The organism is Microcystis aeruginosa NIES-4325 (assembly GCF_008974145.1).
GTDB lineage: Bacteria > Cyanobacteriota > Cyanobacteriia > Cyanobacteriales > Microcystaceae > Microcystis > Microcystis aeruginosa_G.
The window spans coordinates 1-57,671 of the sequence record NZ_BJKP01000014.1; the positions used below are offsets into that span (position 1 = coordinate 1).

General features: G+C 43.6%; 51 protein-coding genes, 2 tRNA genes and 5 pseudogenes (1 of these 58 running past the window's edge). 30 read left to right on the forward strand and 28 right to left on the reverse strand.

Annotation, left to right across the window (positions count from 1 at the left end; genetic code table 11):
- From MiAbW_RS09670 to ppk1, 4 genes are all read left to right on the forward strand, one after another.
- The coding region (locus MiAbW_RS09670) for a transposase (RefSeq protein WP_172967361.1) at positions 1-186 on the forward strand (186 nt) is incomplete at its 5' end.
- A gap of 292 nt (positions 187-478) precedes the next feature.
- Positions 479-1,489, forward strand: coding sequence for an Npun_R2821/Npun_R2822 family protein (locus tag MiAbW_RS09675; protein ID WP_151695953.1), 1,011 nt, complete (start codon positions 479-481; stop codon positions 1,487-1,489).
- A 454-nt stretch (positions 1,490-1,943) separates the two neighbouring features.
- Complete coding sequence (locus tag MiAbW_RS20440) at positions 1,944-2,078, forward strand: hypothetical protein (protein ID WP_274596523.1); 135 nt, start codon at positions 1,944-1,946, stop codon at positions 2,076-2,078.
- Between the two features lie 301 nt (positions 2,079-2,379).
- Positions 2,380-4,548: a polyphosphate kinase 1 gene (gene ppk1 / locus MiAbW_RS09685; RefSeq protein ID WP_151695954.1), complete on the forward strand. Its 2,169-nt coding sequence runs from the start codon at positions 2,380-2,382 to the stop codon at positions 4,546-4,548.
- Between the two features lie 165 nt (positions 4,549-4,713).
- On the opposite strand, the gene MiAbW_RS09690 is transcribed toward ppk1, so the two are convergent.
- Complete coding sequence (locus tag MiAbW_RS09690) at positions 4,714-6,438, reverse strand: diflavin flavoprotein (RefSeq protein WP_151695955.1); 1,725 nt, start codon at positions 6,436-6,438, stop codon at positions 4,714-4,716.
- 444 nt (positions 6,439-6,882) lie between these two features.
- Between MiAbW_RS09690 and MiAbW_RS20015 the strand changes: the two are divergent.
- Positions 6,883-7,170: pseudogene (locus MiAbW_RS20015) on the forward strand (hypothetical protein); the annotation flags it as partial.
- 74 nt (positions 7,171-7,244) lie between these two features.
- Here MiAbW_RS20015 and MiAbW_RS09700 read toward each other — a convergent pair.
- The 4 genes from MiAbW_RS09700 to psbU form a co-directional block, all read right to left on the reverse strand.
- On the reverse strand, positions 7,245-8,318 hold the full coding sequence (locus tag MiAbW_RS09700) for a glycosyltransferase (protein ID WP_151695956.1): 1,074 nt from the start codon (positions 8,316-8,318) through the stop codon (positions 7,245-7,247).
- Positions 8,315-9,469, reverse strand: a complete 1,155-nt coding sequence (locus tag MiAbW_RS09705; RefSeq protein WP_151695957.1) for a HEAT repeat domain-containing protein — start codon at positions 9,467-9,469, stop codon at positions 8,315-8,317. The genes MiAbW_RS09700 and MiAbW_RS09705 overlap by 4 nt, the downstream gene beginning before the upstream one ends.
- Before the next feature lie 218 nt (positions 9,470-9,687).
- Positions 9,688-11,355, reverse strand: a complete 1,668-nt coding sequence (nadB, locus tag MiAbW_RS09710; RefSeq protein WP_151695958.1) for an L-aspartate oxidase — start codon at positions 11,353-11,355, stop codon at positions 9,688-9,690.
- 188 nt (positions 11,356-11,543) lie between these two features.
- Entirely contained in the window at positions 11,544-11,951 is a 408-nt protein-coding gene (gene psbU, locus MiAbW_RS09715) for a photosystem II complex extrinsic protein PsbU (protein WP_151695959.1), read from the reverse strand.
- An 896-nt stretch (positions 11,952-12,847) separates the two neighbouring features.
- Here psbU and MiAbW_RS09725 point away from each other — a divergent pair.
- Positions 12,848-13,483 carry a peroxiredoxin gene (locus MiAbW_RS09725; RefSeq protein WP_004160243.1) on the forward strand — a complete coding sequence of 212 codons (636 nt, stop codon included), beginning with the start codon at positions 12,848-12,850 and terminating at the stop codon, positions 13,481-13,483.
- A gap of 154 nt (positions 13,484-13,637) precedes the next feature.
- Here MiAbW_RS09725 and MiAbW_RS20680 read toward each other — a convergent pair.
- Positions 13,638-13,742, reverse strand: a pseudogene (locus MiAbW_RS20680) (IS200/IS605 family transposase); the annotation flags it as partial.
- A 389-nt stretch (positions 13,743-14,131) separates the two neighbouring features.
- Between MiAbW_RS20680 and MiAbW_RS09735 the strand changes: the two are divergent.
- The 5 genes from MiAbW_RS09735 (at position 14,132) to MiAbW_RS09755 (ending at position 17,114) form a co-directional block, all read left to right on the forward strand.
- Positions 14,132-14,425 (forward strand): ferredoxin, encoded by a 294-nt coding sequence (locus MiAbW_RS09735; protein ID WP_151695960.1) that lies wholly within the window; start codon positions 14,132-14,134, stop codon positions 14,423-14,425.
- 138 nt (positions 14,426-14,563) lie between these two features.
- A tRNA-Tyr gene (locus MiAbW_RS09740) sits at positions 14,564-14,648 on the forward strand.
- Between the two features lie 8 nt (positions 14,649-14,656).
- A tRNA-Thr gene (locus MiAbW_RS09745) sits at positions 14,657-14,728 on the forward strand.
- Between the two features lie 413 nt (positions 14,729-15,141).
- On the forward strand, positions 15,142-15,840 hold the full coding sequence (ubiE, locus tag MiAbW_RS09750; protein ID WP_151695961.1) for a bifunctional demethylmenaquinone methyltransferase/2-methoxy-6-polyprenyl-1,4-benzoquinol methylase UbiE: 699 nt from the start codon (positions 15,142-15,144) through the stop codon (positions 15,838-15,840).
- A 35-nt stretch (positions 15,841-15,875) separates the two neighbouring features.
- Positions 15,876-17,114 (forward strand): DUF445 domain-containing protein, encoded by a 1,239-nt coding sequence (locus MiAbW_RS09755; protein WP_151695962.1) that lies wholly within the window; start codon positions 15,876-15,878, stop codon positions 17,112-17,114.
- 158 nt (positions 17,115-17,272) lie between these two features.
- Here MiAbW_RS09755 and MiAbW_RS09760 read toward each other — a convergent pair whose 3' ends face one another.
- From MiAbW_RS09760 to MiAbW_RS09790, 7 genes are all read right to left on the reverse strand, one after another.
- The gene (locus MiAbW_RS09760) at positions 17,273-17,977 is read right to left on the reverse strand and encodes an LmeA family phospholipid-binding protein (protein ID WP_151695963.1); all 705 of its coding nucleotides are present in this window, start codon (positions 17,975-17,977) and stop codon (positions 17,273-17,275) included.
- 67 nt (positions 17,978-18,044) lie between these two features.
- Positions 18,045-18,674 (reverse strand): precorrin-8X methylmutase, encoded by a 630-nt coding sequence (locus MiAbW_RS09765; protein WP_151696020.1) that lies wholly within the window; start codon positions 18,672-18,674, stop codon positions 18,045-18,047.
- An 87-nt stretch (positions 18,675-18,761) separates the two neighbouring features.
- A complete protein-coding gene (locus MiAbW_RS09770) occupies positions 18,762-19,568 on the reverse strand; it encodes a TPM domain-containing protein (protein WP_151696021.1) in 807 nt (268 codons plus the stop codon).
- 306 nt (positions 19,569-19,874) lie between these two features.
- Positions 19,875-20,240, reverse strand: coding sequence for a DUF948 domain-containing protein (locus MiAbW_RS09775; protein WP_151695964.1), 366 nt, complete (start codon positions 20,238-20,240; stop codon positions 19,875-19,877).
- Positions 20,241-20,600 (reverse strand): YtxH domain-containing protein, encoded by a 360-nt coding sequence (locus MiAbW_RS09780; protein ID WP_151695965.1) that lies wholly within the window; start codon positions 20,598-20,600, stop codon positions 20,241-20,243.
- Positions 20,601-21,043: 443 nt separating this feature from the next.
- The gene (glsA, locus tag MiAbW_RS09785) at positions 21,044-22,060 is read right to left on the reverse strand and encodes a glutaminase A (protein ID WP_151695966.1); all 1,017 of its coding nucleotides are present in this window, start codon (positions 22,058-22,060) and stop codon (positions 21,044-21,046) included.
- An 82-nt stretch (positions 22,061-22,142) separates the two neighbouring features.
- A complete protein-coding gene (locus tag MiAbW_RS09790) occupies positions 22,143-22,991 on the reverse strand; it encodes a carbonic anhydrase (protein ID WP_151695967.1) in 849 nt (282 codons plus the stop codon).
- Positions 22,992-23,159: 168 nt separating this feature from the next.
- On the opposite strand from MiAbW_RS09790, the gene psbN reads away from it, so the two are divergent.
- On the forward strand, positions 23,160-23,291 hold the full coding sequence (gene psbN, locus MiAbW_RS09795; RefSeq protein WP_002761150.1) for a photosystem II reaction center protein PsbN: 132 nt from the start codon (positions 23,160-23,162) through the stop codon (positions 23,289-23,291).
- On the opposite strand, the gene MiAbW_RS09800 is transcribed toward psbN, so the two are convergent.
- Positions 23,288-26,296 carry an alpha-mannosidase gene (locus MiAbW_RS09800; protein WP_151695968.1) on the reverse strand — a complete coding sequence of 1,003 codons (3,009 nt, stop codon included), beginning with the start codon at positions 26,294-26,296 and terminating at the stop codon, positions 23,288-23,290. The genes psbN and MiAbW_RS09800 overlap by 4 nt on opposite strands.
- Positions 26,297-26,700: 404 nt before the next feature.
- Here MiAbW_RS09800 and MiAbW_RS09805 point away from each other — a divergent pair, with 404 nt between their 5' ends.
- The 5 genes from MiAbW_RS09805 to MiAbW_RS09825 all read left to right on the forward strand — a co-directional run bounded on the left by MiAbW_RS09805 (position 26,701) and on the right by MiAbW_RS09825 (position 28,694).
- Entirely contained in the window at positions 26,701-26,880 is a 180-nt protein-coding gene (locus MiAbW_RS09805; RefSeq protein ID WP_151696022.1) for a precorrin-6A/cobalt-precorrin-6A reductase, read from the forward strand.
- A gap of 223 nt (positions 26,881-27,103) precedes the next feature.
- Entirely contained in the window at positions 27,104-27,385 is a 282-nt protein-coding gene (locus tag MiAbW_RS09810; RefSeq protein WP_151695969.1) for a DUF2470 domain-containing protein, read from the forward strand.
- A 54-nt stretch (positions 27,386-27,439) separates the two neighbouring features.
- A complete protein-coding gene (locus MiAbW_RS09815) occupies positions 27,440-27,652 on the forward strand; it encodes a hypothetical protein (RefSeq protein ID WP_151695970.1) in 213 nt (70 codons plus the stop codon).
- The gene (locus MiAbW_RS09820; protein WP_151695971.1) at positions 27,649-28,002 is read left to right on the forward strand and encodes an NINE protein; all 354 of its coding nucleotides are present in this window, start codon (positions 27,649-27,651) and stop codon (positions 28,000-28,002) included. The genes MiAbW_RS09815 and MiAbW_RS09820 overlap by 4 nt, the downstream gene beginning before the upstream one ends.
- A gap of 5 nt (positions 28,003-28,007) precedes the next feature.
- Positions 28,008-28,694: a helix-hairpin-helix domain-containing protein gene (locus MiAbW_RS09825; RefSeq protein WP_151695972.1), complete on the forward strand. Its 687-nt coding sequence runs from the start codon at positions 28,008-28,010 to the stop codon at positions 28,692-28,694.
- 15 nt (positions 28,695-28,709) lie between these two features.
- Here MiAbW_RS09825 and MiAbW_RS09830 read toward each other — a convergent pair whose 3' ends face one another.
- Positions 28,710-29,486, reverse strand: coding sequence for an SDR family NAD(P)-dependent oxidoreductase (locus tag MiAbW_RS09830; RefSeq protein ID WP_151695973.1), 777 nt, complete (start codon positions 29,484-29,486; stop codon positions 28,710-28,712).
- A gap of 148 nt (positions 29,487-29,634) precedes the next feature.
- Between MiAbW_RS09830 and isiD the strand changes: the two genes are divergently transcribed.
- The 3 genes and pseudogenes from isiD to MiAbW_RS09845 form a co-directional block, all read left to right on the forward strand.
- Positions 29,635-29,847, forward strand: a complete 213-nt coding sequence (isiD, locus tag MiAbW_RS09835; RefSeq protein ID WP_002732311.1) for a protein IsiD — start codon at positions 29,635-29,637, stop codon at positions 29,845-29,847.
- Between the two features lie 164 nt (positions 29,848-30,011).
- The gene (locus MiAbW_RS09840) at positions 30,012-31,010 is read left to right on the forward strand and encodes an adenosine kinase (RefSeq protein ID WP_151695974.1); all 999 of its coding nucleotides are present in this window, start codon (positions 30,012-30,014) and stop codon (positions 31,008-31,010) included.
- Between the two features lie 360 nt (positions 31,011-31,370).
- A pseudogene (locus tag MiAbW_RS09845) lies at positions 31,371-31,781 on the forward strand (transposase family protein); the annotation flags it as partial.
- A gap of 210 nt (positions 31,782-31,991) precedes the next feature.
- Here MiAbW_RS09845 and MiAbW_RS09850 read toward each other — a convergent pair.
- Entirely contained in the window at positions 31,992-33,539 is a 1,548-nt protein-coding gene (locus tag MiAbW_RS09850) for a mercuric reductase (RefSeq protein WP_151695975.1), read from the reverse strand.
- Between the two features lie 296 nt (positions 33,540-33,835).
- The gene (locus tag MiAbW_RS09855; protein WP_151695976.1) at positions 33,836-34,591 is read right to left on the reverse strand and encodes a TVP38/TMEM64 family protein; all 756 of its coding nucleotides are present in this window, start codon (positions 34,589-34,591) and stop codon (positions 33,836-33,838) included.
- A gap of 264 nt (positions 34,592-34,855) precedes the next feature.
- On the opposite strand from MiAbW_RS09855, the gene MiAbW_RS09860 reads away from it, so the two are divergent.
- The 4 genes and pseudogenes from MiAbW_RS09860 (at position 34,856) to MiAbW_RS09875 (ending at position 38,991) form a co-directional block, all read left to right on the forward strand.
- Entirely contained in the window at positions 34,856-36,241 is a 1,386-nt protein-coding gene (locus MiAbW_RS09860) for a cytochrome P450 (RefSeq protein WP_151695977.1), read from the forward strand.
- Positions 36,242-36,326: 85 nt separating this feature from the next.
- Complete coding sequence (msrP, locus tag MiAbW_RS09865) at positions 36,327-37,310, forward strand: protein-methionine-sulfoxide reductase catalytic subunit MsrP (protein WP_151695978.1); 984 nt, start codon at positions 36,327-36,329, stop codon at positions 37,308-37,310.
- 43 nt (positions 37,311-37,353) lie between these two features.
- Positions 37,354-37,590, forward strand: a pseudogene (locus tag MiAbW_RS09870) (DUF29 family protein); the annotation flags it as partial.
- 447 nt (positions 37,591-38,037) lie between these two features.
- On the forward strand, positions 38,038-38,991 hold the full coding sequence (locus MiAbW_RS09875) for an ABC transporter ATP-binding protein (protein WP_151695979.1): 954 nt from the start codon (positions 38,038-38,040) through the stop codon (positions 38,989-38,991).
- Between the two features lie 133 nt (positions 38,992-39,124).
- Here MiAbW_RS09875 and MiAbW_RS09880 read toward each other — a convergent pair whose 3' ends face one another.
- Positions 39,125-39,871, reverse strand: a complete 747-nt coding sequence (locus tag MiAbW_RS09880; protein WP_151695980.1) for a tetratricopeptide repeat protein — start codon at positions 39,869-39,871, stop codon at positions 39,125-39,127.
- Positions 39,872-39,915: 44 nt separating this feature from the next.
- Between MiAbW_RS09880 and nblB the strand changes: the two genes are divergently transcribed.
- Positions 39,916-40,581 (forward strand): phycobilisome degradation protein NblB, encoded by a 666-nt coding sequence (gene nblB, locus MiAbW_RS09885; RefSeq protein WP_151695981.1) that lies wholly within the window; start codon positions 39,916-39,918, stop codon positions 40,579-40,581.
- A gap of 73 nt (positions 40,582-40,654) precedes the next feature.
- A complete protein-coding gene (locus MiAbW_RS09890; protein WP_151695982.1) occupies positions 40,655-41,746 on the forward strand; it encodes a tetratricopeptide repeat protein in 1,092 nt (363 codons plus the stop codon).
- Positions 41,747-41,759: 13 nt separating this feature from the next.
- On the opposite strand, the pseudogene MiAbW_RS09895 reads toward MiAbW_RS09890, so the two are convergent.
- From MiAbW_RS09895 to MiAbW_RS09905, 3 genes and pseudogenes are all read right to left on the reverse strand, one after another.
- Positions 41,760-42,125: pseudogene (locus tag MiAbW_RS09895) on the reverse strand (DUF29 domain-containing protein); the annotation flags it as partial.
- A 221-nt stretch (positions 42,126-42,346) separates the two neighbouring features.
- A complete protein-coding gene (locus tag MiAbW_RS20020; RefSeq protein WP_238707234.1) occupies positions 42,347-43,060 on the reverse strand; it encodes a PEP-CTERM sorting domain-containing protein in 714 nt (237 codons plus the stop codon).
- 441 nt (positions 43,061-43,501) lie between these two features.
- Positions 43,502-44,488 (reverse strand): RNA polymerase sigma factor, RpoD/SigA family, encoded by a 987-nt coding sequence (locus MiAbW_RS09905; protein ID WP_151695983.1) that lies wholly within the window; start codon positions 44,486-44,488, stop codon positions 43,502-43,504.
- 686 nt (positions 44,489-45,174) lie between these two features.
- Between MiAbW_RS09905 and MiAbW_RS09910 the strand changes: the two genes are divergently transcribed.
- Positions 45,175-46,599, forward strand: coding sequence for a Ni/Fe hydrogenase subunit alpha (locus MiAbW_RS09910; RefSeq protein WP_151695984.1), 1,425 nt, complete (start codon positions 45,175-45,177; stop codon positions 46,597-46,599).
- A gap of 85 nt (positions 46,600-46,684) precedes the next feature.
- Here MiAbW_RS09910 and MiAbW_RS09915 read toward each other — a convergent pair whose 3' ends face one another.
- Together MiAbW_RS09915 and MiAbW_RS09920 are read right to left on the reverse strand one after the other, a co-directional pair.
- Positions 46,685-47,257 (reverse strand): Uma2 family endonuclease, encoded by a 573-nt coding sequence (locus tag MiAbW_RS09915; RefSeq protein ID WP_151695985.1) that lies wholly within the window; start codon positions 47,255-47,257, stop codon positions 46,685-46,687.
- Positions 47,258-47,339: 82 nt separating this feature from the next.
- A complete protein-coding gene (locus MiAbW_RS09920) occupies positions 47,340-48,611 on the reverse strand; it encodes a dihydroorotase (RefSeq protein WP_151695986.1) in 1,272 nt (423 codons plus the stop codon).
- A 182-nt stretch (positions 48,612-48,793) separates the two neighbouring features.
- Here MiAbW_RS09920 and MiAbW_RS09925 point away from each other — a divergent pair, with 182 nt between their 5' ends.
- From MiAbW_RS09925 to MiAbW_RS09935, 3 genes are all read left to right on the forward strand, one after another.
- Positions 48,794-50,062 carry a DNA methyltransferase gene (locus MiAbW_RS09925; RefSeq protein WP_151695987.1) on the forward strand — a complete coding sequence of 423 codons (1,269 nt, stop codon included), beginning with the start codon at positions 48,794-48,796 and terminating at the stop codon, positions 50,060-50,062.
- Positions 50,063-50,242: 180 nt separating this feature from the next.
- Positions 50,243-50,974, forward strand: coding sequence for a Uma2 family endonuclease (locus MiAbW_RS09930; protein WP_151695988.1), 732 nt, complete (start codon positions 50,243-50,245; stop codon positions 50,972-50,974).
- Between the two features lie 24 nt (positions 50,975-50,998).
- The gene (locus MiAbW_RS09935) at positions 50,999-51,727 is read left to right on the forward strand and encodes a carbonic anhydrase (protein ID WP_151695989.1); all 729 of its coding nucleotides are present in this window, start codon (positions 50,999-51,001) and stop codon (positions 51,725-51,727) included.
- Between the two features lie 49 nt (positions 51,728-51,776).
- Here the strand turns inward: MiAbW_RS09935 and MiAbW_RS09940 are convergent, their stop codons facing one another.
- The 5 genes from MiAbW_RS09940 to rimP all read right to left on the reverse strand — a co-directional run.
- Entirely contained in the window at positions 51,777-52,346 is a 570-nt protein-coding gene (locus MiAbW_RS09940; protein ID WP_151695990.1) for a low-complexity tail membrane protein, read from the reverse strand.
- 230 nt (positions 52,347-52,576) lie between these two features.
- Positions 52,577-55,591 carry a translation initiation factor IF-2 gene (gene infB, locus MiAbW_RS09945; RefSeq protein WP_151695991.1) on the reverse strand — a complete coding sequence of 1,005 codons (3,015 nt, stop codon included), beginning with the start codon at positions 55,589-55,591 and terminating at the stop codon, positions 52,577-52,579.
- Positions 55,592-55,702: 111 nt separating this feature from the next.
- On the reverse strand, positions 55,703-55,984 hold the full coding sequence (locus tag MiAbW_RS09950) for a YlxR family protein (protein WP_151695992.1): 282 nt from the start codon (positions 55,982-55,984) through the stop codon (positions 55,703-55,705).
- Positions 55,981-57,177, reverse strand: coding sequence for a transcription termination factor NusA (gene nusA / locus MiAbW_RS09955; RefSeq protein WP_151695993.1), 1,197 nt, complete (start codon positions 57,175-57,177; stop codon positions 55,981-55,983). The genes MiAbW_RS09950 and nusA overlap by 4 nt, the downstream gene beginning before the upstream one ends.
- A 158-nt stretch (positions 57,178-57,335) precedes the next feature.
- Positions 57,336-57,671 carry the 3' portion of a ribosome maturation factor RimP gene (gene rimP, locus MiAbW_RS09960; RefSeq protein ID WP_151695994.1) on the reverse strand. 135 nt of this gene lie beyond the right edge of the window, so only the last 336 of its 471 coding nucleotides appear in the window; its start codon lies off the right edge, out of view — the gene reads right to left on this strand; its stop codon occupies positions 57,336-57,338.

Consider the following 57,671-nt stretch of genomic DNA (forward strand, 5'->3'; position numbering starts at 1 on the left):
TTACCTCCTTATTCTCCCGAATTCTCTCCTATTGAAAACTTTTGGTCAAAAGTGAAAGCGATGTTAAGAAAACTGAAGGCGAGAACTTACAAAGACTTAATAGAAGGGATTGAATTGGCTATGTTACCAGTTACTCAAAAAGATATTCGGAATTGGTTTACTCACTGTTGCTACTGTACCTCATAAGTCAGAGAATTGCTATAAACCCTACCGGGATAGGGTGGCCATTATTAATGATGCTGACTTTCAACCGAATACTTGGTAAAGAGATATATAGCGTTTCCTGTTCGCAAGAGGTACATTATCAATCCTGAAAAGCTTAATTATCAAAGGTTTAAGTGTGCCACACAGACGTGAGAACCGCTATATTTAAGTCTTAGGGTGGCCATAATCTCAAATTACCCAAATTTATCGACCAAGATAAGCTAAACTAACGGCAAGGATAATATGTTTTGATTTTTTTTCTTCCTGAGCTGCAATGAACTACGGTATTTACACCCTCGGTAATGATGTCGTGTTTGACCAACTGGTGGCCTTGCTGAATAGCATCGCCGTCAATGCGGGTGCGGGTATGCCCGTCTGCGTCATCGCCTACGACGACCGGTTGGAAAAAACCGCCGCCGAAATCGCCACCCGTCCCAATGTCACCCTCTGGAATGACAAAGATCTGTTTAAGCCGTGGGAGGACTTTTCGTTACAAGTCTGGCAAGCTCACCCCACAGCACTGCAACATTGGCAGAAAACCGAAGGGCTACAAGGAGTACGACGGTTGGGTATGAACCGTCGTTACTGTGCCTTTGACCCCAACGCCCCCTTTGAAAAATTCATCTACATTGACGCAGATGCGCTGATTTTGGATGATGTCACCCCTGTGTTTGAACAGTTAGACAGTTGTGATGTGGTGACTTACGACTTTCAGTACAAAGACCCCACCCACATTTACAATGTCAATTCACCGAAACTGCTGGAAGTGTTTCCCCAAGAACGGATTGAGGCGAATATCTTTTGTGCTGGGTTCTACGCCTCCAAGCGCGGCTTTATGCTGTCGGAACAAAGGGATTGGCTAGTGGCAAGGCTACAGGAGGGCGAGGCAGAGGTATTGTATCCCTCGGCCCCCAATCAGTCGGTGCTGAACTATATGGTGATGAGATCGCAGCTATCCGTCTGTAACTTAGCGAAAGAATGGCCTGCCAGTCGTCGCACTGGCAATGCCGTCACCTCCGCCCATTTCCAACAACGGGATGGGCTATTATACGACCACGACAAACGGTTGACATACCTTCACTACATTGGTTTATCTTCCTCTCTGTTCACTCGACTTTGTAGCGGTGAAAATCTCGATTTTCCCTATCGAGATATTTTCTTACACTATCGTTATCTCTACGAACCTAGTCAACGTCCTATATTTACCGATAGTCCCAAACCCTATCAACCACCTACCCCAACCTTTTGGCAAAAAGTAACCAGAAAACTCGGATTAGGAAAATAAAAATTAGGAGTGAATAATCAGGTTTCAGGCTAAAAATATTGACCAATTGACTTAAACCTAGGAATATCACTTCATATTTCTAGGCAGCAGGAATTTTTCAAAGACTTACAGGAAATCACGAAACTTTCTGGGTTAGATATTGTCATGGCTACTTAATGATCGTTGGGATTTGACAGTTGAATTAGAGAAACGAAAACAAATACTATGCAGGGATCATGAGGGAGTGTTTTTAATTGTTGAAGGCTATAGTGATAGACTTATTTATGAGCGATTTAAATGAGCAAGAGGTTAGGCTGACAATTGCCTCTAAGATCGATAATGCTTTGATAGCATTATCGATCTTAGAGAAAGAAAATTTTCGCCGAGTTGTTGCTTAGATGCAGATTTTTCGAGAAGAGAACAGCCAAATCCCGACAGTAATCATCTCTTTTTGACCGATGAACATGATGGGGAAATGAGCTTAATTAAATCTGTTGCTTTCGATCAATTATTAAAAGAACGAGGAAGGGAAGAAAAAATTGAAGCTTTCCCCAAAGATATTAGAGAAACTTTGCTAAAATTAGAGCAGCAAAAAAGAACCTGTCAATAAATGTTGACCCATGGCAATCTAATAATCATCCTGATAAAATATTCTAACCAATCTAATCTCACTGAAAGATTAATTTAACCTTGATCTGTCGCCTTGGGGGGATTGATTCGATTTCTTAACCTTTTAATAAATTGATTTTTTCCCCGGTCAGGCTAAAATCAGTAAGATTAGCATCGAAGATAATCGGGGTAACTTGGCTTAATCTGAGGCAATATAGGAGAAAAAACCTCATAAATACTCAAATTTAGGCTGAAGTGGCTTCTTTCTAACTGTTTAATCTACTATTTGCCTACTAAACTCTATGACTAAAGCTCCTACCGTAACTTCTGCAATCGATCTTAAAGATTCGCAATATTACTTTAACCGAGAATTAAGCTGGTTAGAATTTAATCATCGCGTGCTTTATGAGGCACTTGATCCTCGGACTCCCCTACTGGAAAGATTAAAATTTACCGCTATTTTTTCTGCCAATCTCGACGAATTTTTTATGGTACGGGTGGCAGTTCTTAAACAACAGGTAGAAGCAAATGTAGCCGTTTTAAGTGCCGATGGTAGGACTGCCTCGGAACAGCTAACCGAGATCAGTAAACGTCTCCGTCCCCTTGTGCAACAGCAGGATCAGCTTTTTGAACACACCCTGAAAAATCTCTTAGTAGAACAGGGAATTCATCTGATTAACTATGTGGATTTACATCAAGAACAGCGCAATTATCTACATAATTACTTTGAACAAAATATTTTCCCCGTTTTAACTCCCCTGGCGGTGGATCCTAGTCATCCTTTTCCCTATATTTCTAATCTTAGTCTCAATTTAGCCGTAGTCGTTCGCGATCCCGACACCGATAAAGAACTATTTGCCAGGGTGAAAGTACCACAGGTTTTCCCCCGTTTTCTGGCATTACCCAAGGAATTACGCCACCAAGATGGAAAAGCTTCGATTTGGACGGGAGTACCCCTTGAACAGGTGGTAATGCACAATTTAGAGGCACTTTTCCCTGGCATGATCATTCAGGAATGTTATCCTTTTCGGGTGACGCGCAACGCAGATATCTCCGTCGAAGAAGATGAGGCCGATGATTTATTATTAGCGATCGAGGAAGAAGTCCGCAAGCGCCGCATCGGTAAATCGGCAGTACGTCTGGAAATTCACAGTTCTACCCCTAGCAATATTAAAAACCGGATCATGCGCGATCTCGGACTTGAGGAGATCGATGTTTACGATGTGGATGGACTGCTGGGACACAAAGATTTATTTTATTTTCTGTCTTTACCCTGTCCCGAACTGAAAGATCCGCCTTGGAATCCCCTCACCCCAGCGGTTTTACAGGGATTGCGAGAAATAGTTGACGGTAACGAAGACGGGATTCTAGAACAGGATGGCGAAGATATTTTTACTTTAATTCGCAATAACGATATTCTCGTTCATCACCCCTACCATTCCTTTAGTGCCTCAGTACAACAGTTTATCGCCCAGGCTGCCCATGATGCCCATGTTTTAGCGATTAAAATGACTTTGTATCGTACTTCCGGAGATTCCCCGATTGTCAATTCCCTGATTGCAGCTGCGGAAAATGGTAAACAGGTAGCGGCGTTAGTGGAACTAAAAGCCCGCTTTGATGAGGAAAATAACATTACTTGGGCGAAAAAGCTCGAACAAGCCGGAGTTCACGTTGTTTATGGCTTAGTTGGTCTAAAAACCCACACGAAAGTGGTTCTCGTGGTCAGAAAGGAAGGGGATAAAATCCGTCGTTATTTCCATATTGGCACGGGTAATTATAACCCAAAAACAGCTAAATTATACACTGATTTGGGGTTACTTAGCTGTCGCGAGGATTTGGGGGCAGATATCACCGATTTATTTAACTTTCTGACCGGATACTCCCGTCAGCAATCCTATCGCAAACTTTTAATTGCTCCCGTGAGTTTGCGAAAACGGATGTTAGCAATGATCGATCGCGAGGCCAAAAACTGTAAAAATGGCGGTACGGGGCGCATTGTGGCAAAAATGAACGCTCTTGTCGATAAACTGATTATAGAAGCTTTATACGCCGCTTCTCGTGATGGTGTGCAGATTGACTTGATTATTCGCGGCATCTGTTGTTTACGGCCCGGATTGCCGGAAGTGAGCGAAAATATCCGAGTAATTAGCATTATCGGCCGCTTTTTGGAACATTCCCGCATTTTTTACTTCTACAATGATGGTCAGGAGGAGGTTTATATTGGTAGCGCCGATTGGATGACGCGGAACCTGACTCGTCGCGTGGAAGCAGTGACACCGATCGATGAACCAGCGATCGCCAAAGAACTGGAAGAAATTCTCGGTATCATGTTGTCAGATAACCGACAAGCATGGGAATTACAATCCGATGGCAGTTATATTCAGCGTCGTCCTGACAATGAGGGACAGGAAAGCAGTACCCATGTAATTTTAATGGAAAAAGCCCTTAAATCTGCGGGTATTAGTCAATAGGAACAGTTATCAGTTATCACATTTGAGTTTTAAGTGTGCAGTATTAAATGGAAGTTTCCTACTGTCTTTTCACTGTCTAACTGGTTGAGAGGTCAAACAATCTCAAAAGCTGAGATCAGGCATCTTGAGCTGTATTTTCTCAACCAGTCAAATCAAGCAAGAATCCTAATAATAATTGCCGACTTTGCGATGGTGAACAGCCGTTAAACTATCAGGTTTAGAAACGCGACCATCGGTGACTTTATTGTAAACAATCCAGTGGTCAGCACATTCCATGCGACTAACTACCTCACATTCTAAATAAGCCAGGGCATCGGCTAAAATTGGGGAACGATTATTAGCGGTGCGAGTATTGACTCCTGCAAAACGATCTTCCCCTGGTCCGAAACGTTTTAAAAAGTGTTTCATCAGGGTTTGATAATTGCCTTCTTCCAGAATATTTAAAATGAATTGATCCCCCACTTGCATTAAAGACTCGATCGCCCGATCTTTGGCCACAGCAACGGTAAAACCGGGAGGATCAAAACTTGCTTGCGTCACCCAAGAAGCGACCATTGCACCGCTTCTGTCTCCTTTCTTGGTGGTAATAATATATAAACCACCGCTAATCCGTCCGATGGCTTTATCAAGGTCAGTATCAAGGGATTTTCTTTGTTTAACTTTTACCTCTTGGGTTAATAGTTGTCCCATGTCTGTACCCGCTTCTTCACAGCGTTGATAGAGACTCTCGTTAGGAGTTTCTGCGCTACGAATGGGATCAAAAGCTTTGGTTAAACCAACTTCACGAAACTTATTAAATAGAGGTAAAATTGATTCATCATCACCCCCTTGAGATTCAAACATTCCGATATATTGTTTGGGGTTAACCGAGGCGAGAATTGTGCCTAGATTCCCCGTAATTTCTTGGGCATGAATACCAGAAACGGGGGGAGTACCGATGACGATTCCCACCGCAGAAGAAGCTAATTCTTTTACCTCTTGGGGATCTGCAGATTTCAGGTCTAGAGTTTCTACCGCCACACCAGTTTTAGTAATACCTTTGGCAATAGATTGACAGATGCGATCACTATAACCATAATCGGAAATGTAGAAAACAGCGACGGTTTTTTCTCCCTTAGTTTGTGCCTGACTCCAATCACGATAATGGGTCAATAATTCGGTAATATTATGTTTTAATACCGGTCCATGACCATTAGCCACGAGATTAATATTACCTAGGGGTTCCATCCGTTTCATCGCCGCTAGTACGGAACGAGCATTAGGAGCCATTAAACATTCATAATAGAAACGATAATCCGGTTCAATAGCACTTAATTGCTCATCGTAAAGATCATCGGAACAGTAGTGCATTCCAAAGGCATCACAGGTAAATAAAATTCCAGAACCGTGATCGTAGGTAAAAATAGTATCAGGCCAGTGTAAATTAGGAGCGTTAACAAATTCGAGAATGTGACCATTGCCTAGGTCTAACTGATCGCCATTTTTGACCAGTTGACGTTGAAAGGGATGATGAACTAAATTCTCTAAAAACTGAATTGCTACTTTCGACCCAACGACGGTAATATTGGGGGCAAGTTGCAGCATATCTCTGACTAACCCACTGTGATCGGGTTCGGTATGACTGATGATTAAATAATCAATTTCTTGAGGGTTAATTAATCCGTTGAGGGCATCAAAATATAGTTGACGGAATTTTTCGTGAGAGGTATCCACAAGGGCGATTTTTTCCCCACGAATCAGATAGGAGTTATAAGTCGTACCGTTTTGTAATCCGAATTCAATATCGAAGCGATCGCGATCCCAATCTAGAGAACGAATAGCGGTAGTGTCTGCGGTGAGATCGGCCACCTGCAGGGTGAGACGTTTTGTTTTAACTGGTGTAGCAACCATCGAACCCCTCCTTATTGTTAAGTTTTTTATACTTTGTCTCTATTGTGCCACGAGGAAATAGGTATGGAGATACCCCAATTAAAATCGATCGCCACAAAAGCGATCGAATGACTAATCACAAACAACTAACAACCAAGTTTTAATAGTCCCATCTTAGCCCCTTCTCACCCCCGGTGCGCCGCCTTTTACCGTTTCCACTGTCAAGATGAATAAATCCCTGGCGCGCCCCATACCCTAACGCACTACACCATTGCAGATTAAGCCATTCTTGGAACTTGGCCAAAGATGCGGGATTACTCGGTCGAATATCAGCCTCTGTACAAAGGGTAGCCGTTTCGTCGGTTGTATCTGCGGCGCTTGTAATTGTAATTTTTTGGACTCCTGTTTCAGTTTGTTGTAAACCGTCATAAGTTCCTTTAGGAGCAGTAAACCAAAACGTTAGAGTTGTTAAAAGTTCCTAACCGTAATTCCTCTCCCGCTATTCTTCGACCAGATTCCTATCGAGAAGGAGATCAAGTCAAAAAAATAACCCTGGCTAACGGCTCGACTGAGGGTTCGACAAAAGCTCACGCCGAAGCCTCGCCGAACGCCCTCTCAAAATTACCCGATGATATTATCGACAATCTAAAACTGGCTCTCAAAGGGGCAACACTGTCAATGACAGAAGGCATTCCCAATCATTTTGAAGTGATTAGAAGCCTTCCTCATGGTCATGTGATGGCTATTTTAGAATTTTAGAGGGGGATAAACCGATAGAAAAGTCTATGCTAGGCTAGATTTAACCGGACTAAACCAAGAGAGGCTATTTATTTTTGACTGCGAGCAAAAATTTCTTCAAACCAATTAATAGCTCGATTTGCTAGAGCTTCTAGGGAATATTTATGCTCGACTACTGCACGACAAAAATATCGATCAATCCGGTCTAAATTTTTAATTCCTGTAACTAATCCCTCGATACTATCGGGTTCAACTAAAAAACCGGTTTTTCCATCTTCAATAATTTCTACCAGACCACCGCGACGATAGGCAACTACGGGAACACCACAGGCTAAAGCTTCAATAGCCCCGTTACCAAAAGCCTCAACCCAGCGCGGGGTCATCAACAGGCCAAAACAGTCTCCGAGCTCTTTTTGTAGGCTCCCAGTCGGCATAAACCCGCGATAGTCGACTAAATCGAAACTATAGTTATCCTGTAAATTTTGCCAGTAGAGAGGATCGGAAATATGACCGAAAACCCGTAAAGGTACGCCCAACCGTTGACAAGCAGTGATCGCATCTTCTAAAGCTTTTTCCGGGGCAATCCGTCCCACCCAGGCTAGACAGGGGGAAGGATCGGCCCGAAACTGATACAAAGATACGTCTAAACCATTAGCCAAACAACGATAGGGGGGAGAGAGGGAGAAAGTTTCCGCTTGGATGACGGTGTGAAAAGCTAGTAAATGAGGAAAACTGCGGTAGGTTTTTTGAATAATATGATCCATCGCCAAAGAAACGGAAGCCATGCTGACTAAATGGGCGACGGGAGTGGCAAAAAAAGGAGTGAGATAAAAAGGGAGCCAATCGTAGGCAAAATTAACAATTAAATCGTACTGGTTTTGTACTTGTTGAGCGTAGTGCCACATATTGGCCAAAACAGCATTTTCGGGCATTAAAATCGGGGCTTCCCGGCCCTGACTTTGGGCGGAAATCTGGGCATTGCCCGCTATAGTGATCAAGGGGATATCGTGCAATCGCGAGGCTTCTGGAGCCACTACCCGCACCGCATACCCTTGCTTATTCAGAGTGCGAGCGAGATTATAAAGAGTTAATTCTACGCCACCGCCGCCCCCAGAACCCAAAAATCCCACGGGGGTGGAGAGAAATAACAGTTTTCGACTCAATTTTGCACCTCAGTGGGTGTGGTTTCAGTGAAAGAAGTATCCTGTACGTCATCATAATCTTCTGGTTCACCAGTGGTTTCCAGGGGAGCCATCTCTAAACGGGGCGGTAATTGCAGATTTAACTGTTTAATTGCCCAGCGTGCTGTTTCTTGCACTTCCTCATCGGAATCATCGAGGGCAAGACAAATTAATTGACTGATCTGAGTCATGATCTCGTAGAGTCTGGTTAGATCGCGAATGGCATTTTTCCGCACCTGGGGATTTTTATCTTGGAGAGAGATAGCCAAAGCTTGGTTCATCGGTCGCAGGGAGCGGGTACAGATTTGAGAGAGGGCTTCTAGGGTTAAGCTGCGTTCGACGGAATCCCCCTCCACCATACTATCGACTAAAGGCTGCATTGCCCTAGAATCGGACATCTGTGCCAGCTTCCAAACCGCCCGTCTCCGGTTACGGGGATCGTTATCGCGAAGACTTTCAATTAAACGCAGGATTAAGTCCACGTTTGGGATCTGGGAACTAGCTTGTACGGGCAAAGAGGTATTGAAATCGTATTCCCCATTGCCATTACTGGTCTTGGTGTCCGCACCGAAGAAATTGCCATTGCGCCTAAAAAAGTTGTAGAGTGGGTTTTTGGGGTTGATGTAAGTTGTCTTTTTGCGACGTTTCGAGGCTTTGCTTTTGGGACGACGGTATTGAAGGAGAAGCGATAGTGAAGCCCCCAATAAAGAGATTAATAACAGGGCAGAGCCAGCGAAAAACATCATTCTTTCTGGATCAACCGAGATTTCCAAGGAGACTGCTCCAGGAATAATGGCAATAGAAGTAGAAGAGTCCTTTTCGGTGGCAGCGTCGGCATCCTTGTCCGTGGATGTTTCATCTAGAAACTTCTCTATATCAGTGATCGCATTTTCAGCTGCGGTATCGCTCGGACGTTCTGCCAGCGCTTGTTCAAATTTTTCTAGGGCGAGTTGGTATTTTCCTTGGGCTGCGGCTTCGTAACCAGCTTGCATCAACTGATAGTAATTATCGACATTTTGACGTTGCTCTAACTTGGGCGGAGTTTGAGCGTTAGCGTTGGGTAAAGCCTGGAAATGATAACCCCAACTGCTCACACTGATAGCTAACAAAAATAGGAAATTGGGTTTGATCATAGAATTAAATTAATGTAACCGTTTAGGAGGGGGGAGGTAAAAATATGATAGCCTAAAAGCCGTGAATGACAAGCAGTGAACACCAGAGATAGGTCATAGACCATGATGATTGGGAAAAGACCCTGGTCAGGGTGGGACGGATAGTAGGGAGCCTAGCAGCGAGGATAGAGTTCACTGTTTAGCACTGAGTAGGGGTTATCTCTGAAAAACTGGCTTAATTAAGCTTGCACAGGAGTTCTGCGCCACGTTCGACCGTGAATAGTCGTGTGTACTTGCCAATTGGCTAAGGTTTCTGGATAATCGCCCCGATAGTGACCGCCTCGGCTTTCTGCTCGTAATAAGGCACTTTCCAGAATTAAGTCGGCGATATCTAAAAGATTTAATGTCTCGATCGCTATTCTTATTTCTAATTGCATCGAGGGACACAAAAATAATTGTCCTTTGTCGGGGAGAAGATTCTGGAGAAATTGGCCCATCTTTAAAGAATGTAACTGTTGTTTCCACTGTTGCACGCACAGGATAGCAGTTTCTAACTCATTTTGAAATCGGCAAATTCCCGCATTTTCCCACATTAAAATCGGTAATTCTCGCCGTACTTTTTGCCAGTATTCCTGTTCTTCCTGCCATTTTTCCGCGATTTCTAAGGGTTTTTCTGGTCTTTCCCCAACAAGGGTTTTTGTCTCCAGACCTATTCCAGCTAAACTTGCCGCAAAGACAATACATTCCAAGAGAGAATTACTGGCTAAACGATTAGCCCCGTGAACACCAGTACTAGCAACCTCGCCGATCGCATACAAACCGGGTAGAGAAGTGCGGGCGTTTAAATCTGTGGCCACTCCTCCCATCCAATAGTGAGCAGCGGGGGCGACGGGAATCACATCCTCAAGCACATTAATGCCCCATTTTTGACAGATGCGGATAATATTGGGAAAACGATAACGCAGACGCTCCGGTTCGATTGGTCTTAAATCTAGATATACTTTGGCATGGGCGGGATCATCGGAGGTTTTCTGCAAATGGCTAAAAATCGCCCGACTCACCACATCCCGGGGGGCCAATTCTCCAGCCGGATGATAATCGAAGGCAAAACGTCGCCCCTGGGCATCAATTAAATGCGCCCCTTCGCCACGCACCGCTTCACTAATTAAAAACCGCGGTGCCTCTGGCACAGTCAAGGCGGTGGGGTGAAACTGAAAAAATTCCGGATCGCGAATCACTGCCCCAGCACGCCAAGCCAGGGCGACTCCGTCCCCGGTGCTAACGGCGGGGTTGGTAGTTTGGGCATAGACTTGACCGCCGCCCCCCGTAGCCAGAATGACTGCTTGCGCTCGTAGCCAACAGAGATGATCTTGATGGAGTAAACAAATACCTTGACAGCGTTGCCCTTGCGGGTCAAGCCAGAGTTTCAGCGCGATCGCTTGGGGAATAATGGTAATATTGGGGCGCTCGGTCACTTTTTCCATCAGGGTACTGACGATCGCTCTCCCCGTGCGATCGGCTGCGTGCAGCACCCGGGCCTGGGAATGGGCAGCCTCAAGAGTGCGGGCTAAGTCATCTCCAGAGCGATCAAAACTAACTCCTAACCGCAGCAAATCAGCGATCGCTTGGGGGGCTTTCTCAACTAAAAACTGCACGGCATAGCGATCGCATAAGCCCGCTCCCGCTTTCAGGGTATCTTCTAAATGGAAAACAGGGGAATCCTCAGGGGAAGTGGCTGCCGCAATCCCTCCCTGGGCCCAATCACTAGCCCCAGTTTTTAAATCTTCTTTGGTAATTAAACCCACCTTTAAGTTAGCGGGTAAACACAGCGCGGCATACAATCCCGCCGCTCCCGATCCCACCACTAAAACATCTTGATAACTCGGCAGTTGCGAGGAAACGACCATGTAGGAGTTAATTGATAAATTCTATTTATTCTAGCATTTCATTTCTCTATAGCTCTGGCAAAAATCTCCGGTCTTTCCTTAGATCAGCATACGCTCGTCGGTCGTCAACTCTTCACTGAAAACTGATCAATGAAAAAGGTGAGCGATCGCTCACCTAGTAATTTTTTTAAAACCGTAACTAACTGGATTTAGTAAACTCCGGGGTTAAAACGGTCATCACCTTCGATAAATTCTTTAGAAGGCTCAGTAACGGTGAATTTCTCCAGATTGGCCTGTAAACGCTCTTTTTGAGTGGCCGAGAGTCCGGGTATATTGAGGACATCTTCCACTTCTTGGTAGGGGGCGTTTTTGATGATTTTACCGGCTAAATTGGGATAGAACCCTCTCAAGTCCCGGAAATCGCGAATATCACTGTTATTGAGGTCGATTTTCGCCCCAAATTCTGTAGTTAGTTTGGCATCAGCCGCATTTAAGGCCGCCACAGGAAGAGAAGGAAGGGCGATCGAGGTGAGATTGAGAGCTTGAGCGGGAACTTTACCCCAAAAACTCCCGATAATCAAGGCAATTACCGCCAGCAGACGAACAAGATTCTTCATTGCAGTTGTGGTCTCCTAAAACCAAGGCAAATTAATGATCAGGACAAGAAATGAAGCCGTCAGCTATCGGCCCTCAGCTTTCTGAATAGGCCTAAGGTGGGGAATTGGGACTTACCACCGCAGCTCACCCATTAGCTGAACGCTGATAGCTAGTTAAAAAAGTTATATCATGCCATTAGACCAGATCTTGACAATCTCCGCACTTTTAGGGCGGAGATTCTTGGGCTGAATCTTGCCTCTACTAGCAAAGCTAATTTTGGTCTTACAGTTTCATATCTAGTCTGACTACACCTATATATAGGGCAAGCACTCTCAAAGACTACTCCCCAAGCGTAAATTTCTGTGTGTGCCACAGTATTTAATTGTTTTGCGTTCTGACAGTTTGGACTTAATTAAACACCATTGACTGTCAGAAATTTTGAGATGACGGAGTAGGACGTTTAACTTGTTTCCTCACGTTCTCACGGTCAGCAAACTGGGAACATTCTAGCACAAAGTCGTCCTAAAAGGACAGGGTTTTCAACCCAAATTTCCGATAACCCAGTTTGCCATACTAGGGGAAGGGTTTTGGGGTTTGGGTTTTAGGGTTTTTTTTATATGTAGCCTATACTCAACGGATTTAGTGTTATAACAAGGAACAAGTTGGTTAGAACAATCTAAATAGCTAAAATCCTGTTCTGGCCAAGATTTTCCTGCTGCCTGTTGCCATCTGCCTGCTGCTATAGTTGAATTTCCCTATTTCTCCATTCCCCTATCTCCCCACTTCCCCCATTTCCTCATTCCCTTATCCCCTAATCCAATTATTACAAATCCCTAAAATTATCGCTGACGAACAGCACTCCTATGGCATCATAGACTGTTGCTTGTCTTGAAATATCTATAAGGAAGACACAATTATGGCTCTCCAATTGGGTGATATCGTTCCAGATTTTACACAAGATTCTAGTGAAGGTCCGATTTCTTTTCACCAGTGGGCAGGGGATAGCTGGGTAGTGCTGTTTTCGCACCCGGCTGATTACACCCCCGTTTGTACGACGGAATTAGGTACGGTAGCTAGTCTTAAATCAGAATTTGAACGACGTAATGTGAAAGTGATCGCTTTGAGTGTGGATAGTGCCGAATCCCATCGGGGTTGGATTAATGACATCAACGAAACTCAAAACACTACCGTTAACTATCCGATTATCGCTGATGGCGATCGCAAAGTGTCGGATCTCTACGGCATGATTCACCCCAATTCCCTCAATAATCTGACGGTACGTTCGGTGTTTATCATCGATCCCAACAAAAAATTACGTTTAACTATTACCTATCCTGCCAGCACGGGACGCAATTTTAACGAGATCTTGCGCGTGATCGACTCCCTGCAGCTCACCGATAACTATCAAGTGGCTACCCCCGCTAACTGGACTGACGGAGGCGATTGTGTGGTGGTTCCCTCCATTCCCACCGAAGAAGCGCGCAGCAAGTTTCCCAAAGGGGTTGAAGAAATCAAACCCTATCTACGCATGACTCCCCAACCTAATAAGTAATTAGTGACCGGTAATCAGTGAACCATATCCTTGAAAACTGACAATCGGAAAACCCAAAAATCGTCAGGGAAGGTTAGCCATCCGTTAAAACGGATGGTTTCCCTGGCAACAGGGGATTTATCCGCCAATATCATTGATTAGTTTGATTGTCAACCTATTTTTTCATAGTTTCCGTGGATGCGTTGCCAGCAGTGATGCCGAAATAACTAGGAGTCCAGAAAGTGGGCAACTTTAACAACTCGGGGAATTGTTTTCTTAAAGGCAATTTCTTGGCTGGGTTAAAGACAATTCATTGGCATCTATCTTAACCATAAGTTAAATTAATATTTAAAAAAAATCGGCTTAAGACTAAAAAAACAATTAACATTATGGCGGCAAATGCTTAATGGTGGTTAGTTTAGCTAGATTGTAGATCGATGAAATTATCTAAAGATCAAGCAAAGATTGTCAGGAACTCTGGGGTAGATACATAAGTAAATTTTATTTTAAGTTTATTTAAGACTGTCATTACTAATGCAAGGGTGAGTCAGAGAGATTTTCCCGTAGTATCAAAAATGGCACTCGCTTGCATCGTTCACTTTGACGACGAGCGAGAGGCAATTGTAGAGACTGCCGCTTTCACTAGCATTTAATTAAGAGGAACAACCGATGGCAACTTACAAAGTCACCTTGAAAACACCCGATGGCGAGCATACAATTGATGTTCCCGATGATGAGTACATTCTCGATGCAGCTGAAGAAGCAGGACTGGACTTACCTTATTCCTGCCGTGCGGGAGCTTGCTCCAACTGTGCCGGTAAACTTCTATCTGGTACAGTCGATCAATCCGATCAATCCTTCCTCAGTGACGATCAAATGGAAGCTGGTTTCATTCTCACCTGTGTCTCCTACCCCACCGCTAACTGTGTGATCGAAACCCACCAAGAAGAAGCTTTGTACTAATCTCTCTCAAGATGATTAGAAAACTCCCGTTCAGCGCCATCGCACTTAACGGGAGTTATTTTATGGCTCAAAAATTTTTTCCCTAAATACTTGTGTGTTTTAGCTAAGGGTGCTAAGATTGATAATCGTGGAATTAATGGGTCGGTGCCCGAGTGGTTAATGGGGGCGGACTGTAAATCCGTTGGCTACGCCTACGCTGGTTCGAATCCGGCCCGGCCCACCACGATCAATGCCCGTGTAGCTCAGTGGTAGAGCACACCCTTGGTAAGGGTGAGGTCATGAGTTCAATCCTCATCACGGGCTTAGATAGAAAAAGTTGTGATGATGGGATTTCTTTGCTCCTCTTCACTCGATTTCATCTGAAGAAACCTGTGGGGTTGCCCTGGCATCTTAAGCTGTAGTGCATTTAAACTGCGTCTGGAAAAATTAAGTACAAATGATCTGATTCCCTCTCTGGTGCAGTCTTAAGGAGTAATTGAGATAGTCAACAGCTTATCCCAGTGGATAGAATGATATAACATCATCTGGGATTTTCTCGGGTGCTATATCAGACCTCTTGTAAAAATCAAAAATTGTTGTTAGGGTTAGGAGTCAGTAGCCAGTAGTCAGTAGTCAGAAGAATTAAGGGTATATTTACAGATTCTATGCCATTTAATCCTTATTTTTGACGTTTTTGAACCCTCAAAAATTAATTATGCAAGAGGTTTATTATAAAAATGTCCAATCAATCCTCACCTAGATCCACAGAAATACAAGCAATTTTTGATCAGATCGCTCCCGAATATGACCGACTTAATCAAGAATTAAGTTTAGGATTACACCGAGTCTGGAAATTAATGACAGTCAAATGGTGTCAACCCGAAAAAGGGGATTTTGCCCTCGATATCTGTTGTGGCAGCGGCGACCTGACTAACCTATTATCAAAACAAGTGGGTAAAACCGGCCAAGTGATCGGACTAGATTTTTCCCCACAACAATTAAAAATCGCCCGTCAACGTTTTAGCGCCACTAATATTAACTGGATGGAAGGGGATGCCCTCAATTTACCCTTTGCCGATTCTAGCTTTGATTGTGCCACTATCGGCTATGGATTACGCAATGTGGTCGATATTGCCCAATGTCTGGGGGAATTATACCGAGTCCTGAAACCAGGGGCTAAAGCGGCGATTCTGGACTTCCATCAACCCACCGAAACCATCGCCAAACTATTCCAAAACTGGTATCTCGATCATATCGTCGTTCCCGCCGCCGAGCGCTACGGTTTAACTGACCAGTACGCTTATATTAGTCCCAGTATCGATCGCTTTCCCCAGGGCCAAGAACAGGTAAAATTAGGCTATCAGTCGGGATTTTCCAATGCTGTTCACTATCCACTCCTAGCAGGACTGATGGGAGTGTTAGTCTTGAAGAAATAACCTACTGACATTTCCGTTTATTTTTTGCTGCTAAATTGAATCTCGCTACTCTTTGGACATGGATCCTACCGCCGATCGCCGGGGCAATTATTGGCTATTTTACCAACGATGTAGCCATAAAAATGCTATTTCGTCCCTACAAGGCGATTTATATCGGTAAGCGTCCCCTTCCCTTCACCCCGGGGTTAATTCCTCGCAATCAAGATCGATTAGCTGTCCGGGTATCGGATACGATCATGGGTTCTCTGTTAACTCCCGAGGAATTACAAAAACTGGCTAAACGACTCCTGGACACCGAAAGGGTTCAGGGGGCGATACTCTGGCTGTTACAATTAGCTTTAAAACAAATAAAAGGCGATCGGCAAGCAAAAACAGCCGAGATTTTGGCGGCGATTCTTCACGATTTATTCGGGGAATCTTTAGCGAGATTACTAAAAGTTTTAGCCCGACGGCAGGACTTTTTAGAAAAACAGATCAATCAAATTTTTGATCGCCTAGTCTTAGAATTTTCTCTCAGTGAACAACAGGCGCGACAATTCTCCGATTGGCTATTAGAAACCGTCCTACCTGCTGATGTTATCCGTCTAGCTTTAATCGATTTTTTAACCGATCGCAATATTCAAGTTATCGATGAGGGATTTCGGGAAAAAACCAGTGGAACCTATTGGGTAGTAGCTAATTTATTCGGTTTACGCAATGCCCTGGCCCGCTTACGCACTTTTTGCCTTGATGAAAAGGATTTAGCTAATACCAGAATCCAAGAATTATTACTATCTTTAGAGATGCGTAATCGTCTAAAAAACTGGTTACAAAGTATCTCTTTGCAAAATTTACCTATCTCCACCGTCAGACAATTGCGTAAAACCACCAGGGACACGGTGCGAATTTATATTCAAGAAAGTGGCGAACAATTTCTGCAAGATTTTGGACAAACGATCAACTGGGATCAAATCGCTAATTTAATTATTAATCGTCTGCAATCTTCGGGGGCAATGACTACATCATTAGGGGTAATTAGTCAAGAGTTAGCGTTAATTTTAGAGCGTTATTTAGAGGAAGATTTAGAGAAATTAGTCGCCCAAATTATCCCGATTCTCAACATCGATCAGGTGATCCGCGATCGGGTAAATGCCACTTCCCCGGCCGATCTGGAAAATGCCATTCAAGGCATTGTTAAACAGGAATTACAGGGAATTGTTAATCTCGGTGGTATTCTCGGTCTTCTAGTTGGACTAATGCAAACAATTATTTTACTCGCACAGAATCGGGGCTAATAATTAACCTCAGTTCGGGATAAGCTAAAACCCTGATGCTACCGTAGCCTGAAACTCCTATTCTTTCGTGGAAGCTATGGCAAAATTACCTTAAACCGAACTGGCGTTAATTAGGTGGGTTAAACTAAGTTAACCCACTGGAATAATCCCGTTTATTTTTAAGGTAAAATCAAAAAACTTCCCTGACAGAAAAGAGTTTGATCGTCGAGAATGAAAGATTTAATCTCCACATCTTTGCCTAAATCGACGGTAAAAGGTTGCAAATCAACAGATAAATCTGGGGCTAAACCTTGCCATTGTCGGGGACTAATCCCTAAAGTGCGAGCATCTTCTAAGGCAATATCAGCACTAAAAATTACTTCTGCACCTGTTTCTCTATGGCCGAGAAGAGAGAAATAACCCTGATTTAGAAGAACATTTTTCCAGTTAAAACGCTGTTGTGAGATAATTTCTCTGGCGTTAACAACTCCGTTATTTTCTAGGGAAAAAATTAGTAAATCGGCAAAAGCATTAACTAGAATAGTCGAAGCGATCGAATTATTTAAATCCTGTTCGTTAATTTCCACCTCACCGCTAACCCGAATAGGTTCCAAAATTTTTAGGGGTTTCCCTCGCAAAACCTGCCCGATATTAAGACGAATATTTTCCCCTCTTAATTGCGCTTTACCTAGATGTAAACCCTGATAAATCGCTTTTCCTACGGCTAAAAATACCCCAGGTATATAACCGCGCAAAATTTGCCGATCATGACCTTGCAGCTGCATTTCTAAATCTTCTATCTGTTCTACTTGTGATCGCAAGAACAGGCGTACTGCTGGCGGCAAAACCTTACTAATAATCTCACTTTGAGTATTGACCCACATCAACGTTATCTCACTCACTCCACAATGTTTCTAATTGTAACAGAAGTGGACAAGTGGCTTGATTTGGCTAAACATTGCCGTTATTTTGTCCGTAGGCTTGCCAAGCTAGATCGAGCAAACCATTAGCGATCGCCGCCGCTACCACCACACTACCCTTACAACCCTTGACAGTAATATGAGGAACCTTGGCATCCTGTAATCTTTGTTTAACCGCATCCCCAGTAGCAATTAACTCCGGCGGTGTGGCGATAACAAAGGCCGGTTTAATCTCTCCAGTGGCAATTAATTCCACCAATCCCTCTAAAGCCCTCGTACATTGACCGATCATAAAAATGGCTTCGGGATAGCGCCGTGCCAGGGTTTGCATCCCCCAATCTGCTTGGGTTTTGCCCTTTTGGGGACGGGTAATCGTTTCACTGGCACAGTAAATAGGATTAGCGAATTTAGCCTGTAGATTGGGCAAAATACCCACCTGTAACATTGGCACATCGACAACTATTGTACTGCGGGCTGCTAGGGCTGCAGCCCCCAAGGACAAAGCTTGCTCGGAAAAATAGAGCAGGGATTGATATTCAAAATCCGCCGTGGCTAAAATTACCCGTCGCTCAATTTCGTACTCTGCGGCGGCTACTTTTGGTTTACCGATCTCTCGATCGATAAAAGCCAAACTATAAGCATTATTCAGATTCCATTCCATCATCAGTTATCAGTGATTCGGTTTATCAGTTTACCAGTTTATCAGATACTGTTTACTGTTTACTGATCACTGAAAAGCCCCTAATTCTCAGGTTTTTGAGGCGTTGAGGGAATTAAAACGAGGGGAAAGATAGGCGACTAAAACTCCAAGGGCAAAACCGATTAAATTGCGGAAAAGGGGCAGTAATTCACTGGTACGAGTAACCACCGGTCCGATGCCAAAAGCAACAAAGAGGATAAACCAGAGGGGAGAGACAATTAAAACCCATTGCCAAGCGAAAACCTGTCCTTCTTTGCGAGGAATACCGGCAAAACCGAAGACTAAACCGCCGACAATTGAGGTAATTAAAGTTAGGATCCACTGTTCCCTCGGTAAACCGGGGACTACCGCACAACCACCTTTAACTAAACAGCCTTTTACCGTGTCTAAGGATTGTACGATCGCATTATTTTCGCCATTTTCCCGAACAAAATACATATTACCGAAACGGGCCTGTAATTCGATCCAAAAAGTGCGGGGTAAAAATTCATAGACGGCATCACCAATACTAAAAGATAGTAGATTACCGCCCCGACCATCGGCCACTAAGAGAATACTTTTATCATCCAATCCCCAGAAATTAATCACTGCCCGGCCGGGGCTGCGGTCATATTGGGTTAAAACTCGCATTTTCCAGCCGGTTTCCCCTTGAAATGTCTCGATATCTCGGATTAATGCTTCTTCCTGTTTTGCGGGTAGATAATTGGCTAAATCAACGATCGGAGTGGCTTCATTGGGCAGTAATTCAGGATTATTCACCGCTAGAGCTTGATTTGGGCAGATAATCCAACCCAGACAGCTAATGACACCAATGACAAGAGCGATCGAGATTCCTCGGCAAAAACGATTGAGCATAGCACTTCTAGACAATGAGAATTTTTTCAGCAAGGGTGTAGGCTAACTTTCAGTTTCTTTACACTTATTTACTTTATCTTAAGGGAATTCTCAACTTTAGTCACTCAGTTATTAGGAGTCGGTCGTCAGGCTTCGGCCGTGAGATCGCCGAACTTCCGAAGTCTCACGCCGAGGTCCGAACGGAGATAGGAGTCTGTATTCAGGAGTCAGGATTTGAGAGTTAGGGTTTTAGGGTTTTGGGGTATTAGTTGAAATTCTCCTATCTCCCCACTCCCCCATTTCCCCACACCCCACTCCCCCATCTGCTTAACTGCGTTTCCAAGTATTCCAAGCGGCTTTAAAACCGATTAAGAGGCGACGGCTGCCACGATCGAGCTTGCTGAGACCGGCTTTAGCACTACCGAGACTGCGATCAACTCCTTGGACAACTTGGCGGGTACTTTTGACCCCTTCATCGATATTGTCGGTTAATTCGCTGATTTCCGCCCCTGTCAGGCGAATTGCTTCTAGAGTCGGGGGAAATTCCCGATGGAGGGTATCGAATAATTTTTCGGCACTGCGGGCTGCCCGGGCTAACTCTTGCAGAGCAGGTAAAGCGGCGATGAAAACCGCCGTTAAACTAACGGCGACTAGCAGTAAAGAACATCCTAGCCAGAAAATAGGTTCGGTCATTTAATGGTCATTCGAGTGATGATTATCGCCCTTGGGGGAGTCTTCAGAGTCGGGGAAGGGATTGTCTGTGGCTAGACTTTGACTAGCTTCAATTCCAGCTGTCACCGCCTCTTTTAATCTGATTAAAGTATCATCCCAATTACGCCGGGCCGATTCCGATAGGCGATCGGCCTGCAATTGCATCGTCGTGGTCAGATCTTCGGCTAATTCTGGCAAAGCCCGGGCGGATTTTTGCAGAATTCGACGGGTTTCTTTTCCAGATCTGGGCGCTACTAATAAACCCGCCACTGCCCCGATCGCACTGCCCAATAAAACCCCGACGACGAATAAGCCACCGTTACCGTTATTTTTATCTGCCATAGGATTGCCCTTGTACTTAATTCCCAATTTTACGAGCAATTACACTGCTCTTGTGCAGTTTCTTCGGCAAAATTTTGACCTGTTGCTCTTGGCCAGCAGCAACAGACCTAGAAGGGATAACTTGAGAAAAAACTAGCGATCGGGGAAACCCTGATTTTATGACCGACTTTGAGCCAATAAGGAAGTGAAAAAGAAGAACCTCTGGGAGTCTTGCCGTGTTTCGACCCCAGAGGTTCTTCTTATACTGAACTTATACTCCTCACACAATATTTATATTACACACAACCCGCTGCTTTTGTCAAGAGGTTTACGAAATTTTTTCCACAGACCTCTGGCCAAATTAATTTTTTAGGGTCGGTAGGCGCTCTTGCAGGGGACAGCTATCAGACTAAATCCTGTTTAAAAGCCATGGGAGAGTGGGGAGAGGGAAGTCGGGGGTGGTATCAACTATTGCCTTGAAGCCATGTTTTTAAATCTCGTTCTGGTTTAGCCACATTGAATAAATGTAAACCAAAATCTTCTGAAATATCTTGACAAATTTTCACTCCTCTGATGCTGTTGCCTTTTTCATCTAAAAGGGGGGAAAAAGTGCCAATTCCCAACTGATGGGGAACTACTGCCGTAATTCCGCCCCCGACACCGCTTTTTGCTGGTAATCCTACCCGATAGGCCCATTCTCCTGAAGCGTCGTACATTCCACAGGTAAGCATAACACTGATCACATCTTGAACGTAGTGTTCATCGATCGCCCGTATTCCTGTGATTGGGTTGACACCCCCATTAGCTAAGGTAGCAGCCATGAGGGCTAAATCGTGAGCATGGACGAGGATGGCGCATTGTTGACAGTAAAGGTCGAGGGTTTCTTCAATTTTATCGCTAACCATGCCAAAATTTAGCATCAGATAGGCCATGGCCCGATTGCGATTGCCGGTGGATTTTTCCGAGAGAAAAACGGGGACATTAATCTCGTGATCCCTGCCGGTATAGCGTTTAAACATTTCTAAAATACGTTTTAGCCTTTCGGTGGCATTCTGTCCGGTGATTAAATCCGTGGTAGCGATCGCACCAGCATTAACCATAGGATTATAGGGACGATTGGTTTTTTCATCGAGAATAATCGAGTTAAAAGCTTCTCCCGTGGGTTCAACACCGACTTTACTATTAACGTATTCCCGTCCGTGATCTTCTAGAGCTAATCCAAAGACAAAAGCTTTAGAAATCGATTGTACTGTAAAGGTTTGCTGACAGTCTCCCACCTCAAAAATCTGACCGTCAGTGGTAATTACCGAAATACCAAACCATTCTGGATCTGCTAGGGCTAATTCCGGAATATAATCGGCGATATTGCCCGTCTGTAAATCAGAGTATTTTGCGTGCAGATAGTTAAGATAGTTCCGAAAAGGATAGACTAACTCTTTCCCAGAATTGACGGGACTAATAAAATCTTTTGGAGAAGCCATAGAGGAGTATAGCAGTTATCGTTTAATTGCCACTCTAGAGACGTTAATAGGCACATCTCTAGAGAATTTCTGTAATCCCTAATTAACTTCTCGAACCGCGATAAATGCGATCAGCTTGGGAGGGTTCTAAATAATTATAGCCCGGTTTTTGGGTTAAGGAGCCATTCTTTTTGGCCACAGTATTAACCGCAGGAGTCGCTTTTTTTAAGTCCGCATGAGTCCTGATATAATCCTCAGAAATCTTGAAGGGATGACTATTGGGAAGATGACGACTAGAGGGTAAATTTTCTTCCGGTTCGGGGTGGGTAATTTTACTATGGGGAGCGACAAAATCGTGTAGGATGGGATCGTAGGCTAAAATTTCGCCAGTTTCAATGCGAAAAATCCAACCGTGTAGAGATAATTTACCCTGATGTAATCGGGAACGAATAATTGGATAGCTTTGCAAATTACTTAACTGATTGAGAACATTTTCTGCTACTGTCACCTCGATCAGTTCTTCTCCTTCTAGTTCTTTGTAATTATCCTTAACTAAACGTCGAGTAGCTTCTGCTTGCTTTAACCAATCGTAAACTAAAGGCATTTCATCGGCCAGACTCTGCAATTTTAACAAACCTTTCATCGCTCCACAATGGGAGTGACCGCAGATAATCACTTGCTCGATGCCGAGAGCGTTGATAGCATATTCTATAGATGCACCTTCACCACCATTAGTCGCTCCGTAGGGAGGAATTATATTTCCCGCATTGCGAATTACGAATAATTCCCCCACCTCCGCTTGGGTAATTAGGTTAGGATCGATACGGGAATCGGAACAGGTGATAAACAGGATTCTCGGTTTTTGTCCGTGGGAGAGTTGCTCAAATAATTGCCGATGTTCATCAAAATAACCACTCTGGAACTTTTCTAGTCCCTGTAGGAGTTTCTTCATAATAATTTTTCTGGTTTAGTTCGATCGCTATTGAGTCGATCCTTTCAGCATTATCGGGCATGAGATAACAGCAATGCAACCAGCCAGATTAGCGATCGTTGTCGGCTGCGAGATCGGTTAGATATTGTTAAGATAAGATACAGACTGTATCTAAGCAAATTTTATTCTATGGAAACTGCAACAATTTTGGGGATTTCGATCGCTGCCGCTTTGGTGGGGATTACCGCTTTAGCTCTTTATACCGCTTTTGGACCGCCGGCAGCAGAATTAAGCGATCCTTTTGAAGATCACGAAGATTAATTCTTTAATAACCATGTAGCTATCTGCCAAGGAAAAAGTTGCTCAACGGGATCGATCGCTCTTTCTAAACCGTCGATCGATTCTTTTATTGTTAATTGTAATTGATTTTGCCAATCAATTACAGCGTTTTCTCCCTGACATTCATAAAGGCGCATTACCCAACCCCGAGAGGCTGTTTCACTTAGTTTGAAACTCATTAAAATTAAGTTATCGGCTGAGAATTTTAACCATTCTGCCACGGGCGGCAACCGGTTTAATCGAGAAGAATTATTAATAAAAATAACGTTGACAGGTGAGTTTAACTGCCAAGAGTGATGGACAGTTTGCGCCGTTTTCCAGTTACCTTGATGGGGATATATTGCATAGGTAAATTCCTGTTTCCCCAGATCTGCCTCGGGATCAGGCCATCGGGGACTTCTTAACAGAGTTAATCGTAGTTGCTGGTTAGTAGCATCATAGCCATATTTATTATTATTTAAAAGACTAACTCCGTAGTTTGCCTCTGTATCGGTTAAATCCGCCCATTTATGCCCGTAAACTTCCCATTTTGGCGATTCTAGCTGGTGGAAACGCTTGATCGCACCACAGGCAATTTCATAGGTGGTAAAATCGCTGTTTAGCGTAAGAGGAAAAGCGGTTTTTACTAAAGTGTGTTCCTGCTGCCAATTAACAATAGTTTTAATCTGGAGAATAGGAGAATCTTTTTCTAAGATATAGTCTTGACAAAATTCCGAATCACCTAAACTTCTGATCACGCAAATCTGCCAGCGCAAGGGGCCATATTCTAAGCATTTAATCGATTTTAATACTGTTTTTGGTAAGGGATATTGTTGATAATTCGGATCGATATTCCAAGCGTCCCAATATTGTCCTTGATCTTTAAATGCCTGTAATTGATTACCGGCAGCTTGCAGGATTTCTTTTTGATTAATTATATCAAATATACTATCGATATCCCCCGTTTCTGAGTTAATAGTAACTTTAAGCAGGCCATTATCTAAAATAAATTGGCAGTTAATTAAATTTTGCTCGGCTGCTTGCTGATTGGGAACTAACCAAAATAACTTATAACCCACGGAAGGAATATTTTCAGCGAGAAATAATAACTGATTGTCGTGGGATAATTGCGAGGGACAGAGACAATTATTCAAGTCATAAACTGAGCAATTTGCAGATTCTACAGCTAAAGAGATAACCTGGGTTCTTTCCCAGTTAAGAGAATTAACAACTAGAAAAGGTTTTGCTTGGGTATGGGGAGGATTAGGTAAATTAATTTGATTAGCAATTGCCTGTAAAGCTTGCTCTAAAATTGCTTCACCTGTGCTGATAACTTGCCGCCATAACTGATTAGCATCCCTAAACACTTCGGGGATAGAAGTACCAGGCATTATATCATGAAACTGATTTAATAAAACCTTTTTCCAGGCGGATTCTATCTCGACTTTCGGATAGGGAATCTCTAGTAAAATATTAGCCAGAGAAGACCATAATTCTCCTTGATACAAGAGGATTTCACAGTAACGATTATAGGCTTTTTGGTCAGCGTGGCTAGTATAACAACCCCGATGGAATTCTAGATATAATTCATCATCCCAGATAGGAAGATTACTTGTATCGAGACTGTCCAGATAAGTTGTTGCTTGGCTAAATTTTAACTGGGGGAAAAAAGGAGATTTTTGCCAACGTTGTGCCACTGCTAACATATCACGAGTCGGACCACCGCCATGATCGCCAACACCGGGCAACCAAAAAATCTCTTTTAAACCGGTTTGCCGTTCCCAATTGAGAGCATGATCAGTCATAATAATTGGATTAGTATCCATAACTCCGGCAACATTGGGAGGAGACATGAGGGAAAGAATTTTACTACCATCGGGAGATTGCCACCAGAAAAAACCGTGGGGAAATTTAGTCGTATCATTCCAATGTAGTTTCCCAGTTACAAAATATTTGATGCCAAAGGATTTAAGAATTTGCGGCAATTGGTAGGGAAAACCAAAGGTATCCGGCAGCCAAGCAGTTTTAGTGATTTGTCCGAATTTTTCTTGAAAATATTGTTGTCCATAAAGCAGCTGTCGAAATAGGGATTCCCCAGAGATTAAATTGACTTCTGGTTCTACCCACATCCCGCCCAAAAGTTCCCAAGATTGCCCTTTATATGCCTCTAGAATTGCTTTAAATAGGTCAGGATGATGTTTTTCTATCCATTCGTAAATTAGGGGACTAGAATGACCAAATATGAGGGATGGAAAATCTTTTTGCAGGTTTAAAACCGAGATAAAAGTGTTTTTTGCCACTTGCCAAGTTTCTGCCAACGGCCACAACCAAGCCAGATCCAAATGTGCATGGCCGAGAAGATGAAAACTGCGTTCTTTCAGAGGTTGAGCGAGGGGTTGTAGGGATTGACGAATTGATTCTAGGGATTGATTAAATTTATCTTTGTTGGTGACATTATCCCAGTCAATATTATCGAGAGTTGCGGTAAAAATCGCTAAGTTTTCAGGATAAAAAGTCTGTAGATAATTATGGATAATGGTCAATTCATCAGCAACAAAACTAGGATCGATCGCTTGGCTATATTCATAGACTAACTCTGATTTCATCAAACCACCAATATCATGATTGGGACTGACTAAACGGAGAGTAACAAGAATTTCTTGACCAGTAGAGACCGAGTTAGAAAGTAAAATGCGCGTGGAAGAATCAAAGAGGTCTCCTGCTTGGATAAATTGATTATTAACATAAATTTTGACATCTTCCGCCCACCAAGTTAAGATTAATCTCAGTTCCATTCCCTCTAAAGGATAACCGGCTAAATGTTCGGGGACAATAATTTTTTGAGTTAGATATTGAATTTGTCTGCCGGCAGGCCAAATAATGTATTGTTTTTCATTGAGGGTGACGGGTTGAATTGGTTTTCCCGCTGCTGTAGCGATCAACCAATTTTTCTGAATATCTCTGCGGGTGAGGTGAGACAGTTTAGTGATGTTGTCGAGGGGAGACATGAGCCAACAAATAAGTTAATTTTGACTATTTTAAGCGATCGAGGTCTAATTAGGCTAGGGGGGAACTGATGTTAACGCAATAATGCTGAAGATTTACTTAATCTCATCTTTAGTCAAACCAATAGTTTATTAGATCAAGTTCAAGCTGAGGAACTAAAAATCCCAATACTCACTGCATCTGGATAAGGTTCATCTACCAAGTATTTCCTGTGTTGAGCCAATCAATACTGGTACGTTGCTCAGTCACTGCAAGCTGCCTCCTTTGAAGAACATGAATAAGTTACTAACTCCCTTTTTGGCTCAATTTTTGCCCAGAGGTGCGCTCATTCTTGAACAAATTAGGCTGAATTTATCTCTCCCATTATCCGTGATTATAGCTTTGACAGACCACTACTTCGATTGACCTGAAGTGGGACAATTTAGATAAATGCACAATCAAAGCTTTTTGTCAAGAAAATAACATTAAACTTATTATTGATGCTCCCCATGCCCACGCCCAAATTATCTGCCAATTAGCGATTAATTACGCTACCCTAACTAATATCCCCTATCTGCACCCTATCAAAAAATCAGTCTTGAGCTAGATAGTTGAGAAACCATCCAAGATATCGCCCCCCTGTTCATCGGTCTGCTACCTGTTGTAAACTCGTTAGAGATAGCCTGAGAAGCAGCGTTGACCAGTAATCGAATTATTGCCCTCCGTCCCCCATTTGTCTCGACTTAGAACCAGCTTTTGCCCGTACCCACCCTAATTATCCCAAAAAACTAGCAATTTTAACGATATTATCGATTTTTTTCTGGAATATTATGTCTGAAACTATCACTGCCGCCACTAGCGATCGCATCTGTAAACACATGAACAAGGATCACGGTGATGCCGTGCTTTTCTACGCTCAAGTTTACGGTAATATTACCGATGCAGAAACCGCTCAAATGCTCTCCATCGATCCCCAAGGCATGGATTTAGCCGTAGAAAAATTAGGGGAGAGTCAAACAATTAGAATACCTTTTGAGCGCACCCTAGAATCAGCCAAGGATGCCCATAATATTCTGGTTGAGATGCTAAAAGTTAATCAAACTACCCCTTGACAAAGCCCGATTTTGCTCCTATCACCGAAAAATATCAACCTAGAGAATTAGCCCATGAATCAGGTTAATAGTACGGGAATAAAAATACCCAAATCTGGCTGGCACTTACTGCCTTTTTTAGTCTTGGGTGTGCTAGTTTTTGCATTTAATTCCTCCCTAGAATTAAATTATCTAGTCAAGGGTTATATTACTCTCTTGGAATTACAGGCGGGCATCGTGGTTTTATACTTTCTTTTGACTAAATTAGGGAAATCTCAAAAATCATGAAAAATAGAACTATAGCAGCTTTACTAGCCTTTTTTCTCGGTTATCTTGGCATCCATAAATTTTATCTAGGGGAGAATTTGGCAGGTATTTTTTATCTACTTTTCTTCTGGACTTTTATCCCCGGCATCATTGCTTTTTTTGAATTTATTGGTTTAATCATTATGTCAGATCAAGCTTTTGATGCTAAATATAATCCTAACTATCTCCCTAGCAGTAGAGAGCGAGGACTGCCAGAATCAGGTCAGCAAAAAACCGCTACTTTACTCCAGCTTAAAAAACTTTACGATCAGGGAATTATTACTGCTGAAGAATACGAAGAAAAACGCAGAAAATATTTAGATTCTCTTTAAAAAATATGTCTAATCTCTCTCCTCGCCCTCCCGAATCTTCTGAGTGGATCTGGCTATCTTTAGTTCCAGTTTTTGGTGGGCTTGCCATTGCTAATGCTGGCAAAAAAACCAATAACCAAAGTTGGTTATCCGTCGGCATTGCCTTGACAATTATCTCCTTTATTTTCTTGACAAAAGAGTCTTTTATCGTAATTTGGTTTGCCCAAATCGGCCTAGGTTTATACATCCGTCAACAGCTTAATTCCCATCCAATAGCTTCGGCAAATAGAACCGATTCCAAACAGTCATTCTCTCCTCTCAAAAAAATTGATATTAACAGTTGTTCCACCAACGATCTGGTTTATAAATTAGGGTTGCCGATTGTCTATGCCAATGATATCGTTTCTGTCCGTAATGAAGGACATATTTTTACCCATTTAGAAGAATTACACTTCCTGGCTGGTTTACCAGAAAATTATCTGAAAAAATTGGAACCTTTGATTATCTTTGCCTACGATATTCGCCAAGAAGTTGACGTTTCTTGGCGTTGTTTAAACTACCAGTCCGTTGAGGAATTGGTCAATCTAGGTCTTGACTTTTCCGTGGCTGATAAGATTGTCGCCGAAAGAGAAAAAAACGGTGTCTATCGTTCGGCGATCGAAGTGAGAAACCGGACAGGTATTCCCTTAAAATCCTATCAGCAATTGCTCTAATTAGCTTGATTCTAGTTATAGCTTGAATTGCTTTTCTATCAAAGACACGATCCAACTTCTAGGTAAAAAACGGGGCAGATTGACGATAATTTTATTAGCAAATTTACCAGCTACCACGTTGGGGCGTTTGTTTGCCAAGGCGGTTAAAGCCTCTTGTACCACCACTTCCGCCGAATCTAACCCGCCGTTTTTGCCCATAAAGGCACTGGGAAATCGGGCCACCTCAAAAAAATTCGATTCCGTCGGACCGGGGCAAAGAGCGAGGATTTCAACGCCTTTGTCTTTATTTTCTGCCCAGAGAGACTCGCTAAAGCTGAGGACAAAAGCTTTTGTCGCCGCATAGACGGAAAGATAGGGCAGCGGTTGAAACCCGGCAATGGAAGCAACATTGATAATTGCCCCCCCAGCACCAGCAAGCATGGGACGTAGAAAATAGTGGCTTAATTCCACCAATACCAGATTATTTAACTGGATCATTTCTAACTGTCGAGCTAAATCCCGCTCGCTAAAAGCACCATAATCACCAAAACCGGCATTATTTACCAGTAAATCAACGTTGATTCCTTTTTGGTTCACCGTATCATATACCAGCTTTCCTGCCCCGGCAACGGTCAGATATTGAACGATAACTGTCACTTTTGCCCCATATTGTTTCTCTAATTCCGCTGCTAATTGTTCTAGTTTATCCCTAGATCTAGCGACTAAAATTAGCTCCATTTGCCGTTGGGCAAGTTGACGGGCAAAGACGGCACCGATACCGGTGGAAGCACCGGTAATGAGGGCTGTTTTCATAGAAGATCAATCAAAAATAGCTCTTTTGCTGGAATCTTACCACAATTACCCTTCCATTTACAGTTCTTAACTTGGCGGTCAAGGCATTTTTTCAACTCAGAATATATGTTAGGCTAGAAATAGAACAAAGGTCGAGGGAGGTGCAGAAATGACAGTTATAAGCTTCACTGATCAAGATATTGCCAAATATACCGCCGCTGATATTGCTTCTTTAGCTGAACGACTAGAAAAAGATGAGTATAGTAACCCCTTCGAGGCTTTGCGGGATTGGCATCTGTTAAGAGCGATCGCTTTTCAACGGCAGGAATTAGCCGAACCTTATCTTTATCTGTTGGATCTAGAGGCCTACGATGAGGCTTAAAGTGGCTTAGTTAAACAAAACTTAACACAAATTACTGGGGGTGTGAGACTAGCACACCCATTATTTTTGATTATCGTATTCTCTGGCTGAAAACAGCCCCTAGCTTTTTGCCCCTTCTTTCCCTACTATCAATAACAAAGTATTTTTAGGCGATCGACTAGATTATGGGCAAACAATACAACGTTTATGGGATCGGTAACGCGCTCGTTGATATGGAATTTCAAGTCTCTCCTGAATTACTGCAAGAATTGGGCATCGATAAAGGAGTGATGACGCTGGTGGACGAAAATCGTCAAACCCAGTTGATGGAAAAATTGGCTTTTGATTGTAAACGCAGCGGTGGCGGATCGGCGGCGAATACCCTAGTAGCGATCGCTCAGTTGGGGGGTAGAGGTTTCTATTCCTGTAAAGTGGGTAATGACGAATTAGGTAAGTTTTATCTGCAAGATCTGCGGGCCTGTGGTTTACATACCAATGAACATGGCGGCGAAAAAGAGGTGGGAATCACGGGAAAATGTCTAGTTTTCGTCACTCCCGATGCCGATCGCACCATGAATACTTTTCTCGGCATCACCGGGGAAATTTCCGAACGGGAATTAGTCCCCTCAGCGATCGCTAATGCCGATTATCTCTATCTCGAAGGTTATCTCGTCACCTCTCCCACTGCCAAAGCTGCCGCTATTAAAGGGCGAGAAATTGCTCAGGCTGCTGGAGTCAAAACCGCTTTATCCCTGTCAGATCCCAATATGGCGATCTTCTTCCGCGAGGGATTACTGGAAATGATCGGAACCGGGTTAGATTTCGTTTTCGCTAATGAGTCGGAAGCTTTGACTATTTCCGGCAGCGACGAAATCGAGTCAGCGATCGCCTATTTTAAAACCATTGCCCAAGGATTCGCTATCACCCGGGGTGCCAGTGGTTCTTTGATATATGATGGCGAAAATCTGCTGGAAATTGACCCCCATCCGGTACAGGCGATCGATACCGTCGGCGCGGGGGATATGTACGCAGGTGCTTTTCTCTACGGTATTACCCACGGTATGGGTTACAAAGGAGCGGGAAATCTCGCTTCTCTAGCGGCTGCCCGGGTGGTTTCTACTTTTGGGGCGCGTTTACAAACCGAGGAAATTCAATCCCTGCGAGATTCGATCGTTTTGGGATAGGTTTTGTCAGTGATCAGCTTTCAGTCAGTAGTCAAGTTTTTTCTCCCTGCTCCCTGCTCATAGACAGTCTTAACCAGTAATTTAGATAGTCATAAGCCCCTTGCATAATTTTTTTATGGTGTAATGGAGGCTTTTGCTGGCTCTTCTGGTTTCTGTGTGGAAACGGGCTCTATACTGATAGTTTCTTCAGCAAAATAGTCCTAAAAGTCTTTCCCAGTAAACATTTCACGATTCTATAAGCAAAAATTATCACACAAAGTCGAGAAGAGCCTTTTGCTTTTTTCTCAATTTTTAGATGGAAGTCGAAAAAAGAATAAAATGTGATCTTAGGTCAGGAAATCATCTATACTTTTACTATGTTTATTAGCAAAAATGGATGTAACAGAAACTACCCTTGAACGCCCGAAAAAACAGAAAGATTTTTTCAGGTAAAAGAGGTAATCATACTTTAAAATCCCAATTAGTAGCTAATCAAAATACAGAGGAAATTATCTGTGTCTTTTGCAGGAAAAGCAGAGGGCATGATTTTAGTTTATTAAAAAAAATCGAGTTCGTTGTCATCCTTTAACTACCAGCAGAGAAGACAGTGGTTATCAGGGAATATCTCAATACCATAGTAATAGTTATACACCGAAAAAGAAACCAAAAAATAGAAAATTAACAGACTTATAAAAGTAGTATAACAAGGCTTTAGCCAAAAAAATAATTATTATTGAACATATAAACAGGAAACTCAAAATCTTGAAAATATTATCCTTTAGAAAGGATAATTTATTCCCAATTTTTATAATTGAGATAGCTTGTGCTGCTTAAATAAAGAGGTTTTGACAACCAAATTAAAGCATATCTCAAGAGTTTTGAGTTAAAAGTTAAACTTCAAGCTCTTATTCAGTACAAATATACCCAAAGACTAATTCTTGGGGACAAATTAGTTAAACCATCATTATAACATATAATTAATTTGCAAGAGTTCTACTGATTTTAACCCGATAATTTACTCAACAATTCCAAGAATTTTTGACTATTAGGAGTTAAGAGAGTTCGGCGATAGGCATCGGCAGCCTTTTTAATTGCTTCCGCTTGGGTGGGATAGGGATGAATAACAGTAGAGAGTTTACCCAGTCCGATTTTAGCAACTATAGCGGTGGTAATTTCGGAAATCATCTCACCGGCGTGAGCAGCGACGATAGTGGCTCCTAAAATTTGGTCGGAACCTTGTTTGTGAATAATTTTTAAAAAACCTTCTGTTTCTCCATCAGCGATAGCTCGATCGACTATACTCAAAGGAATTTTAATAGTATTAGTGGTCAATCCCATGGCCTGTGCTTGGGTTTCATCCATACCGACACGGGCGATTTCTGGGTCAGTATAAGTGACCCAAGGCATAACTAAATTACTGAGCTTATTGCGTCCGAAACCGAAGGGAGAAAAGAGGATATTTTTAATCACAATACGGGCGGCTGCATCGGCGGCATGGGTAAATTTCCAATCCATACAGATATCACCAGCCGCATAAATTTTCGGGTTAGTAGTTTGCAGATAATCATTAACTTTGACTCCCCGACGAGTATCGTATTCCACGGCCACTGCTTCTAAATTTAATCCTGACAGATTAGGCTCCCGGCCGGCAGCGACTAAAATCTCGTCGACGGTGATAGTTGCTACCTGGCCGTTGCTAGTATATTCAATGGTTTTACCCTGCTCATTTTTTCTCACCCGTTCAATTTGGCAGGAGAGAATTAATTGCATTCCTTCCCGCAGGAAAGTATTCTCAATAATTTCGGTCGCTTCTGCATCTTCTTTATTCAAAAGATGGGAATGATTATGAAATAAAATCACCTGCGCGCCTAACCGTTGAAAAGCTTGGGCTAATTCACAACCAATCGGCCCGCCACCGATAACAGCTAATCGAGGAGGTAATTCTGTGAGGGAAAAAATTGTTTCATTGGTATAAAATCCCGCTTCTTTTAGTCCGGGTATATCGGGATGAAGGGCCTTAGCACCAGTAGCAATGACGGCTTTTTTATAATGGAGGGTTTTTCCTGCCACTGCCACGGCATTTTGTCCCAAAAAACGAGCGCTACCCAAGAAGACATCGATACCTAGTTTTTGGAAACGTTGCACCGAATCATGAGGGCTAATATCGGCGCGAATTTGCCGCATTCTGGCCATTACTCTGGCAAAATCTACCCTAGTATCTCCAATATCAATTCCTAATTTTTTGGCTTTCTCAATTTCCCCGATAATTCTAGAGGAACGAATCAGACATTTAGAAGGAATACAACCGAAATTGAGGCAGTCTCCCCCCATTAAGTGTTTTTCCACTAAAGCCACTTTTAAACCTATCTCTAAACCCGCAGCACCAGCCGCTACAACTAAACCCGCAGTACCCGCGCCAATGACGACTAAATCATAACAATTTTGGGGTTGTGGATTGACCCAATCGGCAGGATGAACATAATTAACTAATTTTTGATTATGTTCGTCCACCGGGAGAACATTAACTTCCCTAGAGCTATTTTGAAACATAATAAGTACCTAAGCAAAATTAATTACACATTTCGATAAAGCTTTTGCCTATTGCCTATTGCCTATTGCCTATCCTAACCAAGAAATTAATTTTGCACGACTACTTAAAGTAGTTATATTAATGGTGAGATACGAAGTTTTCGTTTTGGGGAGTCAGGAGATAGGAGTCAGGAGTCGGGAGATAGGTTTTAGGTGTTGGGGGCTGGAGTTTTGGGGTTTTGGGGTTTTAGTTCAATTTCCCCACTTCCCCATTCCCCCACTTCCCACTTCCCCAACCCCTGACTGATGACTGATTACTATTCATTGATAACTGATGCCAGGGACTGACGGGCAATTTTTGTGACGTAGAGGGTGACGGCAACGGTGGCGATAAAACCGATCAGGCGAATAATCCATTGTAAAACTGGGTTAGTGGCTGGTGCCGAGGTGCCGATAGTGGCAAGACTGCCCGCTAAAGAGCCAATATAGACATACATTATCGTCCCCGGAATCATGCCGGCGGAACCTAGTAGATAATCTTTCAGGGAAACCCCGGTGACACCATAGGCATAATTGAGCAGATTAAAAGGAAATATGGGAGATAAACGGGTTAAAAGCACTATTTTTAGGCCTTCTTTCCCCACAGCTTCATCTATAGCTTGAAATTTACTATTACCTTGAATTTTTTCCGCCACCCAACCCCTAGCCAGATAACGTCCCACCAGAAAAGCGGCAGTAGCGCCGATAGTTGCCCCGATAAAGACGTAAAAAGAGCCTAACACCACACCAAAAACCACACCAGCCCCCAAAGTCAGGATCGAACCAGGAAAAAAGGCCACAGTAGCTAGAATATAAATAATTATAAACGCGATCGCTCCTAAGGCTCCCAAACTATCCACCCAAGTTAAGGCATTGAAAAGAATAGTTTGAGGATTAAAACCCGTGGAGGTACTGGATTCGAGGGCAAAAGCGGGGGGAGTAGTCAGGAGAAAAACAAGGCCAAATGTAGTTAATAAGAGTAAATGCCTGATAATCACAGTTTTTCCTAAGGGCAAAAACTTGGAAATAATCATAAAAAGTCCCTATAAGGAATGAAAAAAGAGAGATTGAACTATAAAAGCGAATTAAATAGAACTAGGGGCTATTCTACCGTAGTTATCATTGTTTAGACCAGAAAGCCAATCCTGAAAATTCCCAGAAAATCCCCCTCTCTGGGAGAAGATAAGACAAGCAACAGCCGGGTAATTTTTGCTGTTTACTTGATATTACACCTTGCCGTCTCTGGGAAAAAAATGTCACAATTAGAAATAATTAGCATTGGATATAGTAATTAATCTATGAAAATCATCCCCAAGGTCAAAGCCCCTACCTTCCTGCAAATGGCACAATGGATCATTAATCCCGTGGGTTTTATGGAAAATGCCGCCCGCAAGCATGGCGATATTTTTAGCACAAAAGTGGGTTTAACTGTGGATAATTTTATCTTTGTCAGTAGTCCTGCAGCCCTACAACAGGTTTTAACTAATGATCGTAAACAATTTTCGGCACCAGGGGAAGCCAATCGTATTATTGCCCCGATTATTGGTGATTATTCCGTCGTCATGTTAGACGGAGACACCCACAAAAAACGCCGTCAGCTTTTATTGCCACCTTTTCACGGGGAGAGAATGCGTTTCTACGGCGATTTAATCCGCGATATTACCCTGAGAGTGATGGCAGAATTGCCCGAAAATCAACCTTTTAAAGCCCGTTCAGCGACCACAGCGATTGCTTTACAAGTAATTATGGAGGCAGTTTTTGGAATTAGTCAAGGGGAACGTTATCAAACCCTGAAAAAAATTCTGGCTGAAATGCTCGATATTTTTAACTCTCCGGTGATGGCTTCTTTGTTATTTTTTCCAATTTTGCGGGCTGATTTTGGTGCTTGGAGTCCCTGGGGAAAATACCAGCGTTCTCAAGAAAAAATTGATGATATTATCTATACAGAAATTGCTGAAAGAAAAGCTAATCCTAACCCCAATCGCACCGATATTTTATCACTACTGATGTCGGCCCGGGATGAAGAAGGCAACCCGATGAGTGATAAGGAATTGCGCGATGAATTAATGACCTTATTATTCGCAGGTCATGAAACCACTGCCACCGCTATGTCTTGGGTGCTCTACTGGACTCATCGCTATCCAGAAATTAAAGCAAAAATTCTGCAAGAAATAGCCACTTTAGGAGATAATCCTAACCCCCTTGACATAACTCGATTACCCTATATTTCGGCGGTTTGTTCGGAAACTTTACGCATTCATCCCGTGGCAATGTTAACTTTTCCGCGAGCAGTGGAAGAACCGGTAGAACTAGATGGTTATCCTTTAGAAAAAGGGACAATTATTATGGGTTGTATTTATCTAGCCCACCACCGCGAACAAACTTTCCCCGATTCCCATACTTTTAAACCAGAACGCTTTTTAGAAAAACAATTCACCCCCTACGAATATATGCCTTTTGGTGGTGGAGCGCGTCGTTGTATCGGGGAAGTTTTAGCTATCTACGAGATGAAAATCGCTATCGCTACGATTTTGGCCAATTATCAGTTAACTCTAGTTAATAATACCCCCGAAAAACCCAGCCGCCGCGGTGTCACCCTTGCTCCCTCGCGAGGAGTTCCCATGGTCTTAAAAGGACGACGGGAACCTCTGGCGACTGCCCCGATGCTCGCCGAAATTTCTTAAAAAAACTGACAAACTATTGTACAATCAGAGTTGTGGTATCCAATATCATAACTCTGTTTTCTTGTCAATAAAATTGGGGATAATTATGGTCTTAATTCGTTTAGCTAAATCTTGGGAAATTTCCGAAAATGAAGTCACTTCTGAAAGTGTTTATTTTAAACGTCGTCGGTTTTTACAGGGGTTAATCGGGGCAGGAATTGCGGGTAGTTCTCTATTATTAACTGCTTGTGGTAAATCCTCCTCCTCGGAAGCTTTAGAAAAAAGTTTGCAATTACCTAAAATTGAAGGGTTCAGCAAGAATCCGAATTTTTTAACGGTAAATCGCCCCATAGTTGCTGAAACTGTAGCGGGGAGATATAACAATTTTTATGAGTTCGGGGGGGGGAAAAATATCTGGTTAAAAGCGCAGAAATTACCGACGAATCCTTGGACGGTAGAAGTAGGAGGATTGGTAAAAAATCCCCAAACCTACGATATAGACACTATTAAAAAAATCTTTCCTCTCGAAGAAAGAATCTATCGTTTTCGTTGTGTGGAAGCTTGGTCAATGGTCTTACCTTGGCTAGGTTTTCCCATGAGGGCTTTAATCGCGGCAGTGGAACCAAAACCCGAAGCTAAATTCGTCCGTTTTACTTCCTTTTATGATCCCGAAATTACCAAAGGGCCAGGATTACATTTAGGAGCCTTACCCTGGCCTTATACAGAAGCTTTAAGAATTGAAGAAATGGCCAATGAATTAGCTTTCTTTGCTGTGGGAATTTTCGGTCATGATTTACCCAAACAACACGGCGCACCCTTGCGAATGGTTATTCCTTGGAAATACGGTTTTAAAGGGGCAAAATCAATAGTAAAAATTGAATTTACCGCCAAACAACCCGCCACCTACTGGAACACAATTGACGCTCACGAATACGATTTTGAGGCTAATGTAAACCCCAGTAAACCCCATCCCCGTTGGTCACAAGCAACGGAGAAATTTATCGGCAGTAGAAGTGATTTATCTTGGGAAATTATCGAAACTCTGCCCTATAATGGCTATGGTGAATATGTGGCTAGTTTGTATAGTTGAGTTTGATAATTATCCTGGTTTTATTTAGTTTAAGTGAGGATTTGTGGACAATAAAACTCTGTACGAACAAGACTTTTATCTCTGGATTATAACTACTATTAATCAACTGCAAGCCAGACAGTTTGAGCGGGTAGATTTAGATAATTTATTGGAGGAATTAGCAAGTATGGGAAGGAGTGAAAAACGCACAATTAAAAGTCTGTTAACCCGATTATTATAACATTTACTTAAACTCAAATATTGGGCGGCAGAAAGAGAGAGAAACGAAGGTCACTGGAAGGCAGGGTGAGAGCATCTCAAAAACTATTGACAATTGGCCAATTTTGTGATCCGCATGGGCATTTCAGGTGATACCAGTCAATCATAATAGTTACGAAATCTTCACATTTGGTCGATTTTTGCTTAACAATTGAGATGGCCAATTCTCCTCAAATATGGCTGAATCTCTCTCTGGGTAAGCAAATCACATAAAGTTCATTTTGTCAAAGATTGTTAAGATGCGCTTACCCTGAGTCTACACCCCTAAGATGCCCAAGCGACCAGTAAAACTATCACCCCTGGCAGAAAAGATTTATTTTTAAGTGTTTTCACCGAAAATTATTAGATAAGAATATACTGAGAAGATATGAAGGCTCAAACAATTTAACAACAACCGGCAGAAGTCATGGGAGGTAAACCCTGTATTCCTGGTTAGCGAGTCACCGTGAGAACCTAACTAAAAAACTTTATGAACACACCCGAATTAGCCATTGCTACCGTTGGTTTAACCAAACAATTTGACCGTCATGGGGCTGTTAATCAAGTGGATTTACAGATTGAAGCGGGGGAAGTTTACGGGTTAATCGGTCCAAATGGAGCAGGAAAAACCACTTTAATTAGAATGTTAGCAGCAGCGGAAGAACCGACAACGGGAGAAATATATCTGCACGGAGAACGTCTTTTAAGAGATGAGAGTAATCCCCGTCTCAAAAGAAATTTAGGTTATCTGCCCGATAATTTTCCCCTCTATGATGACCTAAATGTCTGGAATTATCTGGATTATTTTGCCCGTCTTTATCAGCTCCCTCGCTCTCAACGTCATCGCCGCATTTATGAGGTTCTAGAACTGGTACAATTAACCAATAAAAGCCATAATTTGATCGCTACTTTATCCCGGGGGATGAAACAACGTTTAAGTTTAGCCCGAACCATTATCCATGAACCTTTAATTTTACTTCTCGATGAACCGGTTTCTGGATTAGACCCGATCGCTCGCCTACAATTTCGTGAGATTATTAAAGTCTTACAATCGGCGGGTATGACTATTTTAATTTCTTCCCATGTCCTTAGTGATTTAGCCGAACTTTGTAGTTCTGTGGGTATAATGGAATTAGGTTATCTAGTGGAAAGTACCTCTTTACAAGAATTAAATCAACGTCTAGCCAGCCAATACTTGCAGATCACGACTCTAGGCAATTTAGAAGCCTTGGAAACCGCTCTTAAACAGTGTGTTTTTGTGGAAAGTTGGCAAAGAATTATTAATACTAATACTCTCCGGGTTAAATTTACGGGAACCCTAGAAGATAGTGCCGAATTGTTGAAATCTTTAGTCGTTTCTGGTCTGATATTAAGCGAGTTTTATACTTGCCGCGAAGATTTAGAAACTATTTTCCTAAAACTGGGACATCGACAGGCATCCTAAGGGGAAATATTAACTTTCAAATCTAGGATATAGCGTTTCCTAAGCTAGTGAGGTACACCTATTTTTCTTCCCTTTTGCCTCTTGCCTTTTGCCTAAAAACCATAACTTTTGTACCTCAGCAGACTGAAAAACGCTATAGTAACTTTTCGACTAATTTAATTTGCTCCTGACTAAAACCCGCTTCCTTCAGGTGTGCCAGAAACCATTTTTGTCGATAACGACCGTCTAAATTCCTAGCCTTTTTATAGGTATCCTGCGCTTTTTTACTATCACCTTGCTCTAAATAAATCATTGCCAAAGCCACAAGAGGATGGGGATTATTTGGCTCTAATTTAACTGCTTTTTCGGCGTTAGTAATAGCTGAATTAAAATCTTTTAAGCGATGATAGGCAAGGGATAAATTATAGTAGGCGATTTCATTATCGGGGTTTAAATTAGCGGCTTTCGTATGAGTGACTACGGCTTTTTCAAGATCACCAGCCACTAGATAAACAATTCCCAAAGCATTATAAGCCTCCACATGATCGGGAGCAATTTTAATCGTTTCCTCTAGGGTTGTTTGTGCCGCAAAAGGTTGTTTAGCTAGGTGTTGTGTCCAGCCTAAAATTACTCTCCCGTCTAGATGATTGGGGTTTAACTGTACCGATTTTTTTAAAGCTTCAATACTTTTGACAAAATCTCCCTGTTGACGATACTGTAATCCCAATTGACGATAACCATTAGCGGCCTTAATGTCTGATGCGGAAATAATCGGACTGGGAGAAGGAGAAATGATTATCTTAGCCGTCGGTTCTTTTTTAATAGGAGAGGGAGGACTACAGCCCCAAAAAACCGGGGAACTAAAGATGATCAAGATAGTCGGGATTCGATAACTATTCATGGGACAATTAATACCAGTCCAATTGTTAAGGGTGTCATCAAATTATGAATTATTCCCCCGAATCCGTGCAACGGCTGCTCGATTCCGATGATTATGGCGATCGCTTATCGGGAGTTAATCAACTGCGTTATTTAGCCCCAGAAATCGCCTTCGAGATGTTACAGCCTTTAATCAACGATAGTAACGCTAGGGTGCGTTATTCGGCGGTAAGTCAGCTAGATATCCTCGGTCGTCAGAATCCTGATCTGGCCTTAACTATTCTACGCGATCGCTTGTTGCATGATCCGGAAGCAGACGTGAAAGCGGCCGCGGCCGATGCGATCGGGGGGTTAAAATTAACGGCAGCCTACGATGATCTGGTGGCCGTCTATCAACAATCCTCCGACTGGTTAATTCAATTTAGCATTGTGGCAGCTTTGGGCGAATTGGGGGAACCCCGGGGCTTTGAACTGCTCGAAATCGCCCTTAACTCCGATAATGAACTGGTAAAAACGGCCGCTGTTAGCGCTTTTGGGGAACTAGGCGACCCTCGCGCCGTCTCTTTACTCGTTCCTTTGGCTAATGATGATGACTGGCAACTGCGCTATCGTCTCGCTCAAGCTTTAGGCCGCCTAGGTGGGCAGGATGCGATCGCTGTTTTGACCCAGTTAACCAGCGACAAAAGCGCCCAAGTCGCCCAAGAAGCCCGCAATAATCTCGCCCAAGGGTAATTCAGAATAGTTGATTTTTGTCAATACCATTTACAATAAACTTTAATTAAGAATCGTTAACAAAGGTAAAGCGATGAAACAATTTACCCGTTTAATCTTGCTCGTCGGTCTTCTCGCAGGGGGCTGTTTCTCTCCCTCAATTGCGATCGCCGATAATCCAGCGGGGGCAATCGTGAGCAAGGATTCACAGGTTAACGAACTACTGCGTCAAGCGCGGCAATTGGTCAAAAATGGCAATTATGGGGAAGCTATAGCCATTTACGAGCGGGCTGCCGCCCTTGATGGCAATAATGCCAAAATTTTCTCCGGGATCGGCTTTTTACAAACACGGCAAGGGGATTATAACGCCGCCGCCCAAGCATACCAAAAAGCTTTAAGTCTCGATCCGAGTAATCCCGACTTTTTCCATGCCCTCGGTTATAGTTTGGCTAATATCGGCGATTATGACAATGCCGCCACCGCTTACTACTACGCTATCCAAATAGAACCGAAAAACGTCCAACACTACCTCGGTTTAGGGGTGGTATTATTACGGCAAAAAAACTATGCAAAAGCGGGCGAAGTTTACCAATGGGTTTTAGCTCTCGACCCCAATAATCAGCAAGCCCACGAAATCATGGGTAAAGCCTTGATTGAACAGAATAAAAGCAGCGAAGCCCTCGATTTTCTCCAAAAATCCCTGCAAAGATTCCCTAACAATAGTGAATTAAGATTGCAACTAGCCAGCCTTTTGCTCAAACAGGGCGATTTAAATGCTGGAACCCAAATTTTAAAAGAAATAGAGCGACAAAGTGCAGGTAATTTTTTAATTCAGCTAAAAATAGGGATTTTACTCGAAAAACAAGAGCGTTTTGACGAGGCTCTCCCCTTTTATCGTCGGGCTGTTTTCCTGCAACCCCAATCTTTGGAAGCACAAGCGGGAATTGGTCGTATCCATCTGGCCAGAAAAGATTATCTTGCGGCAATTATCGCCTATCAAGATTTGGCCGAAATCGCCCCCAATAACGCCGATGTCTATCTTAATCTCGGTCGGGCCTACGCGGGCCGAGGACGAAAAAGAGAGGCGGAGGAAGCTTTTAAGCAAGCGCGAGCGGTTTATGTCCTGAAAAATAATCAATCCGGCCTGCAGGAAGTGGATGCCCTACTGAAGAAATTGCTTGACTGAACCCAGATCAGTTCTCTAAAGCTGTATGGTAGGATGGCTCAAAAATCTCCCGAAGATAGGGCTTTAAACTAGGGCTATCCTCCAGTAAATCTGGAATTTCTGCCCGAAAATTATTGATTTCTCCATGACCATAATTGCCATGACAGTCTCTTTCCGATTGCCAGTAAGTTAATTTGAGTAAATGTTCTAGGAGACGAGTTAAAAGACTTTTGCTCGCGTGTCTTTCACTTCTCCCCATCGATTCAATCTCCTCAATTAAGTTGTCTAAATCCACCTCGGCAAACTGGCCCTTTTTTAATTGTTCTGCCGTGGTTTTTAGCCAGAGATAAAAATCTTCTTCGTATAATGTTGGGGTCGCTGTTTCCGTTGATCTAGTCATGACGAAACTGCCACAGGTGAAAACTAATCGGGATTCTATATCCTAGCAATTCTCGCACTTGTGGGGGACAAAGTCTCTGGTTTTGGGGAATAGGAAGATAGAAGTGGTCACTGATAACTGAAAAGGCTGAGGACTGACGTTCAAAAAGATCGCACTGCATTGATTGAGTACGATCGCTTTCAGTTATCGATTTTTAAGTAGCGAATTGCTGAGTTAGATTCCTACTTTAATAATTTGCGTTGTAAAACTGAACCCGCACCCAAAGCACTAATGGCGAGTAACCCGATTACAGACGTGGGTTCGGGAACCTGACGACAATCAGCTGCATCTATGCAGGGCGTGTCGCGTCCTAGGGTAATGTTATCGAAGGCAATCTGGTTAGCAACCGCAGAGAAATCTACGGACTTGGCTGTACCAAGGAAGCTAACACCAATAGGATCCCAGTTGCAAAAAGTGTTATTGATACCGGGATCACAACCATCGAAAGCATTATTAGGGAGATTAATGGTAGCCAAAAGATTTCCCGTTCCGTTTAGGCCGTCATAGACTTTAACTGGAGTTGGTGGATTGGTTGCATTTGCACTGAAAAAGAAGAAAAAACCGGTTGTAACCCCCGCCGTTACGTTCATCAGAAAATTAGTGCCGCTGCTGCTTAAGAAAAAAGCAGTAGTGTCTGGCGAAGGTTCGTTGATAAAGTTCCCAGTACCACCAGCACTTTCAGAGATGAAGGCTTGAGCGCCATCCCCAAATGAAATGCCTAAGTTGCCCCCTGAACCGCCATCGTAAAAGTTGAGAATTTGCTCGTTATCTAGCAATCCCTCAAAATCAAGAAGGATTGGCTGGGCATTAGCCCTATCAACGGCTAAAACACAGGTGGAAAGAGCCACTCCAGAAGCGATTAGTGACAATCTTTTGATTGTGCTTGAAGTCTTCATAGTTCACCAAGTTCAAATTGAATTTATTTCAACGGTTAGGCAAAAACACTTGAGGACTTGTTCTGCCCTACAAAGTAATTCTTGACCTAACCCTAAGTCTAGACACTGCAATTTTAAAAGTCAAGCCGTTTTATGTGTTTTTTGGTCAAGGTTAAATCTTTTTTTGGGGAGATTTTATGGACAACAGTGGCTGAAAATCGCTGAAAATTGAGGATTTTAGCACAATTACTCAAACTGCATTTCCCTGCTCCTCGCTCCGGTAATCATAGACAATCTTAACAATTATTTTAGATATTCAACAGCTTATCTTCTCAGTCTTATCGTCAAAGAAACCCAGAATAATTTCACTTTTTTGTTAAGATTAGTTACAAATCTTTAGCAAAAATAAACCCGAAAAAAAAGAGAGCGCCAGCTCTCCTTTTTGATTATCTGCTAATTTTACTAACTAGCGACAATATATTCCTTGACATTAGCCCGGCGACGGCGTAAATGAGCCAAGGCCTGGTGTTCTAATTGTCGCACCCGTTCCCGACTGATGTTCATTCTCTGACCGATTTTGGCTAGGGATAACTCTTTGCCATCGGTTAAACCGAAACGGAGAGTAATCACTTCCCGTTGTTGGGGGGTTAATTCGGCCAGGAGATTGGCTAAGTCTTGCCGTAATAACTCTTGGGTGATGAAGGTATCGGGAGAAACTCCGCTATCTTCTAATAATTCCGACAATTCCGTATCTTGATTATCGCCGACGCGCACATCAAGGGAGATGGGTTGACGAGCCATACTGAGATATTCGCGGATTTGAGCGGGTTCTAGCTCTAATTCCAGGGCAATCTCGGCAGGTGTGGCACTTCTCCCCAGTTTTTGGGCGAGTTCGCGCTGGGTTCTTTTGATTTTGTTCAGTTTTTCGGTGATATGGATGGGTAAACGAATGGTGCGGGCCTGTTGAGCGATCGCACGGGTAATCGCTTGTCGAATCCACCAGTAGGCATAGGTAGAAAATTTATAACCTTTGGTGGGATCAAATTTCTCTACACCTCTTTCTAATCCCAGACTACCCTCTTGAATTAGATCTAGGAATTCCATGTTCCGCTTTTGATATTTCTTGGCGATCGCAACCACCAAGCGGAGGTTAGCTTCAATCATTTTCCGTTTAGCTCGATCACCGGTTTTCAAGGCGCGATCCAGTTCATTTTCGCTTAAATTCACCGAATCCGCCCACTCCAAGTGCTGTGGTTCCCGTCCTAATTGCTTCGATAGTGCTTCTTTCCCTTCTAACAGGCTCATCATCCGTTGGACTTGTTTGCCGTAAATAATTTCTTGTTCGTGAGTTAGGAGAGGAACTCGCCCAATTTCGTGCAGATAGGTACGCACCATATCGGCATTGAGGGTGGGCTGTGATTGAGTTTGGTTGGTTTTTGCTGTGGGCATTGGTTTGGTGGTGACTCCTTGACACAGAAAAAGTCTGTTACTATTCCGACTCCCGGGTGAGTCTGGCTTATCTGAAGTCGGTATGAGTTTGATCGGAATTTCTTTGATTGTATCCTGCGCTTTTAGACGCGGGCAATCCCCTAAAGGTTCAAAGCTAATTCATTCTTTGGTATGATGTTAAGTTTATCCTCTTTTCTCAACATTTAGAACAAAGATACCACACCAAAGGGATAGCAACTGAAATCGCTTGTTTTTGGGTCGCTTTTTCCTGAATCCTCGGCAGTGCCTCTGATATTGTTAGGCAAGATTACAAGACAAAAAGGTGACTTTCCCGATTAGCTGCGAACAATCCAGCCAACTTCCGACCTTTTCGCCCTCAGCCTTGAGAGGAAAACTGACAGCCGAGAACCGACTTCTATATATATAATGACCGATCAACACCAGCAAAGAGAGATGTGATTATTGCGGATTTCCGAACTATTTTCTGTAGTATTTGCTACAAAATGTCAAATTAGCCCCGATTGAGAATCGGGAAAAATTGTTATAAAAATTAGGATTGCTAGGAGGGTAATAACTATCATAGAGACAGCAGGGCGGAGATCGGGATCAATTATCGTCTAAACTAAGCTCGATCGCACTCTCCACAATACCGTTCTGTGGAACTCCTGAACAATGAGGACTTATCTATGACTAAAACCGTCGTTATCGATCCCGTCACCCGGATCGAGGGCCATGCCAAGATATCGATTTTCCTTGACGATGGGGGGGAAGTGGATGACGTGCGTTTTCATGTGGTCGAGTATCGCGGGTTTGAGAAATTCTGCGAGGGACGGCCGATGTGGGAGATGGCGGGAATTACTGCCCGAATTTGCGGCATTTGTCCCGTTAGTCACCTACTTTGTGCCGCCAAAACCGGCGATAAAATTCTAGCGGTGCAAATCCCCCCCGCAGGTGAAAAACTGCGGCGCTTGATGAATTTGGGACAATTAACCCAATCCCATGCTTTAAGCTTTTTCCATCTTAGCAGCCCCGATTTTCTGCTTGGTTGGGAAAGTGACCCCGCTAAACGGAATGTTTTCGGTTTAATCGCCGCCGATCCCGACCTAGCGCGAGCGGGCATCCGTTTACGTCAATTTGGACAGAAAGTTATTGAACTTTTGGGGGCGAAAAAAATTCACCCCGCTTGGTCTGTCCCGGGGGGTGTGCGTTCCCCTTTGAGCGAAGAAGGGCGACAATGGATTAAAGAACGACTGCCGGAGTCTAAAGCGACTCTTTACACGGCTTTAAACCTGTTTAAAGGACTTCTGGACAATTTAACCACAGAAATCGCCGCTTTTGGTAATTTCCCTTCCCTGTTTATGGGATTGGTCGGTAAACGGGACGAGTGGGAACACTACGGTGGTCATATTCGTTTTACCGATAGTCAAGGCAATATCGTGGCCGATAACCTCAGCGAAGACAATTATCGCGATTATATCGGCGAATCAGTAGAAAAATGGTCTTATTTGAAGTTTCCCTACTATAAACCCCTCGGTTATCCCGACGGTATCTATCGAGTTGGTCCGTTGGCGCGCTTAAATGTTTGTTCCCATTTTGGCACGGAGGGAGCGGATATAGAGTTACGGGAATATCGCCATCGGGTCGGTGGTGTAGCCACCTCTTCTTTTTACTATCATTATGCTCGTTTAGTGGAGATTTTGGGCTGTTTAGAGCGTATCGAACTTTTAATCGACGATCCCGATATAGTTTCTCAACGCTGCAGGGCCGAAGCAGGAATTAATAATCTGCAAGGGGTGGGAGTTAGTGAAGCGCCCCGGGGTACTTTATTCCATGATTATAAAGTGGATGAAAATGGTTTGATTGAAACGGTGAATTTAATTATTGCCACGGGTAATAATAATTTAGCCATGAATCAAACGGTGAAACAAATCGCCCAACATTATATCCATGGTGGCGAAATTCCTGAAGCGATGTTAAACCGGGTGGAAGCGGGTATTCGTTGCTATGATCCCTGTTTAAGTTGTTCCACTCACGCTATGGGACAAATGCCGCTACAGCTAGAGTTAGTTAATGCAGCCGGTGAGGTGATTAATACTCGACAAAGGGGTTAATTATCTTAAGTTGTTGGGGGGTTAGGAAATAGGACAAATTTCTCCTAATACCTGACCCCGTTTTACTATTTTTACGATCAAGATTCTAGCTAAGAATTTCTAGGTTTTGATAAAGAATTTCTATCGGACAAGAAAAGTTAATACACTTAATAGTGATTAAATCTCCCGCTTGATAAATATGGGGAATCCAGAGGTTATTAGATTGACGTTGATATTGTTCAATTAGGACTTGTTTTTGCTCAATCAATAGATATTCCTGTAATTCGGGGATAGTTTGATAATCGGCCAATTTATCGCCTCTATCAAAGGCTGCCGTGGAGTCGGATAAAACTTCGATAATCACTCGCGGATGCAGGATAAAATCTTCCTGGGAAACTCGATCCCGTTGGTCACAAGTAATGGCAAAATCGGGATAATACAAGATATTTAAGCTAGGGAGACGCACTTTCATATCGGTAGCGTAGGCAAGACAAACACTACCCCGTAAATGATTAATTAATTGGGCTGAAAGATTACCTGTGATGATAACATGGGCTTTACTGGCCCCCGCCATCGCCAAGATTTGCCCTTGCATATATTCATGTTTAATGGGACTAATTTTCTCTATTTCTAGATAGTCTTGGGGAGTAAAATAAGCGTGACTTTTACTGGCTGTCATGGTGTTTACCTCGATCATTGATTGATCGAATAAAAATAAATTATGCCAACTTTAAAAACCCAATCCCCCCTTTCCTAAACCTTTAAAAATTCCACATTTCTAACACTTTTCCCGTAATTGTTTGATTTAACCAGAAAGTATTATGACTGAGAGAGTGAAGATTATTGACCGTTACTTTCCAGCTTGCTTGGGGATGAAAAAGAATTGCTTCTGCGGGATTACCGGGGTTGAGAGATGCCGGTTTTTGTTGTAAACAATGACAGGGATTGAGACTAAGCGCTTGCCATAATTGTAAAGCTGATAATTGCCCGGTTATTACTAATTTTTCCCAGAGTAGCGGTAAAGCTAATTCTAACCCGATCGCGCCGGGGGGTGCTTCTGCAAAAGAGACGGTTTTTTCTTCGTAGGTATAGGGACGATGATCGATCGCGATTGCATCGATAATTCCCTCCTTAATTGCCGCAATTAACGCCTTGCGATCGCTTTCGTTGCCCAAGGGTGGAGCGAGGTGTAAACTGGGATGATAGCTGGCGATCGATCCTGTATTTAAGAGGAGATGCAACCACGTCACACTAGCGGTTATCGGCAATCCCCGCATTTTTGCCTCGCGAATTAATTCCACTCCCCGACGGGTAGAAATTCGCATTAGGTGAACAGGTGTATTAATTTCGCCGACGATTTCTAAAATTGTGGCTAAAGCAGTGGTTTCGGAAATAGCAGGATCTCCGGGTAAACCGAAGCGAATCGAGGTTTCTCCCTCACGCATGACTCCATTACCCTTTAATTGCTGATTTACGGGGGAAAGGGCGATATTTTTACCGAAGGGTTTTAGGTATTCCAATAAGTGCCGCAACAGTCCCAAATCTTCCAGACTGCGATTATCGGTAAAACCCACCGCTACAGGCATTAAATCGGCTAATTCCGTCATTTTTTGCCCTTGCCTTCCTAGGGTGAGACTTGCCCAAAAATGCAGACGAGTCGATTTTGAGTCAAAAAACCCTTGACTTTTTTGCTGTAATGTGCTAATGAGTGCGGGGTGATCGAGAGGGGGGAGAGTATTGGGGAGAATTGCCAACCGGGTGCAGCCTCCGGCCGTGGCCGCTTTGAGCAAAGATGCGAGGGTTTCTCTGTCCTCGTGGCCGGGTTCCCCGGAATGACTGTAGAGATCGACTAATCCGGGAGCAAAAATACAGTTTTGACCAGAAATATAGTTACTATTTTCTCTTGGGGGAAGCTGAGATTCGATCGCTTTAATTACCCCCTCCTCAATCCAGACATCGGCAATGCGATCGGTTTGTGTCAGGGGGTCAAGGACTCTAACCTGTTCTATGATCGTCGAGGATTGGCTATTCACGCAGACTAATTAAAACGTCATTTTTTCCTCTGGCAGTATATCACGTTAAGTAAAAAGTAAAAAGCAAAAAAGTTGAGTTCTCGGTTAGGTTGGGGGACGATAAGTTAGAATACTGATCAACTAAGGTTTTAATCTTTATTTTAATTGGCCAGTCCACCCTAGGCAGAATTGATAGCCGAATCATGCAGCTAGAACTTTTCGATTCTAATAATTTAGAAGAATTTAATCAGGGAACCCCGCGATTAGTTTCTTTTCGAGATTTGGTACCAGAAATCACCAGCACCAGTTATCTAACCCATGGCATCTATTATTATCCCGCCAAATTTATTCCTCAAGTGGTGAGATTTTGTCTTGATAATTACACTAAAAAGGATGATTGGATTATCGATCCTTTTGCTGGTTCGGGTACGGTGGGTTTAGAGGCTAAACTTTCTCAAAGAAATGCGGTTTTAACTGATCTTAATTATCTTTTAAACCATATTATACCGATTAAAATCACAGAACACCAAGAACCATTGAGTTACTCAGAGTTAGATAAAAAAATCTTAGAAGTTTTTGCCAGTAAGGATAAATTTATCCCTCAGTGGTCAAATTTAAACTATTGGTATCCAGAGGAGATTTTAGCAGTTTTACAGAAACTTTGGGCAGGTCAAAAAAATCTAGAACCTGATTTATACTCCCAGATAATTCAAGCAGTTTTAGTAAAAGTTAGTAAACAGTTTTCCTATGCAGAACATACCAAACCTAAATTATTTCAATCGAAATACAAAAAATCAGATATACAGGAAATATTACAAAGAGATTGGCAAGAGGAATTAAAACAGACAATTAAAGAGATGACTTTTGAAACTTTAACCAGCGTCAATCAATATATTACCGTAACTTGGCGCAATTATAATCAGGTGCTTTTTTATGGAGGAGTAGATAGTGCAACTTTTGAGATCGAGCAAAATCTAGAGTTAGATTGTTTAATTAGTTCACCCCCCTATCTGCAAGCACAAGAATATATCAGAACAGCAAAACTAGATTTATATTGGTTAGGATATACAGAAAAAGAAGTGCAAAAAATCTCTAAGCTAGAAATTCCCTACCGACAGGCTACCAGATTAATAGAAACTGAAACCTTAAATCAGGTGAGATCGAGTTTAGAGAAAGAGAATTTACATAAAATACTCGATTCCTACTTTTGTCACACCATCAACGCTTTAGAAAATGCCACCAGAAAATTAAAACAAGCTGGGAAAGCTTGCATTTTTGTCGGTAATCCGAAAGTGGATGGAGTGGAAGTAGAAACTTGGCGAATATTAGGGGAATATTTTCAGGAAAATGGCTTTATTTTTAATACTGTCTTTGAGGATAGAATTAAAACCAGACAGTTATTCAAATCTCGCAAGAATAAAAATCCTGATGGCATGAAATCCGAATATTTACTAATTTTAGAGAAAAGGTAGGTCTAGTTTAATCAAATCGAATAGAAAAAATATCAACAACTTCCCAGAGATAGCAATGATTCGCAAGGTTAAAACATTGATAAATCTACAGTGAAATAGTTAAGGGCTGAGGACTGATTGCTAACTGCTGTAACAAATTTAGTTTATAATTAATTATCAACCTATCTCTGTTGGAAAACCATGACTATCGCTGAAAGCTTACCCCTAGTCGAGTCTCATGTAAACCCTGAGATAATCTTCCCAGAAGGCCAATTTTGGAGTGATGAACCCCCTTTGGAAAGTAACCTACATCTACAACAAATTATTTTATTAATTCAGTGTTTAGAATGGTGGTGGCGCGAGCGAGAAGATTATTTTGCCGCCGGCAATTTAACCATTTATTACAGTCCTAACCAGAAAAAGTCAGAATTCTTTCGTGGTCCCGATTTTTTCGTCGTTTTGGGGACAAATCCCAACCCCAACCGCAGAAGTTGGGTAGTTTGGCAAGAAGAGGGCAAATATCCCAATTTAATTATCGAAATTCTCTCCGATAGTACCGCCAAAGTTGACCGAGAGGAGAAAAAACAAATTTATCAAGATATATTTCGCACTCCCGATTATTTTTGGTTTGACCCAGAAAGCTTAGAATTTGAAGGATTTACCCTAATTAGCGGTCAATATCAACCGATTGCCCCCAATCCGCAGGGATGGCTCTGGAGTCAACAATTAGGCTTATATTTGGGTTTATTCGCCAATAAATTGCGCTATTTTACCCCCGAAGGCGAATTAGTACCCACTCCCGCAGAAGCGGCACAACAGGCAGAAAATCGGGCTGTAGAAGCAGAAAATCAAGTCCAACAGGAAAGGCAGAAATCCGCAAAATTAGCGGCTAAACTGCGGGAATTGGGCATAAATCCCCAAGAAAATTTCTAATTAGGGTTTGCTGAATTGAATCCCATGTATAGACGAGAATTACTGCAATTTATTGGCTCTCAGGCTCTTTTTGGGGCTATTAATCCAGAATTTACTTGGAATTATCAAAATATTGACCATTGGGGCGAATTATCAACGAATTATCGCCTCTGCAGCACGGGAAAGCAACAAACACCGATCGATCTGAGTATAGTGACTGAAAAAGAGCTATACCAACCCACCTTTAATTATCGTCCTGTGCCGCTAAAAATTCGGCATAACGGTCGTACAATCTTAGTTCAGACCAAAAAAGGTGGAAATATGAGTTTTCACGGCGAAAACTGGGATTTATTGCAGTTCCATTTTCATCACCCCAGCGAACATCAGATTAAAGGTCAGTCTTTCCCTCTGGAAATTCATTTAGTGCATGGGAATGAGAGGGGAAATTTAGCAGTTGTGGGCATTTTAGCCAAAATTGGGGCAAATAATCCCTATTTACAAACCATTTGGGATTATTTGCCCCGAGAACCTTCTCCTGAAATGATTATCCCCGATACTTGGGTCAATGCCGGGCTTTTACTGCCAGAAAATAGCGGTTTCTATGAATATCGGGGGTCTTTGTCCACTCCTCCCTGTAGCGAGGATGTTCTCTGGTTAGTCTGGCAAAATGCGATCGAAATTTCTCCCCAACAACTGCAACAATTGGCCGAGATTTTTCCCCGTAATACTAGGGATATTCAACCCTTAAACGGGCGATCAATCCTGCATTCCTAGTGGACGGTGAGCCTGTCGAACCGCAGAAATTGTCGGCATTTTAGCTAATTTAGATAATTTTATTAACTTTTAGACCAACAATAGTAAATAACTCAGGAATACGCTCAATAACTAAAGCTTCGGTGGCTGTCCAGTCACTTTCCTTCGTGGCTAAAACCCCAAGAACACTCAGAGGAACTTGTAGAAACAGGTGACTTAAGAGGAGAGCGATCGCCGCAATGACTAAACCTAAAAGCCGCCATTGGGGGAGATAGGCGGCCACGGCAGCCGCTAGAGGGGCAAAATTATAGATGGGCCAAGCGATGAGAATTAGGAGGAGGACTCCCAAAAGAGTAAGAAGACGATGGCGAGGACGTTGAAAAAGAGAGAGAATTTTTAACTGTTCAGGGGTGAGTTGACTCGGTTTTAGGGCGACCAACAAAAGACTAAAGATATCAAAGGGTTTTGTCCACTGCATCCAAAAGACGGGGACAATGGCGATCGCTCCTAGAAATAGCCATTCTAGCCAAAGAAAAGGCAGAGGATCGCCCACAGCTAAACCAATCCAAGCGATTTGTAAAAAGATTGGCAAGGCCGCTAACCCTGCCAGATGAATCCACAAAAAGGGTTCTGATTTCATATAGGGAAGTGGGAAGTGGGAAGTGGGAAGTGGGGAGTGGGAAGTGGGGAAGTGGGGAGAATAAATAAAAATAATCTCCTGACTCCGTTCGGACCTCGGCGTGAGCTCACCGTCGAAGCCTGAGCTCACGGCCGAAGCCTGAATCCCGAATCCTGACTCCGTTCGGCGGTTCGGCTGAGCTCACCGTCGAAGCCTGAGCTCACGGCCGAAGCCTGAAGGTGACCGTCTAATTAACTGGATAAAGTGCGACGTTTCATGACCATTTCGTAGGCTTCGATAATATCGCCTTCTTTCCAGTCATTGAATTTAGAAACACCGACACCGCACTCGAAACCGGTGGCTACTTCCCGGGCATCTTCCTTCATCCGTTTGAGGGAATCAAGAACCCCCTGATAAACAATTTCCTTGCCGCGCCGCACGCGCAGGAAGCGGTTACGCACCAGTTTGCCGGATTGGACATAACAGCCTGCTACGGCCCCACGACCGACGGTGAAGACGGCGCGCACTTCGGCGAAACCGAGGTGTTCTTCTACTTCTTCGGGGTCGAGAAGTCCTTCCATGGCCCCTTGAATATCATCGAGAAGCTTGTAGATGATGTTGTAATCGCGGATATCGACTCCTTCTCGATCGGCGGATGCTCTGGCTCCACTGGCTAGGGTGGTATTAAAGCCTACTACTACTGCTCCACTGGCGGCGGCTAGATCTACATCGGTTTCGGTGATTTCCCCGGGGGAGGCGAGGAGTACGCGAATTTGGACTTCGTTTTGGGGTAACTGTTTGAGTGCGCCGAGTATGGCTTCGACGGAACCTTGTACATCTGCTTTGAGGATGAGATTAAGTTCTTTGAGTTGTCCTTCTTGCGCTTGGATAGAGAGGGTGCTAAGGCTAACGCGTCGGGAGGAGAGGGCTTGTTGTAATCGGGTATTGCGTTGTTCGATCGCCCGTTGATCAGCGATCGATCGGGCCTCTTTTTCACTTTCATAGACATCGAACTCATCGCCGGCGGCCGGAACATCACTAAGACCGAGGATTTCCACGGCGAAGGAGGGGGTGGCGGCTTCGACTTTTTGACCGCGGTCATCGATCATAGCCCGAATTTTGCCGAAAACGGAACCAGCGACGATGCTATCTCCGACGCGGAGTGTGCCGTTCTGGACGAGCAGGGTGGCTACGGGACCTTTGGTGCGATCGAGGTTAGCTTCGATCACGGTTCCCTTGGCCAAGCGATCGGGGTTAGCGACCAATTCCTCCACTTCTGCCACCAAGAGGATCATTTCCAGCAGATTATCGAGATTTTCACCCCGCAGGGCGCTCACGGGAACCATAATCGTCTCACCGCCCCAATCTTCGGCCACCAGTCCCTGTTCGGTCAATTCCTGTTTAATCCGGTCGGGGTTAGCCGAGGGTTTATCGACTTTGTTAATCGCCACCAAGATGGGGACTTCGGCAGCCCTGGCGTGACTAATTGCCTCTTTCGTTTGGGGTTGTACGCCATCATCGGCGGCCACCACCAGCACCGCTATATCGGTGACTCTCGCCCCGCGGGCCCGCATGGCGGTAAAAGCTTCGTGGCCGGGGGTATCCAAAAAGACAATCTGTTCCGGTTTGCCGTTATGTTCCACATCGACGTGGTAAGCACCGATGTGCTGGGTGATGCCGCCGGCTTCCCCCTGGGCGACTTTGGTTTTGCGGATCGAGTCGAGGAGGGTGGTTTTGCCATGGTCAACGTGACCCATAATGGTGACGACGGGGGGACGACGCTGGAGTTTTTCCCGGTCGGAGATGTCGATCATTTCTGTGGTTTTGATTGCCGCTGACTGGGTGCTGGGGGTTTCTACGGCGATCTCGAAGTCTCTGGCGATCATCTCGATGGTGTCTATGTCGAGTGTTTGGGTGATGTTAACGGCCATCCCTTTTAAAAATAGGGTTCTGATGATCTCGGTTTCGGGGACTTTCATTTTTTCTGATAGGTCGCGCACGGTGAGACTGCTGGTGATGATGATGCTTTCTGGACGTTTTTCTTCTTGGGTTTCTTGGCGATCGCTTTTGGGGCTGCTGGTGTGGGCGGTTGGTTTACTGGGCCGTTTTACTTTGACTGCTGTGGGACCGCCAGGGGTGGCGGCTTTAGCGGTGGGGGGTTTGGGGGGACGAGCGGTGGACAGGGTAAAACTGGGGGTATTGATTAACCCGGACAGTTCTGTTTCTAGATCGTCGTCTTCTTCAATGAGGGCTTGGGTGCGGCGTTTGTTTTTGCCGGCGGTTTTGGCGGTTTTGGCTGCTTTTTTCTCTTCTTCTTCTTCTTCTTCCCAGCTTGTTTTTTTGGCCATGCGTGGGGGCATGGTGGGTCGTTTGAGTTTTTTTAGCCCGTCTGCTCCGAGTATTCCAGTGTCTGTGTCGATTTCTGTGCCATCAACTCCAGTTTTCTTGGTAGTGTCGGTTTCTTGCTCGCCAGTAGCCGAGATTTTAGCGGGTATTCCTGGGCGAACTGGGCGCTTCAATTCGACGGTCTCCCGTATTTCTCTGGCTGGTTTTCCCTCGGGTTTGCGGTTGAGGGTGGGTTTTTCTGGTTTGGCTATGCTGCCCCGGTGCTCAGGACTAGGGGCGTTTTCGCTCTCGCCGCGCTCGCGTTTTTCTCCTCGGGGTTTGTCGTTACCGCCTGGGGCATTTTTAGGTCGGGGTTCTGGCCGGCCTGAGGCGCTGCCCGGGCGTGGTTTCGGGGTGAGGGAGGGTCGATTAGGTGGGGCGATTAAGGTGGGGGATAATTCTGGCACTAGCGGGGTTTCGGTCGGGGTTTCCTTAACACTGGCGGACTGAGATGGCATCTGTGCAGCGGTGGGGGGGGTTTTTTCGGCCGCACCGTCGCGCCCTGGGGCAGCAACGAGGGGTTTAACCGGGGGACGGGGAGGACTGATTAAAGTCGGTTTGGCTGAGGAACCGGCTGGACTGGGGTAGCTTTCTCCTTCTTCGCCAGTTTCGGGGCGGTTGTGTTTATGCAGGGCTAAAATCTTTTGTTTTTTTTCTTCGGCAGGACTAACCGATTCGCGCTGACCCGTGCTATTTCTACTGGTACTCGAAACAACTCCCTTCGCAGCGATTGCCTTGATGCGTTGGGCATCCTCTTCGCTGATCGTGCTACTGTGGCTCTTGTACTCGATGTTCAACTGGTCACAGATATCCAAAATGTCTTTGTTGTCTAGATTCAATTCTTTTGATAAATCGTAAATTCTGACTTTCGCGTTACTCATCCATTATCCCCCGGCTAAAGTGTTAGTGATCCTATAAGTTGGCTGATTTTTTGATCCTGTCAGGACTGCCCCCTTTCCATGCTAACGATTTTGTGGCTATGATCGTCAATTTTAATCCTGATTTGGACCCCCTTGCTTGGCAGTCCCGATGCGCTCTTGCAAGGATTCATAAAGCGTTTCGGGAATATTGGCTTTTAGGGCGCGTCCGAGACGATTTTTTTGCTGGGCCAGTTGCAGGCAATTAGGTTGCGGACAGATATAGGCGGATCTTCCCATGCCTTGATCTAATTGTATCTGTCCGGACGGGTGTAGTCGGACAATTCGCCAAAAGGATTCTTTCGGGGCGAAGAGACGGCAGCTAACACAGCGTCGATAATTGACGAAGGGGTTCATTCTTGGTCTAAATCCTGAGCTTCTGGGTCGTTTTCATCGGTTTTTACTTCTTGTTCTCCTTTATACAGGGCTATATCCTTAATATCGATTTTCCAGCCCGTCAGACGGGCGGCTAGACGCACGTTCTGCCCTTCTTTGCCAATCGCTAAACTTAATTGATCCTGTGCCACCAGTACCAATGCTTGTCTTTCTTCGGCATTAGTAAACAAAACTTGGTCAATACGGGCGGGACTAAGGGCATTGGCGATGTAGGTGGCGGGATCTGGAGACCAGCGAATCACGTCGATTTTTTCCCCCCGCAATTCGTTCACCACGGCTTGAATCCGCGAACCTCTGGCCCCAATACAGGCCCCAACCGGATCCACGTCTCTCTCTAGGGTATCGACGGCGATTTTTGTCCGCGAACCAACGTGACGGGAGGGGGGATTGGCTTCCCGGGCGACGGCGACAATACGCACGATTTCCTCCTCGATTTCGGGAACTTCGTTGGCGAACAGATATACTACCAAGCCCGCCGCCGCTCTGGAAACAATTAATTGCGGGCCACGGTGAGAACCTTCCAAGACTTTTTTGAGCAGCACTTTAAAGGTGGCGTTGGCGCGATAGTTATCGTTGGGCAGCTGTTCCCGTTTGGGTAGTTCTGCTTCCACTTCCGGTTGACCGTAGGTACTTTGTACCATGACAATAGCGGCCTGTCTTTCAAAACGGACGACCCGGGCCTGTAAAACGGTTCCTTCCAGATCTTGGAACTCCTCTTGAATCATTTTGCGTTGGTTATCCCGCAGTTTTTGCAGTAAAACCTGTTTAGTTTGAATCGCCGCCATGCGACCAAATTCTTTTTGGTCGGGGGTGACATCAAGAACTACTTCATCCCCTAATTGGGCCTCATCGGCCACTTCTTGCACTTCTTTGAGACCGATGTGATGGTCGGGATTGGTCACTTCTTCCACAATAGTTTTAGTAGAAAGAATGCGAAAGCCTTCTTCTTCTACGTCTAATTCCACATCAAAGTTATTGAAATAATCTTCATGGAATTGAGCGGCTTTTTCTAAACTTTGGGCGCGTCGATAACGTTCGTAACCCTTGATCAGTGCTTCACGCAAGGCTTCCTGTACAGCATTTTTGGGCAGATTATGTCGTTGGCTAATTTCTTCGAGCATTATTTTTAACCCGGGCAAATTAACAGTAGCCATAATTATTTTTTCTCCTTACTTTTGAGTTATTGGTTTTTTATCCGTCAGCCTTGTATCAGTTATCAGATGTAAGTTTTAAGTTAATCAGTTATCAGATGTAAGTTCTAAGTTAATCAGTTAGTTAGTTATTTATCTTCATCTTTATCCCTGATTACTGATTACTGATTACTGCGCTGCTCATCTAAACGGACGCTGATGACAGTGGTGCGATCGATGGTCAGGGAGCGACCCTTTTGGTTAAGATAAATAGATTTCTCATCTCTACCTTGCAGTTTTCCGCGCCATTCTTTTGGTTTTCCCTGGCTATCCTGGCCGGTAATGATGACGGGAAAACCTTTAAAAGACTGAAATTCGCGCTCACTGCTCAGTTGTCGAGAAATGCCCGGGCTAGATATTTCTAAAACGTAGGCACCTGGTAAGATTTCTTGACTGTCGAGGGCGGTTTCTAAAGACCGACTCATCTGCTCACAGTCCTCTAAACCGGTATCTCCCGC

Coding starts and splice junctions, on each gene's coding strand:
- MiAbW_RS09675 (WP_151695953.1), top strand. CDS start 479: ATGAACTACGGTATTTACACCCTCGGTAATGATGTCGTGTTTGACCAA.
- MiAbW_RS20440 (WP_274596523.1), top strand. CDS start 1,944: ATGAGCTTAATTAAATCTGTTGCTTTCGATCAATTATTAAAAGAACGA.
- ppk1 (WP_151695954.1), top strand. CDS start 2,380: ATGACTAAAGCTCCTACCGTAACTTCTGCAATCGATCTTAAAGATTCG.
- MiAbW_RS09690 (WP_151695955.1), bottom strand. CDS start 6,438: ATGGTTGCTACACCAGTTAAAACAAAACGTCTCACCCTGCAGGTGGCC.
- MiAbW_RS09705 (WP_151695957.1), bottom strand. CDS start 9,469: ATGATCAAACCCAATTTCCTATTTTTGTTAGCTATCAGTGTGAGCAGT.
- nadB (WP_151695958.1), bottom strand. CDS start 11,355: ATGGTCGTTTCCTCGCAACTGCCGAGTTATCAAGATGTTTTAGTGGTG.
- psbU (WP_151695959.1), bottom strand. CDS start 11,951: ATGAAGAATCTTGTTCGTCTGCTGGCGGTAATTGCCTTGATTATCGGG.
- MiAbW_RS09725 (WP_004160243.1), top strand. CDS start 12,848: ATGGCTCTCCAATTGGGTGATATCGTTCCAGATTTTACACAAGATTCT.
- MiAbW_RS09735 (WP_151695960.1), top strand. CDS start 14,132: ATGGCAACTTACAAAGTCACCTTGAAAACACCCGATGGCGAGCATACA.
- ubiE (WP_151695961.1), top strand. CDS start 15,142: ATGTCCAATCAATCCTCACCTAGATCCACAGAAATACAAGCAATTTTT.
- MiAbW_RS09760 (WP_151695963.1), bottom strand. CDS start 17,977: ATGTGGGTCAATACTCAAAGTGAGATTATTAGTAAGGTTTTGCCGCCA.
- MiAbW_RS09765 (WP_151696020.1), bottom strand. CDS start 18,674: ATGGAATGGAATCTGAATAATGCTTATAGTTTGGCTTTTATCGATCGA.
- MiAbW_RS09770 (WP_151696021.1), bottom strand. CDS start 19,568: ATGCTCAATCGTTTTTGCCGAGGAATCTCGATCGCTCTTGTCATTGGT.
- MiAbW_RS09775 (WP_151695964.1), bottom strand. CDS start 20,240: ATGACCGAACCTATTTTCTGGCTAGGATGTTCTTTACTGCTAGTCGCC.
- MiAbW_RS09780 (WP_151695965.1), bottom strand. CDS start 20,600: ATGGCAGATAAAAATAACGGTAACGGTGGCTTATTCGTCGTCGGGGTT.
- glsA (WP_151695966.1), bottom strand. CDS start 22,060: ATGGCTTCTCCAAAAGATTTTATTAGTCCCGTCAATTCTGGGAAAGAG.
- MiAbW_RS09790 (WP_151695967.1), bottom strand. CDS start 22,991: ATGAAGAAACTCCTACAGGGACTAGAAAAGTTCCAGAGTGGTTATTTT.
- psbN (WP_002761150.1), top strand. CDS start 23,160: ATGGAAACTGCAACAATTTTGGGGATTTCGATCGCTGCCGCTTTGGTG.
- MiAbW_RS09800 (WP_151695968.1), bottom strand. CDS start 26,296: ATGTCTCCCCTCGACAACATCACTAAACTGTCTCACCTCACCCGCAGA.
- MiAbW_RS09810 (WP_151695969.1), top strand. CDS start 27,104: ATGTCTGAAACTATCACTGCCGCCACTAGCGATCGCATCTGTAAACAC.
- MiAbW_RS09815 (WP_151695970.1), top strand. CDS start 27,440: ATGAATCAGGTTAATAGTACGGGAATAAAAATACCCAAATCTGGCTGG.
- MiAbW_RS09820 (WP_151695971.1), top strand. CDS start 27,649: ATGAAAAATAGAACTATAGCAGCTTTACTAGCCTTTTTTCTCGGTTAT.
- MiAbW_RS09825 (WP_151695972.1), top strand. CDS start 28,008: ATGTCTAATCTCTCTCCTCGCCCTCCCGAATCTTCTGAGTGGATCTGG.
- MiAbW_RS09830 (WP_151695973.1), bottom strand. CDS start 29,486: ATGAAAACAGCCCTCATTACCGGTGCTTCCACCGGTATCGGTGCCGTC.
- isiD (WP_002732311.1), top strand. CDS start 29,635: ATGACAGTTATAAGCTTCACTGATCAAGATATTGCCAAATATACCGCC.
- MiAbW_RS09840 (WP_151695974.1), top strand. CDS start 30,012: ATGGGCAAACAATACAACGTTTATGGGATCGGTAACGCGCTCGTTGAT.
- MiAbW_RS09850 (WP_151695975.1), bottom strand. CDS start 33,539: ATGTTTCAAAATAGCTCTAGGGAAGTTAATGTTCTCCCGGTGGACGAA.
- MiAbW_RS09855 (WP_151695976.1), bottom strand. CDS start 34,591: ATGATTATTTCCAAGTTTTTGCCCTTAGGAAAAACTGTGATTATCAGG.
- MiAbW_RS09860 (WP_151695977.1), top strand. CDS start 34,856: ATGAAAATCATCCCCAAGGTCAAAGCCCCTACCTTCCTGCAAATGGCA.
- msrP (WP_151695978.1), top strand. CDS start 36,327: ATGGTCTTAATTCGTTTAGCTAAATCTTGGGAAATTTCCGAAAATGAA.
- MiAbW_RS09875 (WP_151695979.1), top strand. CDS start 38,038: ATGAACACACCCGAATTAGCCATTGCTACCGTTGGTTTAACCAAACAA.
- MiAbW_RS09880 (WP_151695980.1), bottom strand. CDS start 39,871: ATGAATAGTTATCGAATCCCGACTATCTTGATCATCTTTAGTTCCCCG.
- nblB (WP_151695981.1), top strand. CDS start 39,916: ATGAATTATTCCCCCGAATCCGTGCAACGGCTGCTCGATTCCGATGAT.
- MiAbW_RS09890 (WP_151695982.1), top strand. CDS start 40,655: ATGAAACAATTTACCCGTTTAATCTTGCTCGTCGGTCTTCTCGCAGGG.
- MiAbW_RS20020 (WP_238707234.1), bottom strand. CDS start 43,060: ATGAAGACTTCAAGCACAATCAAAAGATTGTCACTAATCGCTTCTGGA.
- MiAbW_RS09905 (WP_151695983.1), bottom strand. CDS start 44,488: ATGCCCACAGCAAAAACCAACCAAACTCAATCACAGCCCACCCTCAAT.
- MiAbW_RS09910 (WP_151695984.1), top strand. CDS start 45,175: ATGACTAAAACCGTCGTTATCGATCCCGTCACCCGGATCGAGGGCCAT.
- MiAbW_RS09915 (WP_151695985.1), bottom strand. CDS start 47,257: ATGACAGCCAGTAAAAGTCACGCTTATTTTACTCCCCAAGACTATCTA.
- MiAbW_RS09925 (WP_151695987.1), top strand. CDS start 48,794: ATGCAGCTAGAACTTTTCGATTCTAATAATTTAGAAGAATTTAATCAG.
- MiAbW_RS09930 (WP_151695988.1), top strand. CDS start 50,243: ATGACTATCGCTGAAAGCTTACCCCTAGTCGAGTCTCATGTAAACCCT.
- MiAbW_RS09935 (WP_151695989.1), top strand. CDS start 50,999: ATGTATAGACGAGAATTACTGCAATTTATTGGCTCTCAGGCTCTTTTT.
- MiAbW_RS09940 (WP_151695990.1), bottom strand. CDS start 52,346: ATGAAATCAGAACCCTTTTTGTGGATTCATCTGGCAGGGTTAGCGGCC.
- infB (WP_151695991.1), bottom strand. CDS start 55,591: ATGAGTAACGCGAAAGTCAGAATTTACGATTTATCAAAAGAATTGAAT.
- MiAbW_RS09950 (WP_151695992.1), bottom strand. CDS start 55,984: ATGAACCCCTTCGTCAATTATCGACGCTGTGTTAGCTGCCGTCTCTTC.
- nusA (WP_151695993.1), bottom strand. CDS start 57,177: ATGGCTACTGTTAATTTGCCCGGGTTAAAAATAATGCTCGAAGAAATT.